This is a genomic window from Franzmannia qiaohouensis, from assembly GCF_031451695.1.
GTDB classification, from domain to species: Bacteria; Pseudomonadota; Gammaproteobacteria; order Pseudomonadales; family Halomonadaceae; genus Franzmannia; species Franzmannia qiaohouensis.
The window spans coordinates 57,672-98,605 of sequence record NZ_JARWAM010000017.1 but is presented as its reverse complement, the minus strand read 5'-3'; the positions used below and the strand labels follow the sequence as shown (position 1 = coordinate 98,605).

Genomic DNA, 40,934 nt, shown 5'->3' with positions numbered 1-40,934 from the left:
TCCGAGATGCCGTGTGGTGCCCCATGCACCCAAGATGGCGTTGCAAACTCATCTTGGCACAAGGGGGGACGGGTCCATCCCATTTCCCACAGGGAAGCGGCGCCAAGGCCAAATGTGGGAGAGACTTTAGTCTCGATGGGGTTGCTACACTCCAGCAGCGCTGCGCGCTGCATCGCGAATGAATTCGCTCCTGCGCTGGGGGCGGCGCCAAAGCCAATGTGGGAGTGACTTTAGTCCCGATGGGGTTGCTCCACTCCAGCAGCGCTGCACGCTGCATCGCGAATGAATTCGCTCCTGCGCTGGGGGCGGCGCCAAGGCCAATGTGGGAGTGACTTTAGTCACGATGGGGGTTGGCCTACCCCAGCAGCGCTGCGCGCTGCATCGCGAATGAATTCGCTCCTACGCTGGGAGCGGCGCCAAAGCCAATGTGGGAGAGACTTCAGTCTCGATGGGTTTATAACCACATCGCATCCCAAAGCGGGTATTTACCGATATCGTTTACGAGGCCTGCTCTCAGAGGATTGGCAACGATATAACGTGCAATGCTGCGCACGTCTTCCTCACGCCTCAGCGCGCGGTCATGATAACCCTGCTGCCACACTGAGCCGCGCCGATTGAGGTAGGCATTAATAGCTCTCGCCGAGCGGCCTTTCAAGCGCTTGACCACTGCATCGAGTTGCGCCTGATCAAGCATAAACAGCCAGTGGAGATGGTCTGGCATAATCACATAGGAGAGCGACGACACCCAGCCATCGTTCTCCAATGACTGCATTTCCCTTACCACGCATCTTGCTGGAGACCAGGAATTCAGCAAGGGCAATCGCTGATGGGTGCACGTCGTTATGAGATAGGCCTGGCGCGGCAGTGATACGCGGCCACGACGCAGGGCATGGCTGTGTGGCTGATTCTTCTCCATGGTACCCCCCACTCTCCTTGTTATTTGAGCATAGACGCCTTATATGCGGCGGCCAGGCAGCGCTACGCGCTGCAATCGCGAATGAATTCGCTCCCACACTTGGGGCGGCGCCAAAGCCAATGCGGGAGAGACTTCAGTCTCGATGGGGTTGCTACACTCCAGCAGCGCTGCGCGCTGCAATCGCGAATGAATTCGCTCCTACACGAGAGCGGCGCCAAGGCCAAATGTGGGAGTGACTTTAGTCACGATGGGGGTTGGCCTACCCCGGCAGCGCTGCGCGCTGCAATCGCGAATGAATTCGCTCCTACACGAGGGCGGCGCCAAGGCCAAATGTGGGAGTGACTTTAGTCACGATGGGGGTTGGCCTACCCCGGCAGCGCTGCACGCTGCATCGTGAATGAATTCGCTCCCACACTTGGGGCGGCGCCGAAGCCAATGTGGGAGTGACTTTAGTCACGATGGGGTTGCTCTACCCCAGCAGCGCTGCGTGCTGCAATCGCGAATGAATTCGCTCCTACACTGGGAGCGGCGCCAAGGCCAATGTGGGAGTGACTTTAGTCACGATGGGGTTAAACGCACCGCCAATGCTATTCTTTGTGGCTCTTTAATGATGCCTCAGGAGGCAAGCGCGTGCTGGAAGGGATACTCATCGCGGTGGGAACCGGTTTTGGCCTCGGCACCCTGCCACTGGCACCGGGAACCTTCGGTAGTCTGCTGGGCCTGCCGCTGGCTTGGTGGCTGCTGCGCTATCCGCTGGCGATTCAGGCAACCCTTGCTGCCCTGCTTGTCGCAGTAGCCATCCCGCTTTGCCACTATGCGGCGCTGGCGGTTGGCGGCGGTGACCCGTCGCAGATCGTTGCCGATGAGTTCCTGCTGTTTCCGCTTGCGGTTCTCGGCCTGCAGGCCGCGCGCAACCCCTGGGTGATGGCCTCTGCGTTCCTGTTATTCCGCCTCTTCGACATTCTCAAACCGCCGCCGATACACTGGGTGGAAAGCTGGCATGGCGGCTTGGGGATCGTCGCCGACGATGCGCTGGCAGCACTATGCACCTGGGTCGTGATGGCGGGCTTGTTGCAGCTTCGCCGCTGGCAGCTGAAGCGCATAGGCCAGTAAGGGCAACACATCCACGCGCCGGCGTTGACAGCATCTCGGCCATTGCGTATATAGCGCAAACACTCCTCACCGCGAGCCCCCATGATTCTTCTTGCGACGATCATCGTTGCGTCACTTGCCATATCGTTCTTGTGCTCCGTCCTCGAAGCCGCACTGCTTTCGCTCACGCCAAGCTACATTGCCCGGCTCAAGGAGGATCGACCTACCGCTCACGCCGCACTGGCGGCACTCAAGGCCAATATCGACCGGCCGCTGGCCGCCATCCTGACGCTCAATACCATCGCGCATACCGCCGGCGCCACCGGCGTTGGCGCCCAGGTGGCGGTGATCTTCGGCGAGACCTACATTGCCGTGGCCTCCGCAGTCATGACGCTGCTGATCCTGGTGCTCTCGGAGATCATTCCCAAGACCTTGGGCGCGACCTATTGGCGCCAGCTGGCGCCGTTTCTGCCCCCGCTGCTGCGCATCATGATCGTGCTGCTGATGCCGTTCATCTGGCTGTCGGAAAGGATCACCCGGCGCTTGGGCAAGTCCGAGCACGACGTCGATCTGCGCGCCGAGATCAAGGCGCTATCCAACATCGGCCTCGAGGAGCGCGTGCTTGACCCGGACGAGTCACGCACCATCATCAATATCCTCAACCTGCATGAGATGGCGGTGAAGGACGCCATGACGCCGCGCACGGTATGTGAAACGGTGCCCCCGGAGATGACGGTTGCGGAGTTTGATGCGCAGTATGGCAAGGCGCCCTATACCCGACTGCCGGTCATGGACCAGAGCGAACACGCCTTTGGCTATGTGCATCGTACCGATACCTACCATGCCGATGATGCGCAGACCATGGGCGAGATCAAGCGGCCCATCATAAGCATTGCCGACACCACCAGCATCGAGCAGGTGTTTTCCGATATGCTGCGAGATCACCACCACCTGCGCGTTGTACACGACGAGAACGGCACCTGGGTAGGCTTGATCACGCTGGAAGACATCATCGAAACCATTCTCGGCCAGGACATCGTCGATGAAACCGATGACGTGCACAATCTGCGCCAATATGCCAAACAGCGCTGGTTGAAACGCTTGAAACACAATGCATCGCCGCGCTGAGCTTCGCGCACCACTGTCTCGAGATACTGCCAATATGCACAACGATCCCGGTTCACAAGGCAAGCAAGCCGACGCCCCACCGCCCGCGCCGCAGAGCCGCACCGAGCAGCGGCTTGAGCGCTACCTGTGGAATTCACGCTTCCTGGTCATGATGGCGGTCGTCCCCAGCCTGCTTGGCGCAGTCGTGCTATTCACCATCGGTACCATCGACATCATCAAGGTGTTGATCGATACCGTGGCGTACTACCTGTTTGGTGGTATCGAGGACATTCACGATAGCGTGGTCCCGAGCATCATCATGGCCATCGATATCTACCTGATCGCCATCGTGCTGTTGATCTTCGGGCTCGGCGTCTATCGGCTATTCGTGTCGCCCATCGAGCAGGCCGAGGATCATACGCCCCACCACCCGTTCAACGTGCAGTCGTTCGACCAGCTCAAGGACAAGATCGCGCGGGTGGTGATCCTGGCGGTAATCATCGAGTTCTTCCGCGCCGTGGTGGATATCCGCTTCCAGACCCCGCTGGATGCCATCTATCTGGCACTCTCGGTATTGGCACTTGCCGCCGCGCTCTACCTGATGAGCCTCGCCCAGCGTAAGGAGTAAGGGGCGGCGCCAAGGCCTATGTGGGAGTGACGTCAGTCACGAGGGGGTGGGTTTCGCTGGCGTTGGCTACTACGTCGACGTGGTGCCCTGCCGCCTTGGCCCAGGCGTCGATCTCGGCCTTGAGGGCCGCCTGGGCATGGGCATCGCCGTGTACCAGGCGGATCTCGCGAGGCGGCTTGCGCATGCGGCGGATGAAGTTGAGCAGGTCGTGCTGGTCGGCGTGGGCCGAGTAGCCGCTGATGCTCTCGACGTGGGCGCGAATGTCGATGCGCTCGCCGTCGATCTCGACCCAGCCGCCGCGGGGGCCGTAGCGGCGGATGTCGTTGCCCAGGGTGCCGGGGGCCTGATAGCCGACGAACAGCACGGCGTGGCGCGGGTCGCCGAGCATCTTGGCGAGATAGTTGACCACCCGCCCACCACTGGCCATGCCACTGGCGGCAATTACCACCGCGGGACGGCCGCTGCTTGCCAGGTAGGCGACCGTGCGCTGGTGGGCGTCGTGGCCTTCCACGGTGGTGAGGTTGTCGAAGCTCAGCGGATGGCGCCCGCCACGTAGCAGACGGTGGGCCTCGGCGTCCCAGTAGGGTTTGAGCTCGCGGTAGAGCTGGGTAAAACGCGCAGCCAGCGGCGAGTCGACGATGATCTCCAGCTCGCGCCAGCGCGATTCCTTGGCGGCGTGGATCAGGCCTTCCAGCTCGTAGAGCAGCTCCTGGGTGCGGCCGATACTGAAGGCGGGAATGATCACGGTGCCGGCGTTCTCCAGCGCTCCTTCGATGGCGGCCTTGAGCCGCGCTCTGCGGCTGCTACGCTGCTCGTGCAGCCGGTCGCCGTAGGTCGACTCGAGTACCAGCACGTCGCAGCCGTGTGGCGGCTTGGGGGCCGGCAGCAGCGGCGTGTAGGGGGCGCCGAGGTCGCCGGAGAACAGTGTGTGCTGGCGTTTGCCGCTGGCCCGCTCGAGGCTGTCGACCTCGATATAGGCGGAGCCGAGGATATGCCCGGCGCGCTGCAGCCTGACCTTGACGCAGTGCCGGGCATCGTCGAGCAGGGTGTGCCAGACGTTGTACTCCAGCGCCACCAGGCGCCCATCCACCTCGTCGAGGAAACGCTCGATCAGCTGCGCGTCGCGGGTGAAGCCGATGCGCAGGGCGTCTTCGATCACCAGCGGCAACAGCCGCGCCGAGGGCACCGAGCAGAGAATCGGGCCGGTGTAGCCTGCCGCCAGCAGGTAGGGCAGCCGGCCGATATGGTCGATATGCACATGGCTGACCAGCAGTGCCAGCACGTCGTCGACGCTGAACGCCACCTGGTGCTGCTCGAACGCGCTGTCGCCGTCGGCGTCCTGGCCCTGGAACAGGCCGCAGTCGACCAACAGGGCGCGATCTAAGGCAAGCTGCAGCCGATGGCAGCTGCCGGTTACCCCCTCGGCGCCACCGTGATGACGAATCTGCGGATAGTCGTTCATGCCCCGGGTTCCTTTGCGTGCTTATCTTTTTTGTTCAGCCTACCCGATGGCCTGGCCCGCCGCCAGAAGGCCAGCGACAGTCCATGAACGCAACGAGGCGCGTTACAAAGGAGATATCATCTCCGTGTCAATACAGCGATATACGGCCCTAACGCGTTTACTACCGGGGTGGTAACCGAGTAAGGCGTCTTTATGTAACTAAATATGTCCGGCGTTACCAGAAAAGCTCCTTCCCCTCCGGCAGCAAGTCACAAGCAGCAACTAATGGTCCTGCTATGTGTGCCAACGCACAGTTGGGCGAGTTTTTATTAACCATGATACAAAAACTCATAAATATTAAAATCTTTGAGCGCTCTTCGCCATATTTTCTGGATTCTGGACAATAGGTCTGGAAGCACTTTTATTGATCGATAATTCCCCAATTTAATCTCACTACAACCACGCCACTATACAGAGGCCGAAAATATAAAGAGCCCGGCAAAAGATTAACTTCATGTTTCATATAAAAAATCATACAAGGGCCTGTAGTGCCAAGCAGGCAAGATCAGCAGCGAACAGAACGTTCGAGGTGAACATGTTCCACAATAAACTTATTCCCTTTGCTCTACTGGCGCTAAGTGCAGGCGGTTTTGCGGCGCACCTCCACGCTGCCCCGCTACCCAGTGCCGGCGGGCAGCTGCAGCAGATACCGTCCTCGCCTACCCTGGAAACGCTTGCACCGGAAATTGAGGTGCAGCAACAACAGGTACCGGCACGGGATACCGACAGCGCGGAGAGGATCGAGGTTAATTCCCTGCGCCTGAGTGGGCAGAGCCTGTACACCGAGAACGAACTCCTCGAGCTGACCGGCTTCCGGCCAGGCAGCCAGCTGAGCCTGGGTGACCTGCAGGCCATGGCCTCGCGTATCACCGATTTCTATCACCGCAACGACTACTTTCTCGCCCAGGCCTACCTGCCCGCACAGGCCATCGAGGATGGCGTGGTGATGATCGCCGTGGCGGAGGGGCGCTATGGCGATATCACCCTGCGCAACCAGAGCGCACTCTCGGATCGGCTGCCCCAAGGCCTGCTGCGCGGCCTCGAGAGCGGCGACGTGATCAACCGCAAACCACTCGAGAACCGGCTGCTGCTGATGTCGGATATCCCCGGCGTCAATGTGCAGTCGACCCTGGTGCCGGGTGCGTCGGTGGGTGCGGCCGACCTGATCGTCGATGTGACCCCTGGGCAGCGTGTGACCGGCAGCATCGATGCCGATAACGCGGGCAGCTACTATACCGGCGAGTATCGTGTCGGCGGCACGGTTCATGTCAACAACCTTGCAGGCCAAGGTGATGTGGCCAGCGTTCGCGTACTGAGCAGCTTCGACGGCCTCAACTATGCCCGCGCTGCCTATCAGTTGCAGCTGGGACGGGCCACCGCCGGCGTGGCCTACAGCCACCTGGACTATAAGCTGGGCAAGGAGTTCAGCGCCCTCGGAGCCGAAGGCGAGGCAAGGGTGACCAGCCTGTTTGGCCGCTATCCGCTGGTTCGCTCGCGCCAGACCAATCTCTACGCGCAGATCGGCTACGACCACAAGACCTTCGAAGACCGCTACGACTTCATTTCCAGCATCAGCGAAAAGAGTGCCGATGTGGTGATGGCGAGTCTCTACGGCGACCACCGCGATAGCGTGGGGGCCGGCGGCCTGACGGCGGCCTCGGTCACCCTGCATAGCGGCCAGATCGACATCGAAACGCCCACCGTTCGCGAGGTGGATGCCGTGACGGCGAGGACCCATGGCGATTTCAACAAGCTGAGCCTGAGCGTCATGCGCGTGCAGCAGTTTACCGACACCTTCTCACTCTATGGCTCGCTGGCCGCGCAGTTCGCCTCTGGCAATCTGGATAGCTCCGAGAAGATGTCGCTTGGCGGGATGAACGGTGTCCGCGCCTATCCCCAGGGCGAAGCCTTTGCCGATGAAGGGTATCTGGCCACCCTTGAAGCCCGACAGCGCCTGACCGCCCTTTCCGACCAGGTGCCCGGCCTGGTACATCTGATCGGATTTGTCGATGCGGGGCGCGTCACGCTCAATAAGGACCCTTGGGACGACGCCAATAATAGCAGGACCCTGAGTGGAGCCGGCGTGGGTCTCAACTGGGCCGACTACAACAACTTCTCCGTAAAAACTTACTACGCCCATAAACTTGGTAATGAGGTAGCCACTTCAGCACCGGATTCGGACGGCCAATTCTGGATACAGCTGGTCAAGTATTTCTGATTGCCCTGCCAACATATTGGCACCTACCCATTCTAGATAAGCAAAACACTTGGATAACTCTCATGAACAGGATCTACCAAGTCATCTGGCAACCAAGGAATGGCGCCTCTGTCACGAAACCGGCGGGAGTCCCTTTTATACTCAAGCCGCTTATTGCATCGATGCTTCTGGTGGCCGGCAGTAATGCCTGGGCCCTGCCGGTGGGCGCAGAGGTATCCTCGGGCAGTGTCAGTATCGGTGGCAATGCCAGTGAGATGAAGATCATCCAGAGCACTCAGAATGCCGCCATCAACTGGCAGGCGTTTGATATTGCCTCGGGGGAGGCGGTGAACTTTGCTCAACCCAACAGCAGTGCAACGGCGCTCAACCGGGTGCTTGGCGCCGACCCCTCGAACATCCTGGGCAGCCTTACCGCCAACGGCAACGTTTTCCTGATCAATCCCAACGGTGTGCTCTTCGGCCAGGGTGCCTCGGTCGACGTTGGCGGTCTGGTGGCCTCCACCCTGGGCCTCAGCGACAGCGACTTCATGGCTGGCAACTACCGCTTCGCGGGGGCCGGCAACGGCAGCATCGTCAACCAGGGCACGATCAGTGCCGACGGCGGGTATATCGCCCTGCTTGGCGCCAACGTCAGCAACCAGGGCACCCTTCAGGCCAATCTCGGCACGGTGGCGCTGGCAGCGGGTGATGCCATCACTCTCGACGTGGCGGGCGACGGCTTGCTGAATGTCGCCGTCGACCAGGGTGCGCTGGATGCGCTGGCGGAAAACGGCGGGCTGATTCAGGCCGACGGCGGCAATGTCCTGATGAGCGCTCAGTCGGCGGGCGACCTGCTCCAGTCGGCGATCAACAACACCGGGGTGATAAGCGCCCAGAGCATCGAAAACCGCAACGGCACCATCATGCTGCTGGGTGATATGCATAGCGGCACCCTGAGCATTGGCGGCACTCTGGATGTGTCCGGCAATGGCGCTGGAGAGACCGGCGGCAGCGTGACGGCAACCAGCCAGCGTGTTGGTCTGTATGACGCCCAGATCGATGCGTCCGGGGAGGCCGGTGGCGGTACCGTACTGATCGGCGGTGGCTACCAGGGTAACGATCCCGCTGTGCAGAACGCCGAGGCGGCTTACATGAGCGCAGGCAGTACTATCAACGCCAATGCCAGCACCGACGGTGACGGCGGGACAGTGGTGGTATGGGCCGATGGCTCGACCCGCGCCTACGGCAGCATTTCGGCACGCGGTGGTGAGCAGTCCGGCAATGGCGGGCTTATCGAGACCTCCGGCCACTGGCTGGATGTGGCAGATATCAGGATCGACACCCGCGCTCCCAATGGCAGCATGGGGATGTGGCTGCTCGACCCGGCCGATGTCACGATCTCCAGCGAAGCAACATCCAACGGCACCACCACCGACAATGTCTTCGCACCCAACTCCGGTGTGAGTACGGCCAATATCAACGTCAACGATCTGGTCTTCAACCTGGGCGGTGCCAACATCACCGTGACTACGGAAAATAACGGTGTCAGCGGCACTGGTAATGGCGATATCGACGTCAACGATGCCATCGTCTGGACCGCACCGACGACCCTGACCCTGAATGCCGATCGCGATGTGAACATCAACGCCGCGATTACCGCTACCGATGGAAGCCTTGTCGCCAACGCCGAGCGCGATGTAAACGTCTATGCCGCCATCACTACCACGAACGGCGACCTTACCTTCAACGCGAATAACGACATCATGCTGGCTGCGGAGGCAACGATCACGACCGGCAGCCTGACGGCGATTGCCGGGCAGAATGTGCTGGTGGAGGCGCCGATTTCGGTAACCACCGGTGATGTCATCCTGATTGCCGACAATGACGGCACCGGGCCGGGGGCTGATGCCGGCACCGTCTTCATTACCTGTGGAATCAACTGCATCACCATTGGTACCGGCGATCTGGTCATTCGCTTCAACCCCGAAAGCTACGGCACCACCGAGAGCGAAATTCTCGGCTATGCCCTGAATCTGACGGGAGGCGGAGAGCTGGATGCCAAGGCGTGGGTGTTCGGACAGGGCCAGGACAAGGTATACGACGGCCTGAGGGACGCTACCGTCGTCGGCCTTGAGCCCGATATCAATGGCATGCCGCCACCCGTTGCACTGGGTACGACAAGCAATGCCATGTTCGATACCAAGGATGTGGGCACTGAAAAGCCAATCACCTTTGAAGCCACCTTCGACGACGAGGTGTATGACCTCTTCGCCCCCTATGGTACCGATCCTGGTACCTATTTCACGCGGGCAGACATCACCCCGGCACCGTTGACGATCACCGCCGATGACGGCTCCAAGGTCTTCGGGGAAACGTTCATCCTTTCACCTCAGGCCTTCACCTCCGAGGGGTTGGTGAATGAAGAAACAGTGGAGAGCGTCAGCCTTACCAGCGACGGAGCGGTGGCCACCGCCAGTGTAGACGGCAGCCCTTATGCGATCACCCCCACTGATGCCACAGGGGGCACCTTCAGCGCCAGCAATTACAGCATTACCTATATCGACGGTGAGCTGCTTGTCAGCGCTACCGACCCCGGCGATCCTGGCGATCCTGGCGATCCGAGCCCGACCGATCCGAGCCCTACAGACCCTCTGCCGACCGACCCTTCTGACCTTGATCCCCTCACCCCCGACCTGGGAAATCTCCCTCCGGAAGTGCTTGTCCCCCTGCTGGCGAGACTGGCGGGAGAAGCCATCACGCCGGATACCTACGCTCAGGACGAGAACGGCCGCGTCTTTGGCTCACCGCCCATCCTGGTGTCACAGGGACTGGCGCTGAGCGTGACCGGCGTCAATGTTCCGCCACAGCAGCTGAACCAGCTCACCCCCGAGCCGGAGGCGCCAGTAACACCGGCTGAGGCCTATGTACCGCCGGTATTTGCGCCCAGGCAGGACCGCCAGTGAGGACACACCCCTTGAAACTCATAAAAGCGCTGTGCCTGGGGTGGTTGCTGGTTGCTCTTGTCGCGCTTCAGTTTGCACAGGCACAGGAGCGCGTTTCACCACAGGCGAGAACCACCGCGAACTGGGTGATCGACTCCCGGGATAATCTCGGCATGCCATTCATGATTATCGACAAGCATGAAGCCAGAGTCGCGGTGTTCGATGCCAGTGGCCAACTGATTGACGAGGCATCGGCGCTGCTGGGTCTAGCAGTGGGGGATGATTCTGTACCTGGGATTGGCGAGCGCCCCCTGGCGAGCATCCTGCCGGAGGAAAGAACCACCCCGGCGGGCCGCTTCGTGGCCTCATTGGGGCGTAACCTCAAGGGCGGCGTCATACTCTGGGTGGATTATGAAAACGCTATTTCACTGCATCCGGTATTCACCGGGAATCCCAGCGAACAACGTGCGGAGCGCCTGGCGTCACCCTCTGCCCACGACAAAAGGATTTCCTATGGCTGTATCAACGTATCGGAGCACTTCTTTACCAGCGTGATAAGTACGACATTCAGGCAATCAAATGGCATCGTCTACGTACTACCGGAAACCCGCTCCAATCATGCCGTCTTTGCCTCCTACTATGAGGTCGACTAGGCCGCAGAGATCAGGCGATCTTGCCTAACGACAGCAGGGTGCGATCTGCGGCAAGCTACAGCCGATGGCCTGGCCCGCCGCCAGAAGGCCAGCGACAGTCCATAAACGCAACGAGGCGGCTTCCAGGAGTGGAAGCCGCCTCGCGGTGTTGGCCGAAACCTGTCAGCGATCTCGGCGTCAGCGTTGCCGCTGGTTACTGCGGCGCTTGCTGCTGCTGTTGTTGCTGCATCTGCTCCTGCATCTGGCGCATCTGCTCTTGCTGCTGGCGCGCGGCCTCGTCAAGGGCGTCACGCTGCTCCTGGGTCATGGCCGCTTCGATGCGCGACTGGAGGATGACGCTGTCGGCGGCGATCTCACCGGTCAGGTCACCCAACTGGTTGGCGGTCTGGCGGATGGCGTTCTCGTCATAGTCGGGGCCGGAGTGGTCGAGCAGCTGCTGCTCGAGGGCCTGGACTTCGTCCTGGCGCTGGCCGACGCCCTCCTGGAGCTCGGTGAGGTAGCCGGCGATCTGGTCCTGCTGCGCCTGATCCAGCCCCACCATCTCGTCCAGCTGAGCAACCTGCTCCTGGGGGCTCGGCGCCGCCTGCTGCTGCGGGGCCATTTGCTGGGCGACGGCCGGGACGGCCACCAGGGCGGCAAGCATTGGAGCCGCGAGGCGCGTTACAAAGGACATATCATCTCCGTGTCAATACAGTGATATACGACCCTAACGCGTTTACTACCGGGGTGGGAACCGGTCCATGTGTCGTTATGTAACGACGGTGATCAACCGCCAAGCAGCGAGCAGTTGATCCCGGCGGGAATCTCGCCATCCGGATTGGCCAATAGCAAGCCGACGCCGAAGGTGCCGCTGGAGGGATCGATGACGCCATCGATGCGCTCTACCTCGGCTGTCGTCGTTTCATCTACTGGCGCATGCAGGTTGACGTCGATGCGATCGCCTATCTCCAGGCGGCCATAGGCCGGCAGCGGCAAGACGGCCTCGATGCGCAGCGGATCGAGCTGAACGAGCTCGAGGACCGGCGTGGCGTCGATGTACTCGCCCTCCTCTGCTTCTAGGCTCGCTACCAGCCCGTCGAAGGGTGCCGCATTACTGCGCTGGCTTAGCTGGGCGTTGGCCAAGCCAACCTGCATACGCGCCAGGCGCAGTTCGGTATCCAGCTCATCGCGTTCACTGTCGCTGAGCATACCCTGCTCGATCAGGCGCTGGTTGCGCTGTAACCGCCGCCCGGCATACTCGGCACGTGCGCCCTCCAGCGTCACGCTGGCACGCTCGATATCCTGCACCTGGCGAAACAGCGCCTGGCCGGCCTCGACCTCATCGCCGGCCCTGACCAGCAGTTCGTCGATAACGCCGGGTATCTGGGTAGACAGGATCGCTTGGCGTCCCGGTTCCACCAGACAGCTGATCTCACCAAACCCCGCGCTCTCCTCCGGCGAGGTTTCGGCCCAGGACAGGGGCGCAACCAGCAGCAGGCTGATGGCGGCAATTAATGGCTGAATGGGTTTCATGCTAATTCCTATCGGTTGCGATAACTGTCATTCGCCGCGGCCACTGAAGCCAAGCAACTCGCTTTCACGCCAGTCTGCGCTAAGCAGCCTGGCGCGCTCGCGGGCGTGGCGCGCCTCACGAATGGCCTGGGCGCGCTGCAGCCGGCTCGGCAGTTTGCCCATATGGCGGCGCCACTCTTGAAGTTCCTCGAGCAGGGCGTCGTCTTCGGCGACCACGAACTCGACGCTGCCGGGATCGCCCTGGCGAGCGCTACGTCCGGCGATCTGGCGGTCGACCCGCGATGCATCGTGGTGGCCGGCAACGATCACATGCAGCCCACCTGCCGCCTTGGCGGTCTCATCTAGCGCAATATCCGTGCCCCGCCCGGCCATGCTGGTGGCCACGGTAATCGTGCCGGCGGTGCCGGCCCGGGCGATGACCTCGGCCTCTTCGGCGTCCTGGCGCGCGCTGAGCATGGCATGCGCGATACCGCCTGCGTGCAGCGCCGCCGAGAGCGCTTCGGCATCGGCTAGCGACACCGTGGCGACCAGCACCGCTCGCTGCTGGTTGGCGAGCTGGCGCGCCCGGGTGGCAATCCACCGCCATTTCTCCGCCCGGTCGGCGACACAGATCGTGCCCAGCATCCGGCGCTTGCTGGGGCGATGCGGCGGAATGGCCACCACCCGACGGCGGTAGGTGGTCCACAGCTCCTGGCGCACCTCGCGGGCGGTACCTGTCATGCCAGCGAGCTGATGGTAGCGGCGAAAGAAGCGCTGGTAGGTGAGACGCGCGAGTGTCACGTTGGGGTCGCTGGGCTCACAGCCTTCGAGCCGTTCGATCATCTGCTGCAGCCCTTTCTCCCAGCTGCGGTCGGCCATCACCCGGCCGGTGTGTTCGTCGATGATCTGCACCTTGCCGTCGCGTACCAGGTAGTGCTGGTCGCGCTGGAATTGATGGCGGGCGACCAGCGCCTGCTGAATCAGCCACTCGCGCCGCGAGCGGCCAACCCAGCCCGCGCCCGCCTGGCGAGAAGCCATCAGCTGCTCGCTCTGTTCGGTCAGGCGCTGCTTGCCGGCGTCGGTCAGGTGCAGCTGGCCGCGCTCCTTGACGAAGTGAATGCCTTCTACAAAGGTGCCCGCCAGGGCGTTGACCTGGTCGATCAGGGCGATGTCGAAGGCGTCCTGTGGCGCCGGCCCCGAGAGGATCAACGGTGTGCGGGCTTCGTCGAGCATGACGCTGTCGGCCTCGTCGACGATGGCAAAATGCAGACCTCGCAGCAGCAGCTTGCGATGTGCGAGGTCACCGCGCAGGCGCGCCGCATGCGCCAGCATCGGCTGGCGAAACCGGCCCAGCACCTGGCTGTCGCGCAGGTAGTCGAAGACCAGCTCCTTGTTGGTGCAGTAGACCACGTCCGCGGCGTAGGCCTGGCGCCGCTCGGCGGGCGTCATGTCGTGGACGATGGCCGCCACCTCGAGCCCCAGCCGCCGATACACTGGCGTCATCAGCTCGGCATCGCGGGCCGCGAGGTAGTCGTTGACGGTGATGATATGCACCGGCGTACCGGCCAGCGCCACCGCGGCCGCCGGCAGCGTGGCGGTCAAGGTCTTGCCTTCGCCGGTATGCATCTCGGCGATATGGCCATCGAGCATCGCCAGCCCGCCCAGCAGCTGCACGTCGTGATGCCACATGCCCAGCTCGCGACCCGCCGCCTCGCGCACCGCGGCCAACGCGTTGAGCGCCAGGGCGCGGCTCAGGCCGCGCTGAATCAGCGCCATGCGCAGGTTGGCCAGCTCGGCATCGAAGTGCGACTCGTCGTAACCGGCCCAGACCCGGGCGTGGCGGTGAATGCGCACCAGCGCCAGCCGCATCGACCAGCGGCGCAGGCGAGAGGGCCGAGTCAGCCGCGCGCGCAGCCAGTTCCAGGGCTTTTCCAGGCTGGTGGGGGCCTGCTGCTGGCGCTCCGGCCGAGCCATGACATCGCGCGGTAGTTTCAAGCTGCTCATACGTCGAACAGCCGCAGGAAGGAGCGCCGCGCGTCGCGCCATAGCCGATAGCCGAGCGGCTCCGGCTGATGCTCGACGCGCACATAGACGCGCTGCCCAAGCCGCACCGGCTGCTCTTCGGCAATCAGTGCGCTGGCGTCGAAATCGGCCAGGTAGTGGCGGCGGAACGCGGTCAGCGGCGACTCGGCCTGGGGGTCGCGTGCCACGCTGCCGCCGCCGTCGACGCTGAGCACGTCGCTGGGAATGTCGTGCGACGCACTGGGGGCCATCCAGGCAAGCCCGGCAGCAACGCTGGCGTCGCTGCCCGGGCGGCGCAGCGACACCGACTGCGCGTCGCCACGCACGCGATCGGCGCGGTGCGTCGGCACCAGGCTGCGCACCCGCAGGTCCTCGGGCCGGACCACCACCGCCAGCGGCGTGCCGCGTTCGACGAAACGCCCCAGGCTGGGTTTGCCCTCAGGCATCAGCAGCAGGCCGTCGCGGGGGCTGTTGAGCACCATTGCCGCGGCGCGCTGGCGGGCATCCTCGAGCCGCTGTTCGGTCAGCCGCAGGGTTTCGCGCAGCATGTTGGCCGCCAGCGCGTCGCGCACGCTGGCCTGCAGCTGCTGCTCGGTCTCGCGCTGCTGGGCTTCCAGCAGCTGCACTTCGGCGGCAAGCTCAGGCGCCTCGAGTCGCAGCAGCGGCTCGCCGGCCTCGACCTGTGTGCCGTCCTCGACCCACAGTTCGGCCAGCGCCCCACTGGCACCGGCACGCAGCTGTGCGGGCTCGCGGCTCTCCACCACGCCATGCAGGGTGGTGGCATAGGGCGCGGGCAGCCCGAACAGCAGCCCCCCTACTACCACCAGCAGCGCAGTGAACCAGCCCCACGCCTTGCCGCGCGAACCTTCCAGGTTGTCGTCCATGGTCATCGCCTTGAACATTTTCAGAATCGGCACCAGCAGCGTCATGCTGATCGACCACAGCGCCAGCAGGATGCCGACGAACAGGTAGCGGGTGGCCACGAAGACCGCGATGGCCACCATGATCACCAGACGGTAGCAGAACGAGGCTACCGCATAGCCGACCAGCCAGCAGGCTTCGCGCGTCGAGCCTGCGTGGGAGGTCACCTCGCGGCGCCCGAGAAAGTAGCGCTTGACCACATAGCTGACCTGCTGATTGGCGCGGTTGAAGAGGTTGGGGATTTCCAGAAAGTCGGCCAGTACATAGTACGCATCGAAGCGCAGCAGGGGGTTGCCGTTGAACAGCAGCGTCGAGACCCCGGCGATCAGCATCACGTTGAAGGCCACCGCACGCACTACCCCTGGCTCGGCCATCACCCATACCAGCATCGCCAGCGAGGCGAGAAACACCTCGACCATGATGCCGGCGCCCCCTACCAGCATGCGCCGGTACTTGCTGGGGCAGGCCGCGGCGGCACTGGCGTCGACGTAGGGCACCGGGAAGAACACCAGGAACATCACCCCGACCTCATGCACTTCGCCGCCGGCGTCCTTGGTGGCCCAGGCATGGCCGAGCTCATGCAGGATCTTGATCAGCGGGTAGATCAGCGCCAGCATCACCAGGTTGCCGACCCCCAGCACGCGGTCGGCCAGGTTGGCGGTCAGCGCCGACCAGTGGATGCCCATCAGCAGCAGCGCCGAGAGCAGCGTGACCACCCATAGCGCGCCGCCCAGGGGACTGATCAGCGGCTTGACGATGGGATAGGTGGCGGCGACGAAGCGCTCCGGGTCGAGCAGCGGCACTCGGATCCCCAGCGGCGAGCGCACCATCTGCAGCCATTTGCCGCGCCGCTGCTTGTCCTGGCGCTGCGACAGCTCGTCGATGTCGATCTCGCCGTGGCCGGCCAGTACATTGGCACTGTGCAAGCGACCGATCAGTGCGATCAGCTCCTGCTGGGTGGGCATGGCATCACCCAGCGAGGCGCTGACCTGCTCCCAGATCTCGCGCACGCTGCGCTTGCCGTCCAGGCGGCCAATGACTTGATACGCCTCGGGGGTAAAGCGGTGCACCTGCCCGGTAAGGCTGTCGTGCAGCACATACCAGGGTTCGCCGCGGTATTCGTGGCGGTGCAGACTGGCGTGGCCGCGCAAACGCAGCCGCAAATCGGCCACGCGGTGCCAGTGCTGGCTGAACAGCGGTCCTGCCATGCCTCAGCCCCACCAGCGCCAGGCGGAGAGCCGCAGCCAGTCGACCAGCTCCTGGGTCCAGATGGCCAGCTTGCGGCGTTCGCCGACGTCGATGCGCCCCACGCCCTGCATCCCGGGGCGCAGCGACTCGCGTACGTCGCCGAGGGCATCCTCGTCGAGCTGCGCCTCGACCACGAAGCGGCTGCTGCCCTCGCTGCTGCGGGTTTGCGGCGTCAGTCGTTCGATGGTCATCGGCAGCCGGGTGTCGGTCATCGCGGCGAGCACCAGTTCGGCGCGCTGGCCGACGGCGATGTCGTCGATGCGCGCTTCGGGTACTTCTAGCTCGATGCGAAAGCCATCCAGCGGCGACAGCCGGTAGAGCTCCTCACCGGGCTCGACGCTACCGCCCAGCCGCTGGGTCAGATCGCCGGAGACCAGCACGCCGTCGAAGGGGGCAATCAGCGTGGCCCTGGCCAGGCGCGACTCGACCAGCGCCAGACGCGCATCGGCCTGGTCGCGCTGGGCGGCAATCACATTCAGCGCGGCACGGTCGCCCATGGCGCGCATCTCCTGCTCCTGGCCGGCGAACTGGGCCAGCTCGCTCTGCCACTGCAGCCGCTCCAGCAGCAGTTCGCGGGTGTCCATCAGCGCCAGGGTCTGGCCCGCTTCGACGCGGTCGCCGGGGCGCACCAGCGTCTGATCGATATAGCCGCGGTACGGCGCCGCCACCACCCGCTGCTCGCGGCTCTCGAGGGTGGCATCGGCGGCCACGCTGTCGGTACCGGTGGCCAGGCTGCCGAAAGCCACCCCACCGGCCAGCAGCAGCAGCGCCAGCTTGATGCCAAGGTGGCCAGGGCCCACCACCTTGGCCAGCTGGTCGCCGCATGCCACCGCCAGCTTGATGGGCAGCGCGCGGTCATTGAGGCGCTTCTCCTCCAGCGCCCGGGTGCACAGGGCCATCAGGCTTTCCAGGGCGATGATCTCGTCATAGCTGAAGCCGCGCTCACGCTCGATGGTGATGGCGCCGCGCGGCTTCTCGCCGTCCAGACACGGCAGGCTGAGCACCGCGTCACCGCCGGTCATGTCGAGCAGCGCGGCGTGGGCGCGGCTGACGACGCTGCCGTGGCCCAGCTCGGCCTGGTGGCCCTCCTGGTCGGGCCACATCACGCTGGCGCGCTGGTCGAGCGCCTCGTCCATCGCCGCTTCGGTGGCACGGATACGGTTCATCTTGCGATTGAACTGGGCACTGTGCGAGACCTGCACCGCCCGCGTCGAGGTACCGCGCCGCCAGCCCAGGGTCACGCGCTCGGCCCCGAGCGATGCTGCAAGGCGCGTCACCAGCTGCATGCCGGCGTTGGTAAAGCGGCGCTCGGCCAGCACCGCCGCGAGCAGTTCCAGGTGACCGGCGAGTTCGCGCTGGGCACGCTGGGTACCCTGATGATGCCGCGCCAGCGCATCGCGCTCGAGCACCGCCACGCCGTCCTCGAGGCGCGACATCAGCGCCACCAGGGCAGGCTGCAGGGCCTCTTGCGACGCCTCCTGGCCCTTGGGCAGCGCTACTCTCAGGGCTACCGCCCCCAGCAGGCTGCCCAGTGGTTCCTCGCTGGCAGCGTCGTCGCCCTCCTGGCCCACGTCGCGCACCGGGTAACCGAGGCCGATATGCCGGTCGTCGAGCTGGATGACCATGCCCCGGCCGCTATGCCGCACGTCGTCCGCCAGGGCCAACAGGTCGGCACCGTCCGCCTGAGTTGGCCACAGCGCCACCGGCAGCCACTGCCGCTCGTGCTGCCACAGCACCACCCCTTCGCTGAGCGTGACGCCCTGCGGCGAGGGTGCGCCCTGGCAGTGCCGGGTCAGCCAGGCCTGGGCCCCCTGGGCGTTGTCCTGCCAGGCGCGAATGGCCAGGCTGCTGTTATCGGCCAGTTGCATCGCGAGCTCGTGCCCCTTTTGCCTTGATGTGGCATGTATTGATGTGGCTAGTCCTCATCGCTTTGATCACTCATGCGCTGCCAGTCGTTTGCGGCTTGTTCCCGGCGCAGCGTGTCGATACGGGTGTCGCTGGCGCTGCGCTGGGTCTTGGCCATTGCCCAGCCAGTGCTGCTGGCAAGTGCCGCGACCAGGCCGGCGGCGGCGACGGCATCCTGCTCGAGCTCGTCGTCCGCCTGTGGCGCCTCGTCGATGGCGACATCGTCATCGACGTCCGGTGTCTCGGCGTCGACCACCGGCGCCTCGTCCGCCGCCTCAACCGGCATGTCGTCGACCTCGTCCACGGTGCCCTCGTCTTGCTGCGCGTCGCTGGCCGGGGCCGCATCGGCGGCGGCTGGCGACACCGCGGTGGTCGCTGCCCCCGCCTGACTGCTGCTGCCGCTGGTGCCTGCGCCCTGCTGCTGGCTGACCCAGTCGTCGATCAGCTGACGCAGGCCCGCCATGCCGGTCGCGGCACGCTGCGGCATGTCGCGCTCGATCATGCTGGCGTCGGCACCGATCAGGTTGCCCGGCGTCGCATCGAGCCAGCTGCGAGCAGACTCCCCGGTCGGTTCATCGTCGGTGTAGAGATCCTGCTGGGCCTGGCGGATCAGGTCCAGCCGCCCCTGGGCCAGGGTAACCACCGAAACGACATCCTCTCGAGCGCCGCCGAGCTCGATGCGAATCCGCGCATATTCACCGATCATGGTGTCGTTATCGAAACCACCGTCGAAGCCGTCGTTGCCGGCGCCGCCGATGGCGATATTGCGACCGCCACCCAGATAGAGTTCGTCGTTACCGCCCTCGAAGAAGTCGGTGGACTCCACGGTGATCAGAGTATCGCTGCGGGTCACCTTGCCGAAATCGCCGAACAGGATATCGTCGCCGTCACCGCCTCTGAGGATGTCATCGCCGCGGCCACCGAACATGATGTCGCGGTCGCTACCGCCATTCAGCTCGTTGTTACCGCCCAGACGGGTGTCGCCGGTCTCCGCCAACACATAGCGGCCAGCGGCATCGCTCTCGATACAGCCCACGTCACCGATGATCACGGTTTCGCCAGCGACGTTGGTGACGACGTCGTTGCCGACGCCACCAATGATCTGGTCGCGACCGGCCCCCACCGCGATGGTGTTGTTGCCGCCGCTGGCGTTGGAGACGTCCAGGCTCTCGACAATGGAGCGAACTCCATTGAGGGGCTGGATGCGCCCGTTGTCGCCGATGACCACGTTGTCGCCACCCGCGACGGTGATGTCATCATCGCCCTGGCCGCCGATGATCCAGTCAGTGCCTGAGCCTGCGCTGATGGTGTCGCTGCCGCCACTGCCGATATCCAGCGAAGTGAAGGAGAGAATCACGCCCTGCTCATTGAAGCTAGCTTTGGCGTGATCCCCAGCGATGACGTTGTCGCCTTCGCCGGCATGGATTACATCATCGCCGCGGCCACCGAAGATGACGTCGCGGTCGCTGCCGCCGTTAATGCGGTTGTTACCGCCAAGGCGGGTATCACCGGTCTCCACGACTCGATAGCGCCCGCTGGCGTCGCTGTCGATGCGGCCCACGTCGCCGATGATCACGCTGTCGCCGGCGGCGTTGGTGATCGCGTCGTTGCCGACGCCACCAATGATCTGGTCGCGACCGGCGCCCACCTCGATGGTGTTGTTGCCGCCGGTGGCGTTGGAGACGTCCAGACTCTCGACAATGGAGCGAACCCCGTTGACGGGCTGGATACGGCCGTTGTCGCCGATGACCACGTTATCGCCACCCGCAACGGTGATGTCATCATCGCCCTGGCCACCGATGATCCAGTCATTGCCGATACCGGTGATGATGGTGTCGTCGCCACCCCGGCCGATAAAGGTCGAGGTGAAGGAGACGATCACGCCTTCTGAATCAAAGCGCATCTCGGCCAGGTCCCCTGCAATCAGGTTGTGACCGCCGTCTGACGTGATGTCGTTATTGCCCTCGCCACCGAGGATGACATCATCGCCATGACCAACGCGGATTGCGTTGTCCCCTCCGCTCGGACTCGCTGTGACAAGGCTCTCCGCCCGGGTAACGATTGCCGCAGGGGCCAGGATCCGGCCATGGTCGCCAACGACCACGTTATCGCCCCCCGCGACGGTGATGTCATCATTCCCCTGACCACCGATGATCCAGTCGTTGCCGGTACCGGTAGTGATGCTGTCGTCGCCACCCCGGCCGATAAAGGTCGAGGTGAAGGAGACGATCACGCTCTCCGCGTTGAAACGCGCATCGGCATGGTCGCCAGCGATCAGGTTATTGCCATCGCCGGCGGTGATGGTGTTGCTGCCTTCCCCACCCAGGATGACATTGTCGCCTTCGCCAGCTGAGAGCGTGTTGTCACCGGCGGTGACGTCGGCCCGCGTGGTTACGCTGGTCAGACGGCGCGGATCGTTGACGCTGGCGAGAACGATGTCGCCATGGTCGCCGATCAGCACATCGTTGCCGGCGCTGCCTGTCAGGACGTTGTTGCCACCGCCGCCGAGCAGCAGGTTGTCCCCGGCGCTCACGCTCAGTTGGTTGTTGCCGACATTACCCGGATCGGTGCTGCGCACCGATACCACTCGCTGGCTATCGAGCAGGCGCAGACCTGCCGTGCCGTCACGCGCTTCCAGCTCGATGACGCCATGGTCGCCAATCAGGATATCGTTGCCATCGCCACCCATCAGGCTGTTGTCGCCGGCCACCAGACGGTCGCCGGTGCCATGCGGTACGTCGGATTCAGCGCTGTAGAGCGTCATGATCCGCTCGGCCTGGCCGAGGCGCGCCGACAGATCCACATCGATGCTGCCGTTGCCATAGAGGTGGTTGTTGCCACCGGCGCTGGCGTCCAGGCGGTTATTACCGCCGCCGCCGAACAGCTGGTCGTTGCCGCTGCCGCCGATCAGGGTGTCGTTGCCGCTACCGCCCACCAGCACCACGCCGCCGGTGGCACCGCTGGCATCCAGCACGTTGTTGCCGGCCAGATCGAACTGCTGGGCCAGGGCACTTGGCCCGCCGGTGGCGCTGTAGCGCTCGCCGCTGCGCTCGGTATTGCCGAACACGAACAGCGGCAGTTGGGCGTCGTAGCCGCCGGTGACGGTGATATGGTCGCCGCCTACGCTGCCGTCTGCGAGCTCGCTGTTTCCGCCGCCGTGCACCACGGTGATTGGCATCTCGCGGATGATACGTGACGCCGTCTTGGGCAGATCCGCCATGGGGCGGTTGAGCACCAGATCGCCGTCGATGTTGATATCCAGGATATCGACGCGCTGATCGCCCATCAGCAGGGTATCGCCGCGACGGAAGCCGTCGGCATACCAGCTGCTGGCGTCTTCGCGGGAGAGCACCGCATTGCCGACGCTGTTATCCCTCAGCGCATAGTCGCCGTCATGGATCACGGCATCCTTGTCGAGGTCGATCAGCAGCTCATTGTTGCCGCTGCCCAGCAGCAGCTCCACGACCGAAAAGCCGTGGTACTGGATGCCACGCTCGGTGGTGATGGTGATGTCCTCACCCAGGGCGTTGGTGTAGCGCTGCTCCAGGGCATCGCCCTCGCCCATGCCCAGCCCGCTGAGGAAAGTGCTGGTCAGCACGCCGCTGAGGTCTGCCATGCTGGCATCGGCGTGCAGGGTCAGGGTGTTGGTATCCTCGTTCTCCGGCGCGACCTCATCGACCGCCGACTCATCGTCGTCGCGCTCGATATATGCCTCACGCTCGTAGGGCAGCATGATGGCTTCGTTGAGCGAGCGGTCGGTATCGCTGGTGCCCCCCTCGAGAATCAGCGGCCCCTGAATGCGGTCCAGCAGATTGGGCTGAGGCTCGAAGTTCATGTCATTGAGGGTGTTTTCGGCAGCCACGAAGTGGGTGTCCGCGCGCAGGCCGATCTCGACGCGCTGATTCCAGTTGTCGGTGTCGAAGACCACAGCCGGTGCCTCGACCCGGGTCACGGTCAGCTGCTTGGCGTCCTCTCCATTGAAGTCGATGTGCGCCTCGCCGGTGAGATGCAGGGTGCCATCCTCGACGTTGTTGACCCGGAAGGTGCCGTCCAGCGTCTCGCCATCCTCGTCCTGAAGCGTCAGGTACATGCCGACGTTGAGATCCAGGTCCTGCCAGTCGCTGTCTTCGAGGACCAGCCGCGGCCCGGCATGGGCGCCCGGCATCGCGGTGACGCCCACCGCCTCTTCGAGCACGCTTTCGAAGATGATGCGCGCATTGTCATGCCAGTCGAAGGCGGTCAGGCCGTCGCTGTTGAGGCGCACCGTGACCTTCTCCGCGGGCTGCTTGGAGAGCCGCAGGAAGTAGCTGTCGGTGCCACCCTCGGTGGTCACGCGGGTGCTGCCGTCGGTCTGCTGCACCACCAGCGAGGGGCTGTCGTTGTCGTAGACGCTGACCCGCACGGTGCCAAACTCGACGCCATCGAAGTTCGAGTCGCTGCCCTTGTTCGACTCGGCCGTGAAGCCGATCCGCGTATCGAGACGGTTCTGCACCTCGCTGTCGTCGACCGCCTGAAGCTGAATGGTCAGCGGCTGGTCCCAGTTCTGGTCGGTGAACTCGATGCCGTTATCGAGCGACGTGCCGTCCGCGAGCTGCGCACGGAGACGCTCATCGAGGTCGAGCTTGACCGTGACGGTTTCGCCGGCTTCCGGCGCCGACGAGAGGCGCAGCTCGAAGCTGCTGCCCGGCGCACCGACGTCATCCCCCTCGATGACCTGCAGGCGGTCGCCGTTGGGCAGGCCAAACACCAGATCGCCCTGGCTGCTGTCGTAGACGGTGACCATGGTGTTGCTAATGGCCTGCTGCTCTAGGACCTTGAGTGCCTCCGGAAGCTCGCCGCCGTCGTCCATCTGCGCCCGCGCCAGGTAGCTGACGGTCACCTCGCGGGTGCCGCTGACCAGGCTGTCCTCGGGGGCCTTGACGTAGATGCTCTGGACATCGCCGTTGCCATCCACCGCGACCCAGCCCTGATCGTCGCGATACTCGAAGTCGACGGTGATCGCCTGCCGATAGTCGCCATCCTCGCCCAGCGCCAGCCTGACGGTCTCCGCGTCGGCGCTCTTGTTGCGCAGGTTGGTCGAGGCCATCGCCGCCGACACGGTCAGCGTGACCGTCGCGCCGATGAAATCGTCATCCATGGGCAGCGCCAGCGACAGATTGAAGAAGCTCGCCGGGCCGCCCTGTACCACGCTGGTGCCGCCATTGGGCTCCTCGACCACCACCGCGCCGCGGGAGGGGTCGGCGACGGTGACCGAGAGACCATCGCCGAGGAGGCTGTCGTAGGCCTCGTCGCCCGAGCGAATGGTATGCGTCACCAGGCTGCTGCGACCTTCCGGATCGGCGGACACCACGCGCCCGGTGACGTCGCCACCGATCACGAAGCTGCTGCTGCCGACGCCGCCGATCAGCTCGGTGACCACGTCCGGACTGGTGCTGAGCACGAAGAAGGTGTCGTCGCCCTCCAGGGCGTCGACCCGCAGCCGCTGGATATTGTCGAAGCCGATATTGAGGCCGGCCCCGAACACGCCATCCTCGGTGATCACGAAGTTGTCGCTGCGCTCGGTGCCCAGCACGGTGATGGTGTTGTAGCCGCTGCCGCCGTCGATACTCACCGGCGCGTTGATGTTGTACTCGATGTTGTCATCACCGCCGCCACCGAAGATTTCGATGTCGTCCTCGGCGATGAAGGCGCGGATGATGAAGTCGTCGTTGCCGTCTTCACCCTCCATGCGCAGCAGCGCCTTGTTGCTGTAGACGATGAACTCGTCGTCGCCGTCGCCGCCGTAGATGACCAGCGCCTCGCTGTTGCCGTAGCTGAGGTAGCCAAGGGTGGTCGAGGTGACGTTGATCTCGTCTTCGGGCCCGCGAATGCCGGAGAGATAGTTGCCGTGTTCGTCGGTGGCATTGGGGTCGTCAGTAAAGATCTGGCCGATCTGGAAGCGGTCGTTACCGGCGCCGCCGTCAAGCGTCATCAGCGCCGAGGTATCGTCGACCACGAAGACGTCGTTGCCTTCGTGGCCGTTGACGGTGACCCGACCGTTCATGGTGTCGTCGTAGTTGATGCGCTCGACCGCGGCACCCTCGACGACGCCGGTATCGCCGTCGCCCTCCATGCGGGCGATGAAGTTGCTGCGGATCAGGAACAGGTCCTGGGCATCGTTGCCGACGTCCGAGAGATCATCGGCGCTGACCGAGCCGTCGTAGCCGTCATAGCCGCGGCCCTCGATAAAGAGGTAGTCGACGCCGTCGTTGATGGCGCCGCTGTCGGCCACGGTGATCTCGTAGTTGGTGCTGGCATCCTGGCGGGTGATGATGCGGTAGACGTCGCTGCCGGCACCGCCGTCAAGGGTCAGCAGCTCATCGCGGTCGTTGAGCTCGACCACCGTGAGCAGGTTGTCGCCGCCGCCGCCGAGCAGCTCGATTGCCCCGAGCAGCTGGTCGGCGTGCAGCATCAGGTCGTCGTCGCCGGCGTTGCCGTCGAAGCGCATCGAGCCACCGGTGGCGTCGATGGTGCCGTGCACGCGCAGGGTGTCGTTGCCTTCGCCAAGCTGCACCTCGAGACGATCGGCGATGCGATGATTGCCGTCGAAGGTGACATGGTCATCGTCCTGGCCACCGAGCACCGTCAAGGCATCGGCCTTGATGGCGCCACCGAGCGTGAGGTGGTTCTCACCGTTCCCCAACTCGATCACGGCCTCATCCAGGCGGTGCTCGCCGTTGAAGGTGATGCTGTCATTGCCGCTGCCGCCGTGCAGCTCGAAGCGCGGCGCGGTCATGGTTCCGCCCAGCACGAAGGTATTGTCGCCTTCGCCGCTCACGGCACGAATCAGCGGCGCGTTGACGGTCAGATCGCCGCCCAGCGTCCAGCTCTGGCCACGGCTATCGCCGCCCTGCATCAGGAAGGTGTCGCCGGCCTCGATGGTACCGGTCGCCAGCTTGGCAAAACCCGACGTGCTGCCGGGGTCGCCGGACTCGGGCCGCTGCAGGTGGAATTCGACGTTATCCGTGGCGCTGATCAGCACGCCGGGGTGGTCAATGACGATGCCCTCGGCGGCATAGACCAGCACGCTGCCCTCATTGGCGTGAACCTGTACGCCATTGCTGAAGGTCACGATGTCCTCGTCGCCGGCATTGGCCTTGAAGGTGACGTCGCCGCTTCGGCTCTGCACGTCTTCAGTGACGTGGATCGGGCTGTTGGCGGTGATGTTGATGTCGTTCTCGGCGAGCATGCCGCTCTCGGCGATTTCCAGGGCGCCGCTGTTCTCCAGGTAGACGACGCCTTGGCGCGATTCCCCCTCGAGCACCCCCATGCGGGTGGTGATCACCTTCGCCTCGGTGCCGACGTTCTGCTCGGCAATCAGGCGCACCCCGAAGGTGAGGATATTCTCGCCTTCGCCGTCCTCCAGGGCGTTGAGGATGCTGCCCTGCTCCGAGAAGATCAGCGCGATGGTGTTGTCGCTGCCGGCCTTGACCTGGCCCAGGCGCAGGTCGCCCTGGCGGTCGAGCTCGGCCGCCCCCAGCACCTCGCGAACGAAGACGCTATTGGCCGCGTCGATATCCAGCCGGCCCTCGTCGTCGTCAGTCATGATCGCCAGCAGGCGATTGGCTTCGCCCACCCCGCCAATGCGGGTGTCCAGGCGCAGCGTGGTGGCCTTGACGTCGCCGGCGAGCTCATTGGCGTTGCTGCCAATGATCGACTGCAGCGCACGCAGGTGGGCATGCTCCCCCGCCTCGATATAGCCGATGGCCATGCTGCCATCCACCGTGTCCAGGTAGATGTCACCGTCCGCCTGGGCGTCGACCACGCCACCCGGGCGGGTCGCGAATTCCAGGAAGTTGCCGGCACTGCCGATGTCATCACCGGCGATCAGGGTGATGTTGTTGGCCAGCATGTTGATCAGGTCGTGGTTGAGACCGTCGACGATGCTGCCGTCGGCGCGCAGCCAGACGTCGCCGCCCTGGGAGAACATGGTGCCAACCCGCAGGTCGCTGTCCAGGGCGCGCAGGAAGATGCCGTCCTGGGCACGCGCGGTGACGGTGGCGCCGTCGCGAAGGTCGAGCTGCAGCGGCGCCTCGGCGTCACTGCCAATCTGGCCGTTGGCCGCCTCGAGGATCAGGTCGCCGCTGCGCAGGACCAGATCACCGGACAGGGTCTGGGCCGCCAGGATGCTGCCGGAGACCTTGATCCGTGCGTCCGCACCGGCCTCCAGCTTGGCCAGGCGAACGCTCGCCTCGCCCTCTTCGGCATCGGCGCCCAGATAGACCGACCCGCCGGCCTCGACGAAGACCTCACCGCCGTTATTGATGTTGAGGTCTTCCACCAGGCTGATGGAGATGAACTTGATGATGTTGATCGGGTCGCCGTTGGCATCGAACTCCAGCGGGATGTCCGGGTCCCGCGGGTCGAGCAGCACCGTGGCCAGGCTGATATCCACCCCCGACTCGGCGACCACGTCCAGCGCGGTCTCCAGCACCATGGTGCCGCCGTCCACCGAGACGATGTCGTAGTAGAGACCGTTTTCGGTGAAGTTGAGGCTGCGGCCATCGATGTCCAGGGTTTCACCGGGCTTGAACCATTGCGTGTCCCAGTCGTCGCCGTTGGTAAGATTCAGCGACACGGTGGTCAATCCATCCTCTGTGTCGCCGACCACGAAGTTGACGTTGGCGTCCTGGGGCGCGTGCTTCAGGTAGCTGACGTCCTGGCGCTCGGCCGCCGAGAGCAGCAGGCGCTCCTCCTCCGAGAGGCCGGCCAGACCGCCCTCCATGTCGAGCACTTCGCGACCGTTGGCCACGCCAATGTTGCCGCCGGCGATCAGGGTGATGTCACCGGCCGCGTCGACGTTGGGCGCTTGAATCTCGGTGCGCGTGCTGGTGGTCTCCTGCAGCAGGCCGGCGCCGATCAGCGACAGCAGCTCCTGCTCGGTCCACTCCTTGACCGACGCCTCGATGTCGGCCTCTTCGGCGGCGGTCAGGCTCGCCTGGTAGTCCAGCTCACGCAGCTCGCTGGTTGATCCGTCATCCTCGACGCCGTACACCTCATGCAGCTGGCGGTAGACGCTGGTGCGGTCCTCGGCGATGCCGTCGATGCGCGCCTCGAGCGCCGCTTGATCATCGGCAAGCTCAGGTTCCAGCTCCAGCAGCGCCTCGCGGTAGGCCGCCCGCTCACTGTCGGAGAGGATTACCCCCTGGTGCTCGTCGTACTCGACGGCGCGACGGTAGGTCAGCGACTGCCCCACGGCCAGGCCGGCGCCGGCGGCCACCAGTCCATCGCCGGTGATGTCGGCCAGGCTGTCGAAGGTGAACGCATCGCCGTCTTCGTTGATGAGGCGATGCTGCGCGCGGGGGTCATCGGCGTCGATGTCCGGCGCCGACAGCACTACCTCGCTCAGCGGGTTATCCTCGCCCTCGATCTCGATCTCAACCCCGAGCAGGATGTTGCCGTCTTCGTCGATGGCCTTGACGTGATAGGTCTTGCCATCTTCGAGGCCGCTGATCACGTCCTCGCTGGTGGCAAAGCGGTAGTTCCAGTAGGTCTGGTACTCGTTGGCCTTGCGCTGCTTGAGCTCCTCCTTGGCCTCGGCGATGCGCCCCCCATCCTCGCCGGGAATAAGGCCCATGCGATCCCACACGCCCTGCAGCTGCTCGACGGTGCGCTCGTCGCGGCGGCTGTCGTCGTTGCGGTCCAGCAGGTCGCCGTCCACCTTGAGCCAGACGTCGCCTTGGCTGCTGGTGACGCGCTCCACACCCAGGTCACCGCTGACCTGATGCAGGGCGATATCGCCGCGCGCCTCGGCATTGAGGCGCCCGTCGCCGGACTGGTGGATCAGCAGCGGGTTGGCCGATCCAGCGCCGATGCTGCCCTCGGATAGCAGGCTGATATTGCGGCCTTGCACGTGAGAATCGGCATCGCCGCGCAGGCTGCCGGTGAGCAGGCTGCCGGCCGCGGTGAGGCTCACGTCGCCAGCGGCGTGAGCGCGATCGACCACGATATCGCCGTTGAGCTGGTTGACGCTCAGGCTGCCGCGCACGGTAGTGGCATCCAGGCGCAGCGGCGGCGCGCTGGCCGCCTCCAGCCCCAGGCGGTTGTGCAGTTCGATGGCGCGCCCCGCACCGATGCCGTCCTCGGCGCGCAGCACCACCTCGGCACCGCTGATGCGGATATCGCGACGCTGGTCGTCGGACTGACGAATCTCGCCCCCGCTGGTCACGCTGGTGGTGCCGTTGTGGTTGGCCAGGTCGCCGATCAGCACCACGTCGCCCTGGGACTCGACGTTGAGGGTGCCGGTCTGGTTGCCGATGAAATTGATCTCGACGTCGCGGTTGGCCTGTACCGAGTGGGTGTGCAGGACGACGCTCTGCTTCTCCTGCGCAAACTTGGCGTAGTTGGTCTTCTTGCCGTACCAGGTGCTTTCCGACCACTTGTCTACCATCTGCAGCTCGCTCCATTCACCGGCGTCCTCTTCACCGTCGGGCGGTGCCATGGAGGTTTTGCTGTATTCGTAGCCGGATTCACCGCTGTTGCGGTAGAAGTAGGAGAGTGCATCCTGCAGTTCGCCGTCACTGGTTTCGGTATCGCCCCAGTTCAGGGTTTCCGGGTCGGCGGCAAAGGCGCTGATCCCGGCCCAGCTGCTGGACCCCGCCACGGCGTAGCGGCGCTCGGTCTTGTCCGCCGAGACGCTGAAGCCGTAGCGCGCGTCATGCTGGGGTTTGAAGGTATAGGTATTGCCGCCATTCGCGTCATAGTGATACTCGTGCAGGCCTGTGTAGGTGTCATCGATGCGCAGGTACCCTTCGCCCGGCCGGCTGACGTCGAGGCTACCCACCGCCAGGGTGTAGTCGGTGTTGTTGATCACCTCGATGGTGCCGTAGCCGCCCAGCACCTCGAGCAGGCCGTTGCCGGTATTGATGACATGCCCGGTGATATCCAGCCGACCACCGTCGATGGCGATATCCTCGACCTCGATCTGGCCGGTGCGCGGGTTGTAGTAGGCCAGCGACGTGCCGCTGGAGGCATTGGTCAGCAGGATACGGCTGTTGCTGTCGCTGGCGATATGATCGGCGATAACCTGGGCATCCGCATCGCCGATCACCATCTGGTAGCTGTCCTCGCCGGCACGAATATAGCCGTTGAGGTTGACGTACTCGGCGTCGATCACGATCACGCCCGCCGAGATGTTGGGCGCGGTGCCACGGCTGTTTTCCACGGCGTCCAGGGCGCCATCGCTGAGCCTCCCGTCACCGCCGTCGACACTGACCGCCTGGGCATCCGGGTTGCCACCGGGGTTGAACTGCGACAGGCCGCGCACCGAGATCTCACCGTCCGAGGAGAGCACCAGGTTGGCGGCGCGAAACTCGCCTTCGATCTCCAGCGAGCCTTCCGCATAGGAGACGATTTCACCGGAGACGTTGCGGGTGATGCCCTCGGCGCTATACAGAATGCTCGACGCCGGTGAGCTGTCGTAGGCATTGGAATCGTAGAGGAAAGCGTCACGCTCGGCGTTGCTCATGCCTTCCAGGCCCAAGCCACGCTCGAGGGCGTTCAGCACCTGTGACTCCGTGCCACCATCCTCGTCGAACACCACGCCGTAGCTGTTGACCACGGTGATGCGCGGGGTCGCGCCCTCGCTGCCCACCGGGTTGAGGCCGGTGATGCCGGCGCCGAGGCTGTCGTTGAGGTCGGTGATGGCCTCGGCGTCGCCCACCTCGGTGAGGTTGAGGTACAGACCGCCGACCACCTGGGGTATCTCGGTGCTGCCCATCACCATGCGTGACGGCGCGGTGTTGAGGATGGTGATGCTGGCATCCCCGGGGGCGTCGACCTCGCCACTGCCGGTGAGGTCGTCGGCAAACACATAAACGGTACCGGCCTGGGCCCAGACGTCGTCGATAAAGACCGTCAGCTGGTCGACCTCGTTGATGACCAGGGTGCCGTCAGACTGCATCTCACCGAAGCCATCTTCTACCAGGCGCTGCTCGAGGCGGTCGATTTCGCTCTCGTAGAAGCTCACCAGCTCGGCGTTGCCCGCATTGCGATACAGCGAGTAGCGGTCGCGGAGATCGCGCAGTTCGTCGATCAGCTCGGTCTGAGCGCGCGAGTAGCCGACACTGAAGCCGATGTCGTCATAGCCCTCTCGGGCCTGCAGGAAGTCGCCGGCGCCGCCAGAGAAGAGGTCATCCAGCTTGTCTTCTTCAGCGCTGATCGCGGCCTGCTTGTCATCCACCTTGGCCTGCTTGGCATCGACCTCATCCTGCTTGGCGTCGATGGCCTCATTCTTGTCGCTGATCTCACCCTCTTTGGCGGCGATCTCGCCCAGTTTGTCATCGACCAGGATCTGCTGGGCGTCTATCTCATTCTGCTTGTCATCGATGTCGGCCTGTACGTCAGCGATGGCGTCCTGCTTGGCCGCAATATCCTGGTCTTTCTGTTCGATCCTGGCGTTGAGGTCGTCTATCTCCGACGAGTTGTCCGGGTCGTCCTCGTCGAGGACATCCCGCTCTTCTACAAGGGCCTCGCGGTCGGCCTGCAAGTTGGCCAGATCGTCCTCGCGTTGGCTCTTGTCCTCTTCCAGCTCGGCTTGTGCCGTTTCAAGCTCAGTCAGCCTGTCCTCCAGCTGCTCGAGCGCTTCCTCGAACTCACCCAGCTGGGTTTCGAGCAGCGCCAGGTCATTGCGCAGGCCGGCCCGCTCGACGAGCAGCGCCTGGCTGTCTGCCAGCAGCGGCTGCAGCTCGCCGCGCAGCCTGTCGAGTTCGTTGTTGATGTCGAACGCTTCGTCCTGGACGTTGGTCATCTCCAGCACCAGGCTCAGCTCGCGATCGATACCGGTCTGCACCTTGCCATCGATGGTCACATGACCATACGAGTTGGTGGAGATGTCGCCATCCAGGATCTCGCTGCCGCCGTCGCTGCCGAGGGCGGCGTCGATGGCGTCACCTACCGCCGATACCCAGCTCACCCCCTTGGCCTGGGCGTTCATGTCGCTGAAGCCGAAGCGCTCGGTAAATAGCGTGACGTCGCGCGCGCCCACCAGCTCGGCACCGCTCTGGATATCGATGCGGTGGGTCTGGTCCATCTCGGCCTGGGCGTTGAGATTGTTGATGGGGATCAGGCTGCCGGCGAAGCTGTCGAGGCTGGCATTGAGGGCGTACTGGTCGCGATTGCCGCGCACATCGCCCCCTGCGGCGAAGTTGATGTCGCCAAACGCCGTGGCACTGACCCCTTCGGCCATGACGATACGGTTGGTCGGGCTGAGGATGACCTTTGCATCCCCTACCCCCACGGTAGCGGCGCCGTAGGTGTCCATCAGCAGCACGGCACTGATATCCGCCGTACCGCGGGCGGTAGCCACCAGCTCGCCGGCACTCAGCAGCACCGCGTTGTCGTGGATGAGCACGCTGGCGGCCATGTCATCGTCGCGCAGATTGGCGGTGAGCCCGGCGCCAGACGCCAGTCCCCCTGCGGTGAGGTTGATCTGCTCATAGAAGGTGATGTCGTTGAAGGCCTCCAGGCGCAGGTCGCCCTGGGTCGTCGCCAGCGAGGCGCCCTGGCCCACCTCGACCCGCGTGTCGAGATCGAACAGCGCGTCGCTGGCGGCACCGGCGCCGGCCACGGCACCGCCGGCCACGCCGCGAATGGTGTCATCCTCGGCACCGGCCAGACGGTCACGAATCACCGTGCTGTCGGCCAGCATGTCGAGGGTGTCGGCAGTTACCACGGCGCCGGACGCCACCTCGGCCATGGTGTCGGCGCTGAGGTGGTAGGTCGCCTCGGCGCCGGCACCCGCCAGCACGCCACCGGCGGCGGCCAGAATCCGGCTTTCCAGCTCGAAGGTCTGGTCGGCGCGGACCAGCACCAGGCCGGCGTCAGTGTCTTCGCTTCCCGGTGACGCGCTGACCGACAGGGTCGACGCGCCCAGCGTGGCGGTGGTGGTGGCTGTCTGGGTCAAACGGTTGCTGGCACCCGCGCCGGCGGCCACGCCGCCGCTGCCGGCCAGGGTGTCGAGCTCGGCCTGCTGATGCCCGACGGCGGCCACGCTGACCCGCTCGGCGCCGATCAGGTGGCCATCGCCGATACGCGCACGGCTCTGGACATTGTGACGGATATCGACGACCGCGGCGCCAGCGGCTACCAGCCCGCCGACCACGCTGAGGGCTTTGCCCTCCAGCGAGGTGCGCAGGTCGCTGGCCACCCGCAGGTGCCCGAGTACCACGAGGTTGTTGTCGCTATCGCCGAAGGCCTCGCGGGTGGTCTGGGTATCACCGATCAACGCTTCGGCGCTGGCGTTGTCGCGCAGGTTGACCACGGTGGCGTTGATGCCCAGCAGGGCGCCGCCGGCCGAACCGATGGCCTCGGCGTAGAGAGACGGGGCACCGTCGAGCAGCACGCTGCCGGCTGCCACGCTGAGGTTGGTGGCACGCAGGCTGATGTCGCTGTCGGCACTGCCCGGTGTGCCCAGTTGGGCGACGACCTGGGAGCCCAGGGTGGCATTGACCACCGAGGCGCCGATGCCCACCCCGGCGCTGACCGCGACGCCCAGCGACTCGACGCTGACGCGCGGCGTATGCAGCGCACTGATGACCACGTCGCCGAGGGCTGTCAGGGTCACGCCGCTGCCGACCCAGGCCTCGACCTGATTGCTCAGGCTGACGGTGGACACATTGGCGGTGCCCGCGCCTGTCAGGCCGGCCGCCACGGCAACAACCGTCAGGTCGACCCTGTCGATGCTGGCGGCCGACACCGTGACATCATTCAACAGCACGGCGTTGGTCAGATCACCATCGTCGCCAAGTACTGCGTGCTCACCGATCCATGCCTGGGTGGCACCGCTGATCTCGACCACCCCCACTGAAACCCCCACCGCCACGCTGCTAATGGCCCCGCCTGCGGCGAGGGCCTGGTGGTCTCGATCGGCGCTGGCACTCACCATCACGCTTTCGGGGGTGCGGATATTAATCGCATCGGCCGGCGATGCGGCGTTTTCCAGAGACGCCTGCTGCACCGTGCGATCCAGTATGATGGTGCTCTGGCCCCCCACACTTATAAACAAATCGGCAGCGCCACCCACGGCATGCAGGTTGCTGTTCAGCTCAGCGTGGCTGGTCACGCGAATATCGCCACCGGCCGTCAGCGAACTGCCGTAGCCTACCGTTGCCGTCACCGCCCCATTGAGCTCTAGCACCGCAATGGAAATGCCAACGCTGCCTGCCCCGGATACCGCCACGCCACCGCTGACAATCTCGACGTTCAACACTTCCAGGGCCTCTACCCCGATATCGCCGCCGGCGCTCAAGATCGCGTCGCGCCCCACCGTGGCCGCGGTATCACCAACGGTCTGCCCCGCCTCCACGTCGAAATCGATGTCGAAGGTCAGGTCTTCGAGTGCTTTGTTGGTACTCTCGCGATTGCTCTGGTTCTGGTTGCCGGCATCGCTCGGGGTGTCGAAATCGTCGTCGAGCTGGCCCTGTTCATCCTCATCGAAGCCGTTTTCGTCGTCGACGCCGGAATCTCCTTCCGAGCTCTCCTCCTGCATGGCATAGCTTCCGTCGCCGAAGTCGGAGAAGCTCGAGTCGACGAGCGCGCCCAGCTCCTCGACCTCTTCCATGTTCTCTTCGCTGAGCCCGTCACCCAGGCTGATCACCGAGATCGCGCCGCTGATGCTGAGGGCCGCGGTGGCCGAGAAGGCCACGGCGCTGGAGTTGAGGACGCGGTTGAGCTCGGCCTGCACGTCCAGGTCACGCCCGGCGGTGAGCCGGGCGTTGTCGCCTACGGTGGCGCGGGTCTGCTCGCGCAGTACCATCACGTCGACCGCGGCACCGGCACCGGCGCCGCCCACGGCCGCCGCCCCCACCGCTTGCAGATAGTCCGCCGGGGAGCTGCGCTGATTGAGCAGCGTGGTGGTGGTGGCATTGACGTCGATATCGCGCCCGGCGTCGAGCACGCTGTGGCGGCCGTCCAGGCTGGACGCGACGCGCGCCACCGTCACGGCATCGGCCATCATTACCGAGACCGCGCCGGCCACAGCACCGAGACCCGCAGCGCCGGTGGCCACGGTCACGCCCATGTCCATGCGCTGGTTGGCGACCACATCGATGTCCTGAGTGGCGTTCAGGGTCGCCCCCAGCACCTCCGCCGTGGCGGTGGAATTGAGCAGGCCAACGGCCAGGGAGGCGCCGATACCGACCCCGCCACTGCCCGCCGCCGCCCCGGCGATAAAGCGCCCGGTAATCTGGTTGTCCGCCGAGACGCGGATATCCTGCGCTTGCAGCCTGACATTCTCGACGTAGGCGCGGGTGTCCAGCGCCAGACTGACCGCCGTGGCCGACCCCGAGGCAGCCACACCCGCCCCGCCGATACTGGCCCCGATGACCACCGACAGGAAGTTGACGCTGGCCAGCGCATCAACCGCGAGCTCGCCGTTGGCCTTGACCATGACCTCGCCGTCGGCGAAGTCCGAACCGTCGATCCAGGCGTGGGTCTGGTGACCGAACAGGTTGACGTCCACCCCGGCGGTTGCCGCGGCCGTCAGGTCGATGGCGGCAGAGCCGCCGCCGCTGTCCGCCTCGGCGTGATGCAGGGCACGCACCACCACATCGGCGTTGCTGGTCACCTCGGCGTTGTCGATCCAGGCCTGGGTGTGGCCGTTGATCCCGTCCACGGTGACATTGGCCGCCACAGCACCGGTCACACCGCCCGCCACGGCTACCGCCACGGTCAGAAACTCCATGCGGCTGGTGGCCAGTACCACGACACCGTTGCGGCCTTCAGTATCCCACTCACCTTCGCCCCAGTTGACGTTGCGGTCGCGACCTTCGTCATCATCGCCACCGATCTCGCTCTCCACACCGCGCCAGGAGAGCGCCACGTTGCGCTCGCTGGCGTTACCGCGGGCCAGCACCACGGCGCCGCCGCCGATCCAGGCCTCGGAGTCGCTGCCCATCAAGTCGACGCCGACGCTGCCACCGATGGCCACGGCGCCAATCGCCACCGCGCCGAGCTTGATGCTGCTGGTGTCGTAGGTATCGGCATGCACCACCAGGTTGCCATCGGCGGTGACATTGCCACCGTCGATGCGCGCCTGGGCAAGATTGTCGATCACCGAGCTGGCGGTGATGCCGGCGCCGGCACCAAAGGTACCGTAGGAGACCCCCGCCAGCACCGCCCAGTTGGACGAACGCGAGTCGGCTAGGATGATGATGCCGCCGCCGTTGCCCTCAGTCGTTTCCAGGGTGGCGTTCTGGCTACCCGCGACGATGCTGTTCTGGATGTCGTGGTACGCCACCGAGAGACCCGCGGCACCGCCCTTGATCGCCACGTTGAGCTGCGCGCTGACCGAGTCGATGCGGCTCTTGTCCAGCGCCTGGATGAGGATGTTGCCGTCGGCGATGACAGTGGCATCCTTGACCTCGGCGCGGATGTCCTTGCGGGTAAAGTTCAGCGATACGGTGCCGCTGAGCGCTGCCACACCGGCCACCGAGGCACCCAAGGTATAGGCGTTGATCGAGGACTCCGACTTGGCCAGCAGCGAGACATCGCCGGCCGAGGTGACGCGGGCATTCTCACCCTGGATAACCGCGCGCAGGCGATTGGGCGTCTCGGCAGTGGGGTCGTCGGGATTGCCGCCGATGTAGTTGTAGGCGAAGTAGCCGGCCAGGGCGACGGCCCCGGCACCCGCGCCGCCGACGGTAAAGGCGTTCATGGTCAGGTCGTCGGTGGCCTGAAGGCGGACGTCGCCGCCGGCGTCCAGGGTGGCCTCCTCGACCACCGCCTCGACGTTGGTGCGCATCCAGTTCAGCGACAGGCCGCCGGCGACCGCCACCTTGCCCCCCCCCGGCACCGCTGAGCGCGAAGCTCCAGATCTGGTCGCCCTGGCCGGGAGTGGCCGGGCGGTCCTCGTCCTCTTCCTCTTCAGGAATCAGGCTCTCGTCGACGTCGATGCTGGGCACATCCTCTGCATTGATGCGCAGCAGCGCCGCCTTGAGCTGAATGTCGCCATCAGCTCTGACGTGGGTTTCCGCCCCCTCAATGGTAGCGCTGAGGATAGAAGCCATGTCGTTGGTGGCCGAGGCGCCCGCCAGACCCACGGCCCCGGCGCCGGCAGCGGCGCCTGAGACATTGATCATGATCGGCTGCACCGTCGCGGTGAGCGTGACGTCGCCGTTGGCACCGCCCCCCGCATTGGCACTTACGTCGGCCCCGTTACGGATGCTGGCCAGCACGTCATTCTGCATGAAGTTGATGCCGATCGACCCCGCCAGGGCGACCTTGCCGGCCGCGGCGCCGCCGGCCGTGATATTCAGCAGTTGGGCTTCTGCCTCGGCCAAGACCGTTACATTGCCGGCATTGGCGGTAACCTCTGAGTCGTCGATCACTGCGGCAATCTGGCCCAGCGTATAGCCGCTCGGCTCATCACCGAGATCGAGCATGATGAGGTCTTCCGACGCATCGACGTCGTCGTCGCTGGTGTTGTCGATGGTCCGCGAAGGGTCGGTGGGGTCGCCGCCAAGGTAGTTGAAGGCGATGGCGCCGCCGCCGGCCACCTTGCCGGCACCGGCCACACCGAAGGCGAAGTTGACCAGCCCCTTGCTGTCGGCCGCGATGACCTCCACATTACCGGCGGCGGTCACGTCGGCGCCGTTGACGATTTCTGCGCGGACCGACGAGCGCATCCAGTTCAAGCCCACCGCCGCGGAACCCGCCGCGCTGCCGCCGGCAGCGCCGGCGATGCTGATGTTGATGACCCCGGAAGAGAAATCCAGGTTCGACATGTCGCGCGGGGCAATATCCGACTCTTCGTCGTCTTCCAACTCGTCTTCGCCGTCGACGCCTTCATTCTCGAGGTCGAGATCGCCAAGCCCGACGCTGGCGAGATCGAATTCTTCATCCTCATCGGCGAGCCCGGCCAGCACGCTGACATTGCCACCCGCATCAAGTGTGGCGCCATTGACGCTAGCCATGATCAGGCTGTCGGTTTGTACCGTACTGGCACTGAGGCCACCGGCCACCTTGCCCGCGCCGGCCGCACCGATGGCAATCACCACCAGCGTGGTGCTGTCCTGGGCCTGCACGTTGATATTGCCCGCGGTGGTGATGTCGGCAGCGTCGCTGATCTGTGCCAGCGTCTGCCCCGATACGCTATTGACGGTGATGGCACCGGCAAGACCCACCTTGCCTGCGGCGACGCCACCGAAGGCCACCGACACCACCAGGCTTTCACTGAGCGCCTCGACGACAAGACGATCGGCCTGAATCTCGCCGCCCTGGATCGAGGCAACGGTGTCGTTGTCGATGACATTCACGCTGACGCTGCCGGCGAGGGCAACCTTGCCAGCCGACCCCGCCCCGCTGATGGCGATCAGCTGGGTCCGGTCGTAAGCCCCCACCCGCACCCGTTCCTGAATGTCTTCCATGCGGGTATTGCGCGACTCGGCCTTGACGGTATTGACGATGACGTTGGCCGACACGCTGCCTGACCCCGCGACTTTCTCACTTGCCCCGACGCCCACGGTGAGGGTGCGCAGCAGTCCGGTATTGCGGGCGGTGATATCGACGTGTTGTGCATCGCTCAGGGTGCTATCGGCGACGCTCGCCAGCGTGGTGTTGGTAATCACGTTGACCGAGATGGCGGCGCCGAAGCCGACGTTCTGCCCGGCCCCAAGGGCGCCGGCGAGCCCCCATATACTGCTCTGATCGACGGCTGCGACGGTTATCTCGCCGTCATCCAGCACATTGAGGTGGCTATTCTCGACGCTTGCCTGTGTGGAGTTGGTAATCGCATTGACCGTGATCGTACCGGCGAGACCGACCCCCTTGTCACTGCCACCGATGCCCGCCGACCCGGCCAAGCCGATCATCAGGGCGTCGTTACGCGCCTCGACCGACAGTGAGTCGACGTCGATGGCATTGGCTTGCTCACCGATGTCCTGCAGGGTTGCCTTGACGTCGTGCATCATCAGCGAAAAGGCCAGCGCCCCACCAACCCCGGCTTTCTTGCCGGCGCCCAGGGCACCGGCGACGACCACCGAGTTGGCAGCGTCACGTGCACCGACGTGCACACTGCCCAGCGAGCCGGAGTGGATGGACAGCAGTCGTGCATCAATGGTGCGCGTCGAGGCAAGTGCGGCGCCAGAGGCGGCAAAGCCGAAGCCCTTCTGGGTCGTCGCGATGGCAAGCCCCGCCGAGGCCATCACCGTCCAGCCGAACCGCTCGGCGTCGATACGCAGATCCTGGGTCATCAGGCTATCGATGTCACTCACGCTGGCCCGCGTCACGCCGTCCTGGATGGCCAGGGCACCGGCGCCGGCCACTGCAACACTGATATCGTCGCTGCTGCCTCGGGCAAGGCTCGCACCACCTGAGAGCACGCCAAGATGGGTGCTGTCGTTGGCGGCAACCTCCAGGCTGCCGTTGGCCACCTGGATGGTGTCCAGGCCGGCGACCTCGGCCAGCGTGGTGTCGTTGCCGATATGCACCACCATCGAGCCGGTAATGCCGACGGCGACGCTGTTGTCGTTATCGCTACTCTGGTTGCCGGCACCTTGCGACAGCACCGAGGATACGCTGCCGATTTTCTCGTCTGATGTATCCTGGCTGCCTTTCAGGCTCGACTTGTTATCGCTGCTGGCGTTGTCGTCAGGCTTGCTGCCGGCAACGCTGCCCGCCAGCGCCATATCAACGATCACGCCGCCGGTGTGGGCATCGACAACGGCATCGCCGCCGACGGTGACCGACCCGCTGATGCCGTTGCTGTCGTTGCCCAGCCACGCCTGGGTATCGCGCTCGACGAAAGACACGGCCACCGAGGCGCCAATCCCGACGCTCTCGCTTTGCACCATGCCGCCGGCGAGGCCGAATAGGTAGCTTTCATCGTTGGCGCTGACCCGCAGTGAGGGACCGATCGGGTTGTCGTTCTCGTCCCGATCCACGCCACCGTCGCCAATGGTCAATGACACGCCGTTATGAATACGCGCAGTAGTCTCGTTGAGCACGACATTGGCCACCGCCGTGCCATTGAAGGCCAGGTTGGCCGCCTTGCCGCTGGTCGCGCCCATGCCCACCAGCAGGGTATCGTTGTCGGCGGAAACATCGAGGCTATCGGCCACCAGTGTGACCCCCGACTCTATTTCCGCCGTGGCATTGCCCTGCAGGACATGCACACCAAGCGCCACGCCAATCCCCACGCCGTCCGACTTGACGCCGGCGAAGCCCGACTCGACCTTCTTCACGTCACCTTTAAAGGCTTTTTTCCACTTCTCGCCGTTGGCCTCGGAGGCACCGGCGAGCTTGGGCAAGCTGAAGTTGCCGACCATGGCAAACAGGTGATTATCGTTGTGGGCGCGAACCGTGACGTCCTGGCCGACAGACGGCGCGGCGTCGGCAAACGCTTCCCCGGCGGCCACGTTGATCGTCGCCCCCTCGCGAATGCGCGCGTCGCTGTTCTGGTTGATCAGCAGCACGTTGGCTGAGCCGGAGACGGCCAGCTTGCTGCCTTCTGCCGTGGCCAGCGTCCAGCTGTCGAAACTGCCCGGAAGGCCAAGATTGCCGGAGGTATAGCTGTCGAGGGTGGCGATGAACTCCTCGATGCGCTGCTCGAGAGGCGTGCCGATCTTCTCCCAGCGATCTTCATCATCGAAATCTTCAGTGGCGAGATCGACCTCCTCGTCACCGCCCTTGAACTCATAAATCTGTCCGGCCTCACCGCCGTCGACATGGTTATCGGCGACCAGCACCTTTTGCCCCTCGGCCAGCGTCTTGCTGCCGTCGGCGCTGAGGTGGTCGTAGGTGGCGTCGAGCTCGCCAAAGTTCTTGCCGGCAGCGTAGATATTGGCGCCCCACAGGCTCAGCGGGTCGACGCTGTTCAGGCTTTCGGCTTCGACGCTGAGACTGCCCTCGGCGTTGAGGTCGACATTGCCTTCGATGCTGGCATTGGCGTGGTTGTCCAGCAGACCAAAGGCCATGGCACCCGAGACGCCGACCTTGGCGGCATTCTTGCCGGCTACGGTGTCGTCTTTTTCTTTTTTCTTGCTGGCCTCGGCCGACTTGCCGCCGGTGACTGACGAATCCTTGGGCTGCGACAAGGACTTGCCCAGCAGCGTGTTGCCCAGCACCTTCTGCCCGAAGTCTTTCTGTTTTTTCTTCTTGTTGGGATCGACCCCGGTTGCAGCGCCGCTGGCACTCACCGCCGGACGATGGTCGCTGACCGCCTTGACCACGACGCCGCCAGCCACGCTGATGATGCTGCGCTCATCGTCCCCGAGAATATTGCCGTCGCGATCCACCTCGGTGCCGAGCTGGGCATTGGCACGATTGATGTCCACC

Annotated in this window: 14 protein-coding genes and 1 pseudogene (1 of these 15 only partly in view); 6 read left to right on the top strand and 9 right to left on the bottom strand. The window is 64.6% G+C overall.

All coding sequences use genetic code 11. The annotated features are described in order from the left end of the window. Positions 1 to 454: 454 nt before the first annotated feature. On the bottom strand, positions 455 to 916 hold the full coding sequence (locus QC821_RS19170; RefSeq protein ID WP_309724741.1) for an REP-associated tyrosine transposase: 462 nt from the start codon (positions 914 to 916) through the stop codon (positions 455 to 457). A gap of 630 nt (positions 917 to 1,546) precedes the next feature. On the opposite strand from QC821_RS19170, the gene QC821_RS19165 reads away from it, so the two are divergent. From QC821_RS19165 to QC821_RS19155, 3 genes are all read left to right on the top strand, one after another. Then, positions 1,547 to 2,029: a phosphatidylglycerophosphatase A family protein gene (locus QC821_RS19165; RefSeq protein WP_309724739.1), complete on the top strand. Its 483-nt coding sequence runs from the start codon at positions 1,547 to 1,549 to the stop codon at positions 2,027 to 2,029. A gap of 81 nt (positions 2,030 to 2,110) precedes the next feature. Next, positions 2,111 to 3,136 (top strand): CNNM domain-containing protein, encoded by a 1,026-nt coding sequence (locus QC821_RS19160; RefSeq protein ID WP_309724738.1) that lies wholly within the window; start codon positions 2,111 to 2,113, stop codon positions 3,134 to 3,136. A gap of 34 nt (positions 3,137 to 3,170) precedes the next feature. Then, complete coding sequence (locus QC821_RS19155; protein ID WP_309724736.1) at positions 3,171 to 3,743, top strand: YqhA family protein; 573 nt, start codon at positions 3,171 to 3,173, stop codon at positions 3,741 to 3,743. Positions 3,744 to 3,759: 16 nt separating this feature from the next. On the opposite strand, the gene QC821_RS19150 is transcribed toward QC821_RS19155, so the two are convergent. Then, entirely contained in the window at positions 3,760 to 5,205 is a 1,446-nt protein-coding gene (locus QC821_RS19150; RefSeq protein WP_309724734.1) for an MBL fold metallo-hydrolase RNA specificity domain-containing protein, read from the bottom strand. A gap of 574 nt (positions 5,206 to 5,779) precedes the next feature. Here QC821_RS19150 and QC821_RS19145 point away from each other — a divergent pair. The 3 genes from QC821_RS19145 to QC821_RS19135 all read left to right on the top strand — a co-directional run bounded on the left by QC821_RS19145 (position 5,780) and on the right by QC821_RS19135 (position 11,036). Further along, positions 5,780 to 7,462 carry a ShlB/FhaC/HecB family hemolysin secretion/activation protein gene (locus tag QC821_RS19145; RefSeq protein ID WP_309724732.1) on the top strand — a complete coding sequence of 561 codons (1,683 nt, stop codon included), beginning with the start codon at positions 5,780 to 5,782 and terminating at the stop codon, positions 7,460 to 7,462. 62 nt (positions 7,463 to 7,524) lie between these two features. Further along, positions 7,525 to 10,404, top strand: a complete 2,880-nt coding sequence (locus QC821_RS19140) for a two-partner secretion domain-containing protein (RefSeq protein WP_309724730.1) — start codon at positions 7,525 to 7,527, stop codon at positions 10,402 to 10,404. A gap of 11 nt (positions 10,405 to 10,415) precedes the next feature. Then, positions 10,416 to 11,036, top strand: coding sequence for a hypothetical protein (locus QC821_RS19135; protein ID WP_309724728.1), 621 nt, complete (start codon positions 10,416 to 10,418; stop codon positions 11,034 to 11,036). Positions 11,037 to 11,229: 193 nt separating this feature from the next. Here QC821_RS19135 and QC821_RS19130 read toward each other — a convergent pair whose 3' ends face one another. The 7 genes and pseudogenes from QC821_RS19130 to QC821_RS19100 all read right to left on the bottom strand — a co-directional run. Continuing rightward, the gene (locus QC821_RS19130; RefSeq protein WP_309724726.1) at positions 11,230 to 11,709 is read right to left on the bottom strand and encodes a hypothetical protein; all 480 of its coding nucleotides are present in this window, start codon (positions 11,707 to 11,709) and stop codon (positions 11,230 to 11,232) included. Between the two features lie 92 nt (positions 11,710 to 11,801). Next, positions 11,802 to 12,548 carry an efflux RND transporter periplasmic adaptor subunit gene (locus QC821_RS19125; protein ID WP_309724724.1) on the bottom strand — a complete coding sequence of 249 codons (747 nt, stop codon included), beginning with the start codon at positions 12,546 to 12,548 and terminating at the stop codon, positions 11,802 to 11,804. A 27-nt stretch (positions 12,549 to 12,575) separates the two neighbouring features. Then, a complete protein-coding gene (locus QC821_RS19120; protein ID WP_309724722.1) occupies positions 12,576 to 14,531 on the bottom strand; it encodes a preprotein translocase subunit SecA in 1,956 nt (651 codons plus the stop codon). Beyond that, positions 14,528 to 16,678 (bottom strand): HlyD family efflux transporter periplasmic adaptor subunit, encoded by a 2,151-nt coding sequence (locus tag QC821_RS19115; protein ID WP_309724720.1) that lies wholly within the window; start codon positions 16,676 to 16,678, stop codon positions 14,528 to 14,530. Before QC821_RS19115 ends, QC821_RS19120 begins: the two co-directional genes overlap by 4 nt. A gap of 3 nt (positions 16,679 to 16,681) precedes the next feature. Next, positions 16,682 to 18,586: an efflux RND transporter periplasmic adaptor subunit gene (locus QC821_RS19110; RefSeq protein ID WP_309724718.1), complete on the bottom strand. Its 1,905-nt coding sequence runs from the start codon at positions 18,584 to 18,586 to the stop codon at positions 16,682 to 16,684. A gap of 47 nt (positions 18,587 to 18,633) precedes the next feature. Continuing rightward, positions 18,634 to 36,435, bottom strand: coding sequence for a hypothetical protein (locus QC821_RS19105; protein WP_309724714.1), 17,802 nt, complete (start codon positions 36,433 to 36,435; stop codon positions 18,634 to 18,636). 283 nt (positions 36,436 to 36,718) lie between these two features. Further along, a pseudogene (locus tag QC821_RS19100) lies at positions 36,719 to 40,934 on the bottom strand (LEPR-XLL domain-containing protein); its annotated part runs 4,739 nt beyond the window's last position; the annotation flags it as partial.

Bases quoted from the DNA above. Each gene is read 5' to 3' on its own strand.
- QC821_RS19170 (WP_309724741.1), bottom strand. From the start codon at position 916: ATGGAGAAGAATCAGCCACACAGCCATGCCCTGCGTCGTGGCCGCGTA.
- QC821_RS19160 (WP_309724738.1), top strand. From the start codon at position 2,111: ATGATTCTTCTTGCGACGATCATCGTTGCGTCACTTGCCATATCGTTC.
- QC821_RS19155 (WP_309724736.1), top strand. From the start codon at position 3,171: ATGCACAACGATCCCGGTTCACAAGGCAAGCAAGCCGACGCCCCACCG.
- QC821_RS19150 (WP_309724734.1), bottom strand. From the start codon at position 5,205: ATGAACGACTATCCGCAGATTCGTCATCACGGTGGCGCCGAGGGGGTA.
- QC821_RS19145 (WP_309724732.1), top strand. From the start codon at position 5,780: ATGTTCCACAATAAACTTATTCCCTTTGCTCTACTGGCGCTAAGTGCA.
- QC821_RS19140 (WP_309724730.1), top strand. From the start codon at position 7,525: ATGAACAGGATCTACCAAGTCATCTGGCAACCAAGGAATGGCGCCTCT.
- QC821_RS19130 (WP_309724726.1), bottom strand. From the start codon at position 11,709: ATGTCCTTTGTAACGCGCCTCGCGGCTCCAATGCTTGCCGCCCTGGTG.
- QC821_RS19125 (WP_309724724.1), bottom strand. From the start codon at position 12,548: ATGAAACCCATTCAGCCATTAATTGCCGCCATCAGCCTGCTGCTGGTT.
- QC821_RS19120 (WP_309724722.1), bottom strand. From the start codon at position 14,531: ATGAGCAGCTTGAAACTACCGCGCGATGTCATGGCTCGGCCGGAGCGC.
- QC821_RS19115 (WP_309724720.1), bottom strand. From the start codon at position 16,678: ATGGCAGGACCGCTGTTCAGCCAGCACTGGCACCGCGTGGCCGATTTG.
- QC821_RS19110 (WP_309724718.1), bottom strand. From the start codon at position 18,586: ATGCAACTGGCCGATAACAGCAGCCTGGCCATTCGCGCCTGGCAGGAC.